The 56617-nt window shown below is 53.0% G+C and carries 57 protein-coding genes (2 of these 57 only partly in view); 29 read left to right on the top strand and 28 right to left on the bottom strand.

The window, feature by feature from the left end; genetic code table 11:
• The 4 genes from pnuC to ACFOMG_RS03860 form a co-directional block, all read left to right on the top strand.
• A protein-coding gene (pnuC, locus tag ACFOMG_RS03875) for a nicotinamide riboside transporter PnuC (RefSeq protein ID WP_376864904.1) crosses the window boundary here: on the top strand, positions 1-352 show its 3' portion. It extends 284 nt beyond the left edge of the window; the window shows 352 of its 636 coding nt (coding positions 285-636); the start codon falls outside the window, past its left edge; the stop codon is at positions 350-352.
• Positions 353-1195, top strand: a complete 843-nt coding sequence (locus tag ACFOMG_RS03870; protein WP_376864903.1) for a phosphotransferase — start codon at positions 353-355, stop codon at positions 1193-1195.
• A 95-nt stretch (positions 1196-1290) separates the two neighbouring features.
• The gene (locus tag ACFOMG_RS03865) at positions 1291-2364 is read left to right on the top strand and encodes a patatin-like phospholipase family protein (RefSeq protein WP_376864902.1); all 1074 of its coding nucleotides are present in this window, start codon (positions 1291-1293) and stop codon (positions 2362-2364) included.
• Between the two features lie 147 nt (positions 2365-2511).
• The gene (locus ACFOMG_RS03860; RefSeq protein WP_376864901.1) at positions 2512-2715 is read left to right on the top strand and encodes a hypothetical protein; all 204 of its coding nucleotides are present in this window, start codon (positions 2512-2514) and stop codon (positions 2713-2715) included.
• An 88-nt stretch (positions 2716-2803) separates the two neighbouring features.
• Here ACFOMG_RS03860 and ACFOMG_RS03855 read toward each other — a convergent pair whose 3' ends face one another.
• The 7 genes from ACFOMG_RS03855 to ACFOMG_RS03825 form a co-directional block, all read right to left on the bottom strand.
• Positions 2804-4375 carry a chalcone isomerase family protein gene (locus tag ACFOMG_RS03855; RefSeq protein ID WP_376864900.1) on the bottom strand — a complete coding sequence of 524 codons (1572 nt, stop codon included), beginning with the start codon at positions 4373-4375 and terminating at the stop codon, positions 2804-2806.
• 111 nt (positions 4376-4486) lie between these two features.
• Complete coding sequence (locus ACFOMG_RS03850; RefSeq protein WP_376864899.1) at positions 4487-4918, bottom strand: phosphate ABC transporter substrate-binding protein; 432 nt, start codon at positions 4916-4918, stop codon at positions 4487-4489.
• A 12-nt stretch (positions 4919-4930) separates the two neighbouring features.
• Entirely contained in the window at positions 4931-6082 is a 1152-nt protein-coding gene (locus tag ACFOMG_RS03845) for a porin (protein WP_376864898.1), read from the bottom strand.
• A 164-nt stretch (positions 6083-6246) separates the two neighbouring features.
• A complete protein-coding gene (locus tag ACFOMG_RS03840) occupies positions 6247-7110 on the bottom strand; it encodes a bile acid:sodium symporter family protein (protein ID WP_376865081.1) in 864 nt (287 codons plus the stop codon).
• A 122-nt stretch (positions 7111-7232) separates the two neighbouring features.
• Entirely contained in the window at positions 7233-8024 is a 792-nt protein-coding gene (locus ACFOMG_RS03835) for a spermidine synthase (RefSeq protein ID WP_376864897.1), read from the bottom strand.
• A 10-nt stretch (positions 8025-8034) separates the two neighbouring features.
• The gene (gene argA / locus ACFOMG_RS03830) at positions 8035-9375 is read right to left on the bottom strand and encodes an amino-acid N-acetyltransferase (RefSeq protein WP_376864896.1); all 1341 of its coding nucleotides are present in this window, start codon (positions 9373-9375) and stop codon (positions 8035-8037) included.
• Between the two features lie 36 nt (positions 9376-9411).
• Positions 9412-9654 carry a M20/M25/M40 family metallo-hydrolase gene (locus ACFOMG_RS03825; protein ID WP_376865079.1) on the bottom strand — a complete coding sequence of 81 codons (243 nt, stop codon included), beginning with the start codon at positions 9652-9654 and terminating at the stop codon, positions 9412-9414.
• Positions 9655-9710: 56 nt separating this feature from the next.
• Between ACFOMG_RS03825 and ACFOMG_RS03820 the strand changes: the two genes are divergently transcribed.
• From ACFOMG_RS03820 to ACFOMG_RS03800, 5 genes are all read left to right on the top strand, one after another.
• On the top strand, positions 9711-11150 hold the full coding sequence (locus tag ACFOMG_RS03820) for a CYTH domain-containing protein (RefSeq protein ID WP_376864895.1): 1440 nt from the start codon (positions 9711-9713) through the stop codon (positions 11148-11150).
• Positions 11151-11189: 39 nt separating this feature from the next.
• Entirely contained in the window at positions 11190-12956 is a 1767-nt protein-coding gene (locus ACFOMG_RS03815; RefSeq protein WP_376864894.1) for a GspE/PulE family protein, read from the top strand.
• Positions 12957-13067: 111 nt separating this feature from the next.
• A complete protein-coding gene (locus ACFOMG_RS03810) occupies positions 13068-13589 on the top strand; it encodes a 3'-5' exonuclease (RefSeq protein ID WP_376864893.1) in 522 nt (173 codons plus the stop codon).
• Complete coding sequence (locus tag ACFOMG_RS03805; protein ID WP_376864892.1) at positions 13586-14035, top strand: GFA family protein; 450 nt, start codon at positions 13586-13588, stop codon at positions 14033-14035. The genes ACFOMG_RS03810 and ACFOMG_RS03805 overlap by 4 nt, the downstream gene beginning before the upstream one ends.
• 217 nt (positions 14036-14252) lie before the next feature.
• Positions 14253-15059 (top strand): DUF3800 domain-containing protein, encoded by an 807-nt coding sequence (locus ACFOMG_RS03800; RefSeq protein ID WP_376864891.1) that lies wholly within the window; start codon positions 14253-14255, stop codon positions 15057-15059.
• A 182-nt stretch (positions 15060-15241) separates the two neighbouring features.
• Here the strand turns inward: ACFOMG_RS03800 and ACFOMG_RS03795 are convergent, their stop codons facing one another.
• The 11 genes from ACFOMG_RS03795 to ubiE all read right to left on the bottom strand — a co-directional run bounded on the left by ACFOMG_RS03795 (position 15242) and on the right by ubiE (position 23706).
• Positions 15242-16327 (bottom strand): DKNYY domain-containing protein, encoded by a 1086-nt coding sequence (locus ACFOMG_RS03795; protein ID WP_376864890.1) that lies wholly within the window; start codon positions 16325-16327, stop codon positions 15242-15244.
• A gap of 133 nt (positions 16328-16460) precedes the next feature.
• Positions 16461-17228 (bottom strand): twin-arginine translocase subunit TatC, encoded by a 768-nt coding sequence (gene tatC, locus ACFOMG_RS03790; RefSeq protein ID WP_376864889.1) that lies wholly within the window; start codon positions 17226-17228, stop codon positions 16461-16463.
• Positions 17225-17533 (bottom strand): Sec-independent protein translocase protein TatB, encoded by a 309-nt coding sequence (gene tatB, locus ACFOMG_RS03785; protein WP_376864888.1) that lies wholly within the window; start codon positions 17531-17533, stop codon positions 17225-17227. The genes tatC and tatB overlap by 4 nt, the downstream gene beginning before the upstream one ends.
• A complete protein-coding gene (gene tatA / locus ACFOMG_RS03780; protein ID WP_376864887.1) occupies positions 17533-17808 on the bottom strand; it encodes a twin-arginine translocase TatA/TatE family subunit in 276 nt (91 codons plus the stop codon). The genes tatB and tatA overlap by 1 nt, the downstream gene beginning before the upstream one ends.
• 48 nt (positions 17809-17856) lie before the next feature.
• The gene (locus ACFOMG_RS03775) at positions 17857-18198 is read right to left on the bottom strand and encodes a histidine triad nucleotide-binding protein (protein WP_376864886.1); all 342 of its coding nucleotides are present in this window, start codon (positions 18196-18198) and stop codon (positions 17857-17859) included.
• A gap of 16 nt (positions 18199-18214) precedes the next feature.
• On the bottom strand, positions 18215-18550 hold the full coding sequence (locus tag ACFOMG_RS03770; RefSeq protein WP_376864885.1) for a phosphoribosyl-ATP diphosphatase: 336 nt from the start codon (positions 18548-18550) through the stop codon (positions 18215-18217).
• A gap of 52 nt (positions 18551-18602) precedes the next feature.
• Positions 18603-18983, bottom strand: coding sequence for a phosphoribosyl-AMP cyclohydrolase (hisI, locus tag ACFOMG_RS03765; protein ID WP_376864884.1), 381 nt, complete (start codon positions 18981-18983; stop codon positions 18603-18605).
• A gap of 110 nt (positions 18984-19093) precedes the next feature.
• Positions 19094-20452 (bottom strand): sodium-dependent transporter, encoded by a 1359-nt coding sequence (locus ACFOMG_RS03760; RefSeq protein ID WP_376864883.1) that lies wholly within the window; start codon positions 20450-20452, stop codon positions 19094-19096.
• A gap of 158 nt (positions 20453-20610) precedes the next feature.
• On the bottom strand, positions 20611-22263 hold the full coding sequence (gene ubiB, locus ACFOMG_RS03755) for a ubiquinone biosynthesis regulatory protein kinase UbiB (RefSeq protein ID WP_376864882.1): 1653 nt from the start codon (positions 22261-22263) through the stop codon (positions 20611-20613).
• A 23-nt stretch (positions 22264-22286) separates the two neighbouring features.
• Entirely contained in the window at positions 22287-22958 is a 672-nt protein-coding gene (locus ACFOMG_RS03750) for a ubiquinone biosynthesis accessory factor UbiJ (RefSeq protein ID WP_376864881.1), read from the bottom strand.
• Position 22959: 1 nt separating this feature from the next.
• Positions 22960-23706: a bifunctional demethylmenaquinone methyltransferase/2-methoxy-6-polyprenyl-1,4-benzoquinol methylase UbiE gene (ubiE, locus tag ACFOMG_RS03745; protein WP_376864880.1), complete on the bottom strand. Its 747-nt coding sequence runs from the start codon at positions 23704-23706 to the stop codon at positions 22960-22962.
• Between the two features lie 236 nt (positions 23707-23942).
• On the opposite strand from ubiE, the gene ACFOMG_RS03740 reads away from it, so the two are divergent.
• Positions 23943-24200, top strand: a complete 258-nt coding sequence (locus ACFOMG_RS03740) for a DUF1145 domain-containing protein (RefSeq protein WP_376864879.1) — start codon at positions 23943-23945, stop codon at positions 24198-24200.
• A gap of 219 nt (positions 24201-24419) precedes the next feature.
• Here ACFOMG_RS03740 and ACFOMG_RS03735 read toward each other — a convergent pair whose 3' ends face one another.
• Complete coding sequence (locus tag ACFOMG_RS03735; RefSeq protein WP_376864878.1) at positions 24420-25721, bottom strand: TolC family outer membrane protein; 1302 nt, start codon at positions 25719-25721, stop codon at positions 24420-24422.
• A gap of 173 nt (positions 25722-25894) precedes the next feature.
• On the opposite strand from ACFOMG_RS03735, the gene ACFOMG_RS03730 reads away from it, so the two are divergent.
• The 11 genes from ACFOMG_RS03730 (at position 25895) to ACFOMG_RS03680 (ending at position 37736) form a co-directional block, all read left to right on the top strand.
• Positions 25895-26530 (top strand): NUDIX domain-containing protein, encoded by a 636-nt coding sequence (locus ACFOMG_RS03730; RefSeq protein WP_376864877.1) that lies wholly within the window; start codon positions 25895-25897, stop codon positions 26528-26530.
• Between the two features lie 122 nt (positions 26531-26652).
• Positions 26653-27114, top strand: coding sequence for a DUF1249 domain-containing protein (locus ACFOMG_RS03725; protein WP_376864876.1), 462 nt, complete (start codon positions 26653-26655; stop codon positions 27112-27114).
• Positions 27115-27249: 135 nt separating this feature from the next.
• Positions 27250-28056 (top strand): 3',5'-cyclic-AMP phosphodiesterase, encoded by an 807-nt coding sequence (gene cpdA, locus ACFOMG_RS03720; protein ID WP_376864875.1) that lies wholly within the window; start codon positions 27250-27252, stop codon positions 28054-28056.
• 9 nt (positions 28057-28065) lie between these two features.
• On the top strand, positions 28066-28674 hold the full coding sequence (locus ACFOMG_RS03715; protein WP_376864874.1) for a YqiA/YcfP family alpha/beta fold hydrolase: 609 nt from the start codon (positions 28066-28068) through the stop codon (positions 28672-28674).
• Between the two features lie 73 nt (positions 28675-28747).
• On the top strand, positions 28748-31267 hold the full coding sequence (locus ACFOMG_RS03710; protein ID WP_376864873.1) for an EAL domain-containing protein: 2520 nt from the start codon (positions 28748-28750) through the stop codon (positions 31265-31267).
• 60 nt (positions 31268-31327) lie between these two features.
• A complete protein-coding gene (parE, locus tag ACFOMG_RS03705) occupies positions 31328-33220 on the top strand; it encodes a DNA topoisomerase IV subunit B (RefSeq protein WP_376864872.1) in 1893 nt (630 codons plus the stop codon).
• A gap of 97 nt (positions 33221-33317) precedes the next feature.
• Complete coding sequence (locus ACFOMG_RS03700; RefSeq protein WP_376864871.1) at positions 33318-33734, top strand: hypothetical protein; 417 nt, start codon at positions 33318-33320, stop codon at positions 33732-33734.
• Positions 33735-33743: 9 nt separating this feature from the next.
• Positions 33744-34049 (top strand): hypothetical protein, encoded by a 306-nt coding sequence (locus ACFOMG_RS03695; RefSeq protein ID WP_376864870.1) that lies wholly within the window; start codon positions 33744-33746, stop codon positions 34047-34049.
• Positions 34050-34051: 2 nt separating this feature from the next.
• A complete protein-coding gene (locus tag ACFOMG_RS03690; protein WP_376864869.1) occupies positions 34052-34366 on the top strand; it encodes a hypothetical protein in 315 nt (104 codons plus the stop codon).
• 189 nt (positions 34367-34555) lie between these two features.
• On the top strand, positions 34556-36817 hold the full coding sequence (parC, locus tag ACFOMG_RS03685) for a DNA topoisomerase IV subunit A (protein ID WP_376864868.1): 2262 nt from the start codon (positions 34556-34558) through the stop codon (positions 36815-36817).
• Positions 36818-36905: 88 nt separating this feature from the next.
• Positions 36906-37736, top strand: coding sequence for an alpha/beta fold hydrolase (locus ACFOMG_RS03680; RefSeq protein ID WP_376864867.1), 831 nt, complete (start codon positions 36906-36908; stop codon positions 37734-37736).
• A 5-nt stretch (positions 37737-37741) separates the two neighbouring features.
• Here the strand turns inward: ACFOMG_RS03680 and ACFOMG_RS03675 are convergent, their stop codons facing one another.
• The 3 genes from ACFOMG_RS03675 to ACFOMG_RS03665 all read right to left on the bottom strand — a co-directional run bounded on the left by ACFOMG_RS03675 (position 37742) and on the right by ACFOMG_RS03665 (position 39869).
• Positions 37742-38422, bottom strand: a complete 681-nt coding sequence (locus ACFOMG_RS03675) for an NYN domain-containing protein (RefSeq protein ID WP_376864866.1) — start codon at positions 38420-38422, stop codon at positions 37742-37744.
• Between the two features lie 143 nt (positions 38423-38565).
• Positions 38566-39117: a 16S rRNA (guanine(966)-N(2))-methyltransferase RsmD gene (gene rsmD, locus ACFOMG_RS03670; RefSeq protein WP_376864865.1), complete on the bottom strand. Its 552-nt coding sequence runs from the start codon at positions 39115-39117 to the stop codon at positions 38566-38568.
• Entirely contained in the window at positions 39114-39869 is a 756-nt protein-coding gene (locus ACFOMG_RS03665) for a hypothetical protein (RefSeq protein ID WP_376864864.1), read from the bottom strand. Before ACFOMG_RS03665 ends, rsmD begins: the two co-directional genes overlap by 4 nt.
• Positions 39870-40017: 148 nt before the next feature.
• Between ACFOMG_RS03665 and ftsY the strand changes: the two genes are divergently transcribed.
• From ftsY to rpoH, 4 genes are all read left to right on the top strand, one after another.
• Complete coding sequence (gene ftsY / locus ACFOMG_RS03660) at positions 40018-41271, top strand: signal recognition particle-docking protein FtsY (RefSeq protein ID WP_376864863.1); 1254 nt, start codon at positions 40018-40020, stop codon at positions 41269-41271.
• Between the two features lie 71 nt (positions 41272-41342).
• On the top strand, positions 41343-42041 hold the full coding sequence (gene ftsE / locus ACFOMG_RS03655; RefSeq protein ID WP_376865078.1) for a cell division ATP-binding protein FtsE: 699 nt from the start codon (positions 41343-41345) through the stop codon (positions 42039-42041).
• Positions 42034-43008 (top strand): permease-like cell division protein FtsX, encoded by a 975-nt coding sequence (ftsX, locus tag ACFOMG_RS03650; RefSeq protein WP_376864862.1) that lies wholly within the window; start codon positions 42034-42036, stop codon positions 43006-43008. The genes ftsE and ftsX overlap by 8 nt, the downstream gene beginning before the upstream one ends.
• 172 nt (positions 43009-43180) lie before the next feature.
• Positions 43181-44053: an RNA polymerase sigma factor RpoH gene (gene rpoH, locus ACFOMG_RS03645; protein WP_376864861.1), complete on the top strand. Its 873-nt coding sequence runs from the start codon at positions 43181-43183 to the stop codon at positions 44051-44053.
• Positions 44054-44123: 70 nt separating this feature from the next.
• On the opposite strand, the gene rfaD is transcribed toward rpoH, so the two are convergent.
• Both rfaD and hldE read right to left on the bottom strand, forming a co-directional pair.
• Positions 44124-45080 (bottom strand): ADP-glyceromanno-heptose 6-epimerase, encoded by a 957-nt coding sequence (gene rfaD, locus ACFOMG_RS03640; protein WP_376864860.1) that lies wholly within the window; start codon positions 45078-45080, stop codon positions 44124-44126.
• A gap of 173 nt (positions 45081-45253) precedes the next feature.
• Positions 45254-46690: a bifunctional D-glycero-beta-D-manno-heptose-7-phosphate kinase/D-glycero-beta-D-manno-heptose 1-phosphate adenylyltransferase HldE gene (hldE, locus tag ACFOMG_RS03635; protein ID WP_376864859.1), complete on the bottom strand. Its 1437-nt coding sequence runs from the start codon at positions 46688-46690 to the stop codon at positions 45254-45256.
• A 145-nt stretch (positions 46691-46835) separates the two neighbouring features.
• On the opposite strand from hldE, the gene waaA reads away from it, so the two are divergent.
• Positions 46836-48098 (top strand): lipid IV(A) 3-deoxy-D-manno-octulosonic acid transferase, encoded by a 1263-nt coding sequence (gene waaA, locus ACFOMG_RS03630; protein WP_376864858.1) that lies wholly within the window; start codon positions 46836-46838, stop codon positions 48096-48098.
• A 45-nt stretch (positions 48099-48143) separates the two neighbouring features.
• Here the strand turns inward: waaA and ACFOMG_RS03625 are convergent, their stop codons facing one another.
• From ACFOMG_RS03625 to ACFOMG_RS03610, 4 genes are read right to left on the bottom strand one after another with little or no spacing between them, the layout of a single operon-like run.
• Positions 48144-48881, bottom strand: a complete 738-nt coding sequence (locus ACFOMG_RS03625; RefSeq protein WP_376864857.1) for a fibro-slime domain-containing protein — start codon at positions 48879-48881, stop codon at positions 48144-48146.
• Positions 48882-48892: 11 nt separating this feature from the next.
• Positions 48893-49672, bottom strand: a complete 780-nt coding sequence (locus ACFOMG_RS03620; RefSeq protein WP_376864856.1) for a fibro-slime domain-containing protein — start codon at positions 49670-49672, stop codon at positions 48893-48895.
• 20 nt (positions 49673-49692) lie between these two features.
• Positions 49693-50307 carry an outer membrane beta-barrel domain-containing protein gene (locus ACFOMG_RS03615; protein ID WP_376864855.1) on the bottom strand — a complete coding sequence of 205 codons (615 nt, stop codon included), beginning with the start codon at positions 50305-50307 and terminating at the stop codon, positions 49693-49695.
• A 26-nt stretch (positions 50308-50333) separates the two neighbouring features.
• Positions 50334-51107: an SH3 domain-containing protein gene (locus ACFOMG_RS03610; protein ID WP_376864854.1), complete on the bottom strand. Its 774-nt coding sequence runs from the start codon at positions 51105-51107 to the stop codon at positions 50334-50336.
• 462 nt (positions 51108-51569) lie between these two features.
• Between ACFOMG_RS03610 and ACFOMG_RS03605 the strand changes: the two genes are divergently transcribed.
• The 3 genes in view from ACFOMG_RS03605 to ACFOMG_RS03595 are tightly spaced (at most 4 nt apart) and all read left to right on the top strand, a layout consistent with a single transcriptional unit that may run on beyond the window.
• Entirely contained in the window at positions 51570-52154 is a 585-nt protein-coding gene (locus ACFOMG_RS03605) for an AraC family transcriptional regulator (protein WP_376864853.1), read from the top strand.
• A gap of 4 nt (positions 52155-52158) precedes the next feature.
• The gene (locus tag ACFOMG_RS03600; protein WP_376864852.1) at positions 52159-53850 is read left to right on the top strand and encodes a tetratricopeptide repeat protein; all 1692 of its coding nucleotides are present in this window, start codon (positions 52159-52161) and stop codon (positions 53848-53850) included.
• Positions 53847-56617, top strand: partial view of a tetratricopeptide repeat protein gene (locus ACFOMG_RS03595; protein ID WP_376864851.1) — the 5' portion only. The gene runs 49 nt beyond the window's last position; the window shows 2771 of its 2820 coding nt (coding positions 1-2771); the start codon lies at positions 53847-53849; its stop codon lies off the right edge, out of view. Before ACFOMG_RS03600 ends, ACFOMG_RS03595 begins: the two co-directional genes overlap by 4 nt.

Raw genomic sequence — 56617 nt, 5'->3', positions numbered from 1 at the left:
GCGCTGGGGCATAAAGCAACACAGTCTGGCGGCGGTTAGTATTCTGACGCTGACGTTGATCAGTGGTTATTTGCTGGCACAAAATACCAGCGCGGCATTGCCGTATCTGGATTCGTTTACCACCTGGGGAGCAGTGGTTACCACCTGGATGGTAACCCGCAAAGTACTGGAAAACTGGTTGTACTGGCAGGTGTTTAATTCCTGCGCAATCGTGTTGTATATCGACCGCGGTTTGTACCTGGTGGCGTTATTAATGGCCCTGTATCTGGTGCTGGCGGTGGTTGGCTGGTTTACCTGGCGGCGTGATTACAACGCGCAGCAAAATCAATCTGCACAATGGCAGGGCGCCTGAATGTTGCAACTGCTGGATGACTGGCCACAGTGGAATTTAACGTCACAAAAACCGCAGCCCGGGCAAATTGAATTATTGCCCGGTGGACTGACTAATCAGAGTTTTATGCTGCATCTCAGCAGCGGTGATTATGTGTTACGGCTGGAGGCTGGTAACAGTGGTGAGCTGGATATTAATCGCGAACGCGAATATCAGATTCATCAGCAGGCCGCGGCGGCCGGACTGGTTCCGGAAATTATTTTTCGCAGCCAGGGCAAACACAAATATTGGATCCGGCGTTATATCGCCGGTGAATTGCTGACTCCGGAAACGCTTAATCAGGATACGCTGATCCAGATGGTGCAGGCCTTGCGGCGTTTGCATCAGTTGCCCGTTAGTGGCGACCTGCCGTTAATTTCGTTAACGCAAAAAGGCGGACGTTATCTGCAAACTATCGCGGCACAACAATCAGCCCCTGCCGGGCTGTTAACCCTGGCTGAGCAGTTATTGCAGCAGTTTGAGCCACTGCCGGATTCGCAGCCTTGTGTCTGTCATCTGGATCCGACTCTGGGAAACTGGATACGCACCGCACACGGACTGCAGCTGCTCGACTGGGAATACGCCGGGCTGGCACATCCGTTGTGGGATCTGGCGGCGCTCTGTCAGGATGTACACCTGAGTGAATATCACCAGCAACAGTTACTCGACCATTATTTTGGTGTCGGGCAATGGCGTTCGTCACAGTGGCGTTATGCCCGTAATCAGATGGCGTTGCTGGCGGCCTTATGGTATGGCGCGCAGCAGATCTGGAGCCTGCCCGAACTGGAGACCTACCTGCTGAGTCTGCAGGCGGTGAATCTGTGAGTTGTTCGCGGCACATATCCCCCTTTTCTTCAGCGCGTATTTTTTTACACTGTGGCGTCGTTTAAATCTGCACAGGTGTTGCTAAGGAGTCGCTGGTGAACAAAGCTTTTCCGCTGAAAATTTTTGCCGGTGAAGAAGCACTGGCGCATATCCGCCAGCACGGGCTGCAGGCCAGTGATATCGAAATGTTATTGGCGGCGTCCGGTGGCCCTAAATGGTTATCTCTGGCGGCCATCGACCGGTATTTATTAACTCAGTGGTTTGCCGGACGACAACAGCCGTTGCATGTTTTGGGGACTTCAGCCGGTGCCTGGCGTATGGCCTGTTACGCCCAGAATGATCCGCTGGCAGCGCATGCGCGCTTTCAGCAAGCTTATATCGAACAGAATTATTCCGATAAACCCACCGCCCGGGAAGTGGCTGATGGTTGTGTGCATATTCTTAATGTGGTGTTGGGAAAAGACGGTGCGCAACAAATCATTAATAACCCGACTGTGCGTTACCACACTCTGGTGACACGTTGTCGCGGATTAGCTGCCAGCGATCAGAAACAACTGCAAACCCTGGGGCTGGCGGGTGCTATGGCGGCCAATTTAATTTCCCGTGCGGCCATGCGACCACTGATTCAGCGCACCTTTTTTCATCATCCGGATAGACCGCCGATTGATCATTTCCCCCATCTGCCAGCGGCCCATGTGGCTCTGAATGAACACAATATTCAGCCCGCTCTGCTGGCAACCGGAGCCATTCCACTGGTGATTGCCGGGGTTAAAAATATTCCCGGTGCGCCAGCCGGTACTTATCGTGATGGTGGTGTGACGGACTATCAGTTTGACCTGCCGGTATACCCGGAACAGGGCTTTGTTCTGTATCCGCACTATTTCGCGCAAGCACCCAAAGGTGGTTGGTTTGATAAAAAATTGCGCTGGCGTACCTCCTCCCGTGAGCACTACAAACGCACCATTATTGTGGCACCGAGCTGGGAGTTTGCCGCCAGCTTGCCCGGTGGCCGGATTCCTGATCTGGAAGATTTTTATCTCTATAAATACCCCGAGCGGCGTCAGCGCTGGGATACAGCCCTGGCCCAGTGTGAAGCGCTGGGGGATGCCTTCGCCGAGCTCGATCAGAACAACCGTTGGGCCGAACTGGCAGAGCCACTTCCCTGGTAAAACTGCGCAGCCAGCCGCTGCCCGGATCAGCAAGACTCACTGGCCGCTGAATGGCCGAGATGTAAAATCCGGTTAACTTTTTTTATTTACCTCTGTGAACGGTCTGATGGCCGGTTACACTGTACGCTTTACTGAGAGGAATCAATCATGAAAGCAGTATTTGTAATATTTTCGGCGTTGATGCTGGCGGCGTGTGCTAATAAAGAAAAGCTGATTAGCGCAGCTAAGGACAATGCCAAACCGGTTTATGAAGAGTGTGTAAAAGAGTACAAAAAGACGATGTCCGACAGTGATGCGCGTAAAGCCTGTGGCGAAAAACTGAAAGCCGGTTATAAGGCTGTGAGTGAATAAAACCCGGCACGGAAGATAATAAAAAGCCCTGTGGCCAGAACTGCCACAGGGCTTTTTTATCGTTTAAACCGTACTCACAATACCGGAATCACAATTTAAAATCGTGACTAATGGTCAGTTCGGTTGTCTGGCCGCCGGGTACGGTACCGAAGGGGGCACTGTGTTCGATGGCTTTTTTCAGGGCAATATTCAGTTCGTGGTGACGGCTGCTGGTTTGTTTTTCCAGCGTGCTGATTTTGCCGTTGCCATCCAGGGTCAGGACATAACTGACCTGGCCTTGTTTTTTCAGGACCTCGGCCGCTTTCGGGTATTCCACGGCAGCAGCGACTTTATCGCGTACCTGCTGCTGATACATTTCAACCGTCATCTGGCTGGCCTGTTGTTTACGTACCGCCGCGGCCTGTTTTGCCTGTTGCGCCAGGCTGGCTGGCATATCTGGCCGGGCGCTGGCCGGTTGTGGGCTGTCGCTGAGAGAAAAGCGGTATTTCAGCGTATATTGCCACGGCGCATTCTTCAGCCCTTTGGGCGGCTGCACCTTGCTGCTGACCGCACGTATGGCCCGTTTCAGCTCTTCGTTTAACAGTTCGGTTTCACCGTCGACGCCAGCGGCGCTCTGCATAGCGGTGATTTCACCACCGCTGCTCAGGGTGACCGTCTGGCTGACGGAGCCCTGTTGCTGGAACTGGCGTGCCCAGGGTGGGTAACGTACTTCCTGTTCCAGTGCCTGTTGTAACTGCCAGCCATACAGCTGCTGGTAATAGTTCTGTTGTTCGGCCAGTTGCTGCTGTTGTTTGGCCGCGCGTTGCTGGGCGGCACGTTGTTGTTGCTGCTTCTTCTGTTCTGCCAGTTGCTGGCGGCTGAGTTTCTGTTGCTGCGCCTTGCGTTGTTTTTCGGCAGCCAGACGTTGTTTGCGTTCAGCCTGTTGCTGACTGCGTTGCTCTTCTTGCTGTTGTTGCAGGCGCTGTTGTTCCTGCCGTTGTTGTTCCTGCGCTTCCTGCTCCAGTCGTTGTTGCTCGGCCAGGCGGGCTGCTTTGGCAGCCTGTAAACGTTCTCGTTTCTGTTGTTGCCAGCCGGAAATCAGCTGCTTGCGATCGGCCGGAACCTGATGCGTATTCAGTTGTTGGGCCAGGATCGGGTCGTTGCCCTGGCCGAGAATCTGGCTGCGGAATTCACGTGATGGCGGTAATTTGCCGATCCAGGTATTCAGCAGGTAACCAAACAGGTCGCGTGATGGCGCACGAATGGCCAGTTCATTATTGAGATACACCCGGGTGCCACCGGCAGATACCTGGATGCGGACCATGTCGTCCTGCTGTAACGGGGTTTCAGGTAAATCGATAAAGGCCATCAGCGCTTCGCGGCTGGCCGGGTTATTTGGCAGGGTGGCATTGTTGATGGAAATATTGGCCTGCCACATCTTGCGCCATTTGCGCGGTGTCCAGCGGGCACGGATCAGTAACCGCATTTCCTGGTTGGCCTGACTGGCGAGAATAGTGTCGGGTGAGTCCGAAGGCTGTGACAGATACAGGCCGGCGATATAGTAGTCGCGGGTCAGTTGAGAAAAGGTGGCGCTGCCGTTCAGCACTAACTCGTCAGCCTGCAGGCGGGCGGTAAACAGGCTGCTGACAAGCAGAACTGCCAGTAGTAATGCTCGGGTCATTATTGCTATCTCGGGTAAAAGTACCGGTTAGTGATTTGAGAGGTACGCAGTGTAAGCCAATAACGGCAGCCGGAGAAATACTGACAAATTTCCTCCGGCTGTCGACGGTTATCAGTCTTTGATGGTGTGTAGCACCGCCACACTGGTATCAACATCCAGGCTGTTGATATAACCGATGCCGTTTAAGTCTTCAGCGATGGCTTTTTTCATCGCCGCCGCATCAGCGACATCCCGTGGTGGTTGCTTTTTACCGGCAAAGATCTGACGTGACCAGTAAGAGTGCAGCTGGGATGGGGTTTTATTCAGGACGCTGCGGGTGAAGCGGTCACGAATATCATCACCTTTTGCCAGGTTATAGGGTACGGCAGAACTGCCGTCCGGAAACTTGTTGGCTTTGCCCAGATAAATCCGTGACACCAGGTCGGTATCGATACCTGTGTAGGTGTTCTGGTTTTTCAGGTTGACGATAATGGCAATATCCGCCTGCGCTACCATGCTCAGAGACATAGCTGCGGCCAGTCCGAGGGCTTTGATCAGTTTCATGTGTCAGGCTCCTCAGAATACCAGTTGTAATGCCGCGCGGTAGAGAGTACCAGAGCCGCCTGGCTCACCCTGGTTGGTCTCTTCAACGTGGTGGGTTGCTTCAAATTTCAGTGCGGTGGCTTCGTCCAGGTCGTAACGCATACCCAGGGTGACACTGTCGTCTTCGCCGCGCAGTTTCATGGTTTTCTGAATCTCACCCACTTCACCGCCGTCGAGGCGGTCACGGGAGGTGGAATAGGTGGTGTGCAGCGTCAGCGCACCAAAACGTTTGGCCGCAGAAGCTAACCAGGCAAAGTTATCCACATACAGACCGGATTCGAAGTCGATGATGGCGGTTTCTGCGATAAACGACCAGTCGCCGTTATCCCAGGTGGTTGCCAGGTTGTAATAGCGGGCACGTTTTTCATCGAAGTCGAAGGTATCACGGGTGCTTTGTGAGGCATTGATCAACCCTGCAATACCTTGAGCAGCGGTATAGGCGAAATCAATCCGGCGGCTGCCGCCCTGCTCCAGTTCCAGCGTCATTTCGGTTTGCTGCATACCGGCGCGGAAACCAAAGTTACCCATATACAGGTTCAGGGTGATACCCGCGAAGTTATTCAGTTCGCTTTCGTATTCTTCGTTGAACAAAGTAATAGGCTTGTCACGACGACCGTAGTTCAGCTGTACCTGACCATCGAAGCTGTCGAAGCTGAAGCGGTGAGTCAGGTCGGCACCGTTGTAGTCGGCAAACGGAATACCGTAAGCATCGCCGGTTGGGCGTACCCAGTTATAGGCGTAACCCACATCCAGGAACTCAGAATAATAGAAGAACGGAATACGCAGACGACCAAAACGGAAGTCGGTGCTGTCGTTCAGTGCGTGGCTGACAAACGCCAGAGAGGTGCGTACGTCAAAGTCTTCTTCACCTTTAGCCGTCAGCTGAATGGTGGCACTGGTACGGTCACTGATGGTTTTGCTGACCTGCAGGCCCATCATGGTATCGCGGTTAAAGAAGTTAGCATCACCGGATTCGTAGTTTTCGATGGTGATATCGTTTTCGTCGAGGTAATAAGCACCAACGTTAAGGAAACCGTAGACGTTCAGGCTGTCATCGGCGATCGCATGGCCAGCAGTTCCCATTAACAGGGCACTGACCAGCGGAGTCATTATTCGGGTTCTCATGAGTAGATTTCTCCCTGGGCTGAGGCGCGGATGCTAGCACACCTGGTACTATCGTTTAACAGGGTGTCAGGAGAATTACTGAGAGGGTGCTCACAGAAACGGACACTCCCTGACCAATTGGTCGGGAGTGGCGCAGGATGTTAATGATAATTTTGTAGATTCACTTATGCCAGCTGCGGTTTGCGGCCCGCGCGGAAGGTGAACAGTGTTGCGGTGATAAACATAATCAGGCTGTAGACGCTGGGCGCAATCGACATCTCCGCACTTTGCAGGATGCTGGTGGTGATCAGCAGTGTCAGGGTGCCGTTTTGTAGCCCGACTTCCAGACAAATAGTGCGTGCCTGAGCTTCGTTATGTAGCAGCCATTTGCCCAGGCCATAACCAAGCAGCATGGTCAGCAGGTTCAGCGTTAAGGCTGCCGGGCCGGAGGCGATGGTGAAATCAATCAGTTTTTCCCCCAGATTGACCGCAATACTGAGGATGACCGCGGCCAGTACGGCCATTGAGAACCAGCTGATGGCTGGCTCCACCCGCTTGGCAAAGGCCTGCCAGCGGGCGCGGATCAGCATACCGGCAATTACCGGGATCACGGTAATCACAATCAGCTGCAGCCAGGTTTTCAGCAGCGGCAGCTCGAATACCTTGTCGTTGTCAGAATAATAACTGATGGCCCAGGCGCCCAGAACCGGGATAGTAAAGGGTGTGATAAAACCAATCACGGCGGTCAGCGACACAGATAAACCGACATCGCCACGGGCCAGATAAGTATACAGGTTCGAGGTCGTGCCACCGGGGCACAGCGACAGCAGAAACAGGCCAATAGCCAGCTCACCGTGCAGGCCAAAAGCGGCAATAATGATGACCGCAACCAGTGGCAGAAACACCATCTGAGCCACCGCACCGACCAGAAAACCGCGCGGCTGACGGAAGACCCGGCGGAAGTCATTGATGGTCAGGCTCAGGCCAACACCGGCCATAATCATAATCAGGGCGATCGGCAGACCGATTTTCACCAGGGTTTCGAACATCACTGAGTACTCATTGTTATTGTTAAGGATGTCAAACTACCGGATGAGACATAGTGCGGCAAGTAACCCGGCGGTAACTACGACTAACACCGAATGGTGCGTCCGGCCGGATTCTGTGTTTATTACGAGCGGTGACGGTAAAACTGCTTGGCATAACTCCAGGGGTTAAACCCGAGCTGTGGTTGTAATTGTTTGCATTGCTGGCGGGCTGCTTGTTTTTCCCGGGCCGGCCGGCGTGACGCCCAGATCAGCCAGTTGCCATCGTGGGTGGTGGCCTGCAGTACAGTGCTGAAGTCGTGCTGCAGTTGTTGCAGAATATGGCCCTCTGCTTTGTGTTCTTTCCACAGATTTAATACCAGCCAGCCATCGTCGCTGACATAACGGCCACATTGCTGCAGAAACTCCTGTTGCTGCTGCTCTGCACTCAGGCCATCGGCCAGATATAAATCGGAAAATAATAACCCGGTACTTTGCTGGCGGGCGACGGCCTGATTAACAAAGTGTTGGGCGCTGTCCACCTCGACCTGCAGCCGGGTATCACGTGGCAGGGCAAAATACTGGCGCGCAATGCGGACCACCGCCGGGCGCAACTCCACCGCCTGTATCTGCCAGGCGGGTAATAACTGCCATAACTTGGCGGCTAACAAACCACCACCTAACCCCAGTACCGTGGCGTGCCCCGGCTGAAGTTCTGCGCCCGGCAGCTGACAGGTCACTGCCAGCATGGCCCGCAGATAATCGTGTTGCAGCTGCAATGGCTGTTGTTTCAGCTGGCAGCTTTGTTCATCGGCGGTGCCGAAACTGAGGTAACGTTTATTGCCGTCGTCGAATACCTGTAGCGGTCCGAACTCATCGAAGCTGCGATGAATCTCATGGCCGAACGGATGGCAATCGGGTAATAAATAGGTTGTCACGCCGGACAGCTCACAGAGTTTTAAAAAACACTTTGGAATTACGTTGCAGGTTGTAGGCCTGTTGTTTTTCCAGCGGTAAGGCCGACACTTCTCCGGCGACAAATCCCTGTTCGACAAACCAGTGAGCGGTACGGGTGGTTAACACAAACAATTGCTGATAATGCCGCTGCCGGGCCTGTTGTTCGATCTGTTCCAGCAGCCGCTGACCGCGGTTACTGCCACGATAATCGCTGTGTACTGCGACGCAGGCCAGTTCAGCCTGTTTGTCGGTATACGGATATAAGGCGGCGCAGGCGGTAATTAAGCCGTCGCGCTCAATGACATAAAAGCGCTGAATTTCGGTTTCCAGCAGCTCGCGCGAGCGACGTACCAGAATGCCCTGATCTTCCAGCGGTTTTAACAACTGCAGAATGCCACCGACGTCATCGATGGTTGCTGCACGTAACTGGTCGTAGGCTTCCTGGCTGATTAAGGTGCCTTTACCTTCGCGGGTAAACAGTTCCTGTAACAAGGCGCCGTCTTCGGCATAACTCAGCAGCTGTGCCCGGGGCACACCCTGACGCACGGCATTAAGGGCGGCTTCGGCATGGTATAACGCTTCGCCGTGAAAATCGTGCAGGCAGTCCTGCAGCTGGGTGCTGGTCAGTTGCTGAATGGTGTTGCCGGCGGCGTCGGTCAGGCCGGCATCTTTACCCAGGATCAGCAGCTTATCGGCGCGCAGGCTGATGGCCGCCTGTTGTGCCACGTCTTCGACCGTGAGGTTAAACATTTCACCACTGGGGGAATAACCGGCACAGGATAACAACACGATATTACGTTGCTGTAATAACTCGCGGATGGCCTGGTGTTCGATGCGCCGCACCTCACCGGTGTGCTGAAAATCAACGCCGTTAATCACCCCTTTGGGTTTGGCGGTGACAAAATTACCGCTGACCACCCGGATGCGGGCACCGTGCATCGACGAGCCCGGAGTGCCGACCGACAGGCGTGACTCGATATCCGATTTCACCATACCAACCGCCGCTTTGACGGCGTTCAGTGCTGCGCCGTCCGTGATCCGGAAACCCTGAAAAAAGTCGCTGCGGATCGACAGGGTTTTAAGTGTGGCGTCAATTTGTGGCCGGGCACCGTGAACCAGTACCAGCTGTACACCGAGGCTGTTGAGCAGAGCGATATCCTGGATCACATTGGTGAAGTTGGCGTCAGCAATCGCGTCGCCTTCAAACATGATAACGAAGGTTTTGCCGCGGTGAGCGTTAATATACGGCGACGAATGGCGGAACCACTTAACGTAGTCGCTGTTGTTTAACGGCTTGTTGTGGTCCGCGCTGGCGGGTTGATCGGCGCTCATGATTCCGGCTTCACTGTGATGGATCTGACCAGTTTATCACTGCAGACAAAACTCGTTAATCAGCTGGCGGATTAAATCGATCCCCGGACGAATCTGATCGACAGCCAGATATTCATCCACCTGGTGAGCCTGGTTGATATTGCCCGGCCATAATACCAGGGTTTCGATGCCGAGATTCTGTAAAAACGGCGCTGCGGTCGCGAATGCCAGCGCTTCTGCGCTGGCGCCGGTGAGGCGTTCGCAGGCCTGTACAATGGCGCTGCTGGCGGGCGCGGCGATAAAAATATTGCCACGCGTGTCTTGCGAAACCGTGTTGTGCCGCTAACAATACCGCCATGACTACAGAAATCGAACTTAAGTTGCGGCTCAGCCCGCACAATCTCAACGACCAGAATCATCCACTGGTGTCTTTCCTTAATCAACACGCAGAAGCGGTTGATCCGCAGTTGCTGGTCAATCGTTATTACGATACCCCGGATCAGGCGTTATCGCGTGCGCGTGCGGCATTGCGCATTCGCCGCCGGGGTGACGGCTTTGAGCAGACGTTAAAGACGGCTGGTACCTCAACCGCTGGCCTGCATCAGCGGCGGGAATGGAACTGGCCGCTTGAGGGTGATGAGCTGGACGCCGGTGTATTGCGCAACGATGACGTACAGGCCTGCTGGCCGGGCGGCGTTGAGGTTGAGCAGTTACAGGTGATCTTCGCCACTAACTTCAACCGCCGTGCCTGGCGCTGGACGCTGGAGCAGGATGGTCAGCGTACTGCGGCTGAGGTCGTGATCGATCTGGGTGAGGTACTGGCCGGTGACAAAAGTGAGCCGTTATGTGAGCTGGAGCTGGAATTGCTCGACGGTGATGCTGCGGGTCTGTGGCAGATGGCACAACAGCTGGCAGCACATACGCCGTTGTGGCTGAGCGATACCAGTAAAGCCGAGCGCGGTTATCAGCTGGCAGAAAAAGAGGTGCAGTGGGCGGCCAGCCAGTCACCTTTCAGCGACACCATGGCACTGGCGCAGGTGGTGCCGCTCTGGTTGCAGCAGCAACTGGTGTTATTTCAGCGGGCGCTGGAAAAAACCTTATGGCAGCACGATTCCGAGGCCGCGCTGGTCTGCTGGCAACACTGGCTGACGTTGCGTCATTTACCGCAATGGTGCGGCAAAATTATCAAACGTAAACAAACCAAAGCCATGCGTGAGGCACTCGATCAGATGCAGCCCGGGCTGGAGGCGTTGTCGGCGTTAACCACCGCCAGTCGTTTCTTTAACGATGGCACAATCCGGCCACGCTGGTTACAGCTGGCGCAACAGTTACGTGATGATGCCTGCCTGGGCCAGGCGTTATTACAGCTGGCGCAGTGGGGTTATCAACAGCTGCCGCAACTGAGCGCCCAGGCCGCGAACGGTGTTGGCGTGAGTGGTGAAACCCTGAGTCATTATCAGCACCGGTGCTGGAAAGAAGTGCAGCAGGCGCTGGCCAGTCCACACGAACACTGGCATGTGAATCAGTGGGCTGAGCTGCAGTCGCAGGTCTCGCGGTTGCAACATCTGCATCAGTTGCGGGCACAGCTTTACAGCGCTACCGCAGCGGCGTCATACCCGCGTGAGCGGCGCTTACTGTCTGATATGCTTAACGGCCAATCTCTGATACAAAGTCTGATAGCTCAGCCGCAGTTGCTCAGTGCTGAACAGATCGGGCAGTTGCAGCAGGAGTTGCCTTACGAACTCTGGGGCCGCTGGCTGGAACTGAACAGCAGCCTGCGCCACAGCGAAAAATAATCGTTTACCGTGTTTGTTGCGGATTAAGGAAGATAACTCATGATTCAGGCCCAGGCCGAACGCCATCTGGCATTAACCACCTTGCTGGAAGATTTACGCCGCGATGGTGTACTGGCCGATGCGGATTACCAACAGGGTCTGAGCATTCGCCGCAACAAAGGTGAAGAAAACCTGCATCCGCTGACGGTGCTGGCGCGTCAGAATTTCACCGATGCGCGCAGCGGTAAAACCCTCAGTGAAGAGACGCTGGTGGCCTGGCTGGCACAACGTAATAAGCTGGAACACGTCACCATTGATCCTCTGGAAATCGACGTCAGTGCGGTAACGGCACAGATGTCGTACGCCTTTTCTGAGCGGCACAATATTCTCGCGGTTAAGGTCAGCAAAGATGAAGTGACGGTTGCCAGTGCAGAACCTTTCGTCAGTGGCTGGATGCCCGATCTGGAACACACCACCCGACGGATGGTGAAACGGGTACTGGCGGCGCCAGCGGATATCGACCGTTTCCGGGTTGAGTTTTATCAGCTGGCGAACTCGGTTAACCGCGCCGGCCAGGCACATACCGGCATCAGTTCGGTGCAGAACCTGGAATCCATGCTGGAGCTGGGTAAAGCCAAAGCACCGGACGCCAATGACGAACATATCGTTAATATCGTCGACTGGTTGCTGCAGTACGCTTTTGACCAGCGCGCCAGTGATATTCATATCGAGCCGCGCCGTGAAGTTGGCCATGTGCGTTTCCGCATCGACGGCGTGTTGCACAATGTGTACGAGCTGCCGGCTCAGGTATCGCAGGCGGTCGTGGCGCGGATTAAATCCCTCGGACGGATGAACATTGCCGAAAAGCGCCGGCCGCAGGACAGCCGCTTAAAAACCAAAACACCCGGCGGAGAAGAAGTGGAGCTGCGGTTATCGACCTTGCCCACCGCGTTTGGCGAAAAGCTGGTAATGCGGGTATTTGATCCGTCGGTGCTGGTACGCAGTTTTGCCGACCTGGGGTTCAGCAAAGAAGATAAACGCCGCTGGGATCAGATGACCACCAATAACCACGGCATCGTGTTTGTTACCGGGCCAACCGGTTCCGGTAAAACCACCACCCTGTACACCACGTTAAAAACGCTGGCGACGCCGGAAGTGAATGTTTCCACCATCGAAGACCCGATCGAAATGGTGGAAGGGTCATTTAACCAGATGCAGGTTAACCCGGCGATTGACCTGGCTTTTGCCGATGGCGTGCGGGCATTATTACGGCAGGACCCGGACATCATCATGGTGGGTGAGGTGCGTGACCTGGAAACCGCCGAAATTGCGGTACAGGCGGCGTTAACCGGCCACCTGGTATTGTCGACTTTACATACCAATGATGCGCCGTCGGCCTTTACCCGGCTGCAGGAGCTGGGGTTACCGGCCTATCTGATTAAATCGTCGGTACTGGGGGTGATGGCGCAACGTCTGGTGCGGACCTTATGTCCACATTGCAAAGAACCTCAGGCCGCGGATGAAAAAGACTGGAAGCAACTGACCTCGCCCTGGCTGGTCAAAGCGCCGGAAAAAATTTACCAGGCCAAAGGTTGCCTCGAATGCCGCGGCACCGGGTATCTGGGGCGGATGGGAATTTACGAAGTGATGCCGATGAGCAACACGCTGGAAAACCTGATCACTGATACCACAGACCACAGCAAATTACGGCAGGCAGCGATGAAAGAAGGTATGCACAGCCTGCGCCTCAGTGGTGCTCATAAAGTTGCCGCCGGGCTGACCACCGTCAGTGAAGTGATGCGGGTGGCACCTTTGTCGAAGTTTTAGTGTGATTGGCGGTAATTTGTTGCTTCCTTCATAGTTTCGTAAGGCAACACAGATTAGACTTAAGCTCGTTGAACCCGGAACACACTCAGCAACGGATACTTGGTAATCAGGGTGGAAAACAGACAGCAGCACAGCGAAGATATTCAGCCGCCGGCCATCATTGATCTGGAAGCCTCAGGTTTCGGCCGTGGCAGCTACCCGATCGAAGTCGGCTTTGCGCTGGAAGATCGTCAGATTCACAGCTTTCTGATTAAGCCTGCCCCGGGCTGGACTCACTGGAGTGATGACGCCGAAAAAATCCACGGTATCAGCCGTCAGCAACTGGAAGATGATGGCCTCAGTCCGCGTGAAATTGCGCTGAAAATGAACGAGCTGCTGCGTGGTAAAACCCTCTACTCCGACGCCTGGAGTTTTGACTCGTCCTGGATCGGGCGACTCTTTGATGAAGCCGAACTGGTACAACGCTTCCGCATCGAAACGGTTAACAAGCTGTTGTCGCAGCAGCAGATGGAAGCCTGGCACGATACCAAAAAAGATCTCTGGCAGGAGATGGATATCGGGCGTCATCGTGCCGCCAATGATGTGCGGGTGTTGCAGGAAACCTTCCTGCGGGTTACCCGGGCGCAGTTATGACAGCCGCAAATTTCAGCGGCGGATGCCGCTGCGGCCAGTGCCGCTTTCAGGCTTCTCATCCGCCTTTGTTTGCCGGTTATTGTCACTGCCAGGCCTGCCGCCAACGCTCCAGCGCTAACGCCACCGCCTTTATGATGATGGATGAGAAGGATTTTACGCTGCAGGGTGAAACACACAGCTATCGCGAAAGTGGCGGCTCTGGCGCGCCGATCGAGCATCAACGTTGCAGCCGCTGTGGCTCGACGCTGTATACCAAGCTGTATGTGCTGAAAAACATCCTCGCCGTTCCGGCCGTGTTGCTGGATGATGCTGCGTTGTTCCAGCCGCAGCAACACGTGTGGGTCAGTGCCAAACCCGACTGGTACGACATCAATGATGATCTGCCGCAACAACCCGGGCCACCGCAATTATCGGCTGAGCTTAAAGCCCGCCTGGCGACAGGGTAACGCCAGAAGGCTCACGCTCTGTTAAATAAAATGATTCATTGCCAGGAAAGTTAGCTGTTGAATAGCTGGTAATTGACACATTTAAAAGTAATCGGCATTTTGAGCCATTTATATTGCTAGGATGGCGTCATTCAATGGCAAGCAGTAACTTCCACTTTCTTGAACAGCATGATGAGACAGCGCTGTGTGATGGCACCAACTATCTTTGGTATCGGCCATGTCTAAACAACGCGAACTGAACCTTCAGATTCCGGGTGTTGAGTTACCTGAAAATTTCAGCGATTTTATCGTGTATGTCGATGAGAGTGGTGACCACAGCCTGCAAAGTATCGATCAGAACTACCCTGTGTTCGTGCTGGCATTCTGCGTATTCTATAAAAACCATTACAGCAACAAGGTGGTTCCTGCATTGCAGGAGCTCAAATTCGACTTCTTTGGTCACGATCTGGTTATTCTGCATGAGCATGAAATTCGTAAGCAGAAAGGTGATTTTGCGGCACTGGCAAGTAAGGAGTTGAAAGAAGGTTTCTTAGGCCGACTAACCAATATTATCGATGACAGCAACTTCATCCTGATCAGTTGTGTGATTGATAAAAGTCGCATTCGCGAGTCCGATGCCGAGAGTAATTCTTATCATATCGCCCTGCGCTATTGTCTGGAGTCTCTGTATCAGCTGGTATCAGAGAAAGGTCAGCAGGATCTCGAAACTCATGTTGTGGTCGAAAGGCGCGGGAAAAAAGAAGATAACGACCTTGAACTGGAGTTTCGACGCATTTGCGACGGTGAAAACCGCTTCCGCCAGGATTTACCTTTTAAACTGCGTATGGCCAGTAAGGCCTCTAACTCGGCTGGGCTGCAGCTGGCGGATCTGGTTGCCAGACCAATAGGACGTCATGTGCTGAATCCGGCTCAGGAGAACCGTGCGTTCGATATTCTGAAGGTGAAGTTTTTCTGCGAAGGTGGCCGTAGTTGCGTCGGGAATGACTACGAAGACTGGGGCCTGAAGCGTTTTCCAGAGCCCTGAAAAGCGAAAGGCCCCGGTGAATCCACCAGAGCCTTGACGCCGACCGGGAACCCCCAATCCATTTGTTTTGTATTATCGTATTCGTTTCTGAATATCTCAAGGCCTTTTTTGTATTGTGAAAGCTCGCCTATTCTTCTTACAGAGCGCCTGAGAATCTGCGCTCCGCAGATTCTCAGGCAGATTTACCGCTCTGCTTGCTCCAGCCGTTCTCCATGAAGAAAATAGCCATGCTTGTCGCGCGCATCCGATTGTGTGGCTTCATCCCAGTTGGTGTATTCAAAACTGGCGGCATCGGCCCCGGCCAGAATTTCTGTTGGCTGATAATTGCTGCGGAAATAAATGTGATTCTGATCGCGCAGATAACCACGGCCTAATACCTGTAAGGTCGCCGGGTCAGCACCTTCAATCACGCCGCTGTGCTGATACAACATATCGTATACGGCGTTGTTATCTTTGCCGTAATGATCAACGTCTTCGATCAGCTCAAAGCTGGCGCTGTCGGCTTCGGGCAGCACCAGGGTTTCGTGGTAAAAAATATGCCGGGCATCTTTTGCGGTGTAATCATTCAGCACGGTGAAGCTGTCGGCATCGGCATCGGGCAGGTGATGCTGCTGGAAGTACACCCGGGCGCCGTCCGGGTTATGCGACACTCCGTAACTGCTCGGGTGGCCCCAGGCGTCGGGAAACAGACTGAAGTGTTGCGGTAAAGCACCTTCAAGCGGGATACCCGTCAGGTACACCCGCTGATTGTCAGCCCAGTATTCATCACCCAATGCTTCCAGATAGTGGAAACTGGCCGGATCCGCTCCGGCTAACTCCTGGCCGGCAAAATACACCCGCTCGCTGTCGCGTGCGTAGCGGTCACGGAAGTAGCCACTTTGGAGAGTTTCAAAGCTGTCTGCCTGAGCTCCCGGAATGGCTTGTGCGTTGTAATACACCGTGTTTTCAGCAACCGAATAACCGCTGTTGGCGATGCCTTTCAGGCTGTTGCTGAGCAGTTGTGGATAACCGAATACAATCATGGCGGTGATCACAATAGCGCTGGCGCTGAGGGTCAGAGTGCGGCCGGAGATGCCAAACAGATCAGAGCCAAATAACCAGAATAAGGCACACAGGGGGATCGGGTAACTGAGAAACAGCAGTGCCTGAAATACCACCGAACGTTTGTTTTCTGAGCCAGGGGCATCAAACATCATGGGTGACATCATCATCACCATAGGCCAGAACAGTAATAAGAACGTAGTGGCCAGTTGTGCGAGCAATTTCATAAAGTTTCCGTTATTGATCGTTCCGTCGATTAGCCAGCATACCACGATGGTGGCGTATTTCCGGAAGCATCTAACAGAATGGCGGGGCCAGCCTCTGACTGGCCCTGTCAGGCGGGGTTAACCGAAGGCGGAATTAACCGGCGATGGAGTTTTCTTCGTCGTCGTTATTTTCGTCGCTGTCTTCATCGCGGCGTTTAATCATGCGCGAAAACAATACACCGATTTCAAACAGGGAATACATAGGTAATGCCAGTACCGTCTGAGAAATCACATCCGGTGGTGTGACCAGCATGCCGACGACAAAACAGCCGAGGAAAATATACGGACGTTTGGCCGTCAGCGACTGCACTGAGGTGATGCCGGTTAACACCATCAGGAAAGTGGCGATGGGAATTTCAAAGGCGATGCCGAAGGCAAAAAAGATCTTCAGGATGAAGTTAAGGATATTGGAAATATCCGGCAGAAAGGAAATGCCTTCCGGACCGGCAGCGGTGAAAAAGGCAAATACCAGCGGCAATACAACAAAATACGCAAAGGCGATACCGGCATAAAATAACAAAACACTGGAGATCAGCAGCGGGATGCCGAATTTCTTTTCGTGTTGATACAGGCCGGGCGCAATAAACGACCAGATCTGAAACAGAATAAAAGGAACCGCCAGCAGAACGGCCAGCACCAGCGTCATTTTAAACGGTACCAGAAATGGCGACGCGACACCGGTAGCAATCATATTGCCGCTGTCGGGCAATAAGGTTGATAGCGGCTCCACCATAATCAGATACAGATCGTTGGCAAAATAAAACATGCCAAGGAACAGCGCTAATACCACCAGTACGCTTTTCAGCAGCCGGTTACGCAGTTCCACCAGGTGAGAAACTAAAGGTTGTGCCTGATCAGTCATGAGGGTTTGGATTCATCAGAAGGCGCTGCCGTGTCCTGTTTGCTGTCAGGTTCGGCGGCGCTGTTGGCTACTTGTTTCTGTTCGTCGTCATCGAGGAAGGTGGCGTACGGGTCTTTCAGTTTTTCCCGCAGCTCTTCGGTTCGCGCATGGCGCTCCAGGTCGTCCTGAATATTGCTCATGGTGCGGCGTACTTTGCCAATCATCAGGCCCAGGCTGCGGGCGGCGTGGGGTAAACGCTCCGGGCCCAGCACCAGCAGGCCAAGCACGGCGACCACCATTAACTCGAGAAAACCAATGTCGAACATCAGGCTTTATCTTGCTTGTCTTTCTGGTCGGCAGACGCTTTAGCGTCTTTTTCTGCGAAATCGGCGTCTTTTTCCAGCTCGTCGCCTTTTTCGTGGGTCAGGTTTTTGGCTTCTTCGTCTTTTTTGTCGGCCGGGTCTTCATTCATGGCTTTTTTGAAGCCTTTTACCGCGCCGCCTAAGTCGCCACCCAGTGAACGCAGTTTTTTGGTGCCGAAAATCATGATGACAATGGCCAGTACAATTAACAGTTGCCAGATGCTGATACCACTAAGCATGGGTTTACCTCTTTATTGTTGTACTCGTTACGAGTGTTAAAAGTCCGCTTAAAACCCCGGCAGCTGAGCGCCGCCGAGAATATGAAAATGCATATGAAATACTTCCTGGCCACCTTCGGCACCGGTATTGGTGATGGTGCGGAAGCCAGTCAGTTGCTGCTGCCTGGCGATGGTCGGGATGGTTAACATCAGGTGCGACATCAGCTCTGCGTCGCTAGCGCTGAGGTCGTTCAGGTTAACGATATGACGCTTGGGAATCACCAGCAGATGGGTGTCGGCTTTCGGGGCGATATCATGGAATGCCAGCAACTGGTCGTCTTCATACACCACGTTGGCGGGAATATCGCCGGCAACCAGTTTACAGAATAAGCAATCGGCATGGTCAGTCATAACGCTACCTGTGTGTTCAGTCTTTCGGGGTCCGTGAGGCTTTTTCTTCCAGGCCGGACATATCAAAGCGGCGTGCCAGCTCGTTGATCACAGCTTCCGGACGTTCGCCCAGCTTGGCCAGCGCGACCAGGCTATGAAACCATAAATCAGCGGTCTCGTAGATAACGTCCTGATTATCACCACTGGTTTCTGCATCTTTAGCCGCCAGAATGGTTTCGGTGGCTTCTTCGCCGACCTTTTCCAGAATCTTGTTCAGGCCTTTATGGTACAGGCTGGCTACGTAAGAGGAATCTTTGGCGGCGCCTTTGCGCTCTTCCAGGATGTCACCCAAAGCCGAGAGAATATCGCTCATAGCTGTTTCAGTTTCGTTAATTCTGTGAATGTAAACGCTGCTCGGAGCGCACTCAATAAATGTCTGTCGGATCTTTCAGCACCGGGTCAACCGCAACCCAGTTGCCGTCCTGGTACACCTGATAAAAGCAGCTTTCGCGGCCGGTATGACAGGCGATGCCGCCGATCTGTTCGACCTGCATAACAATCACATCGGCGTCGCAGTCGAGGCGCAGTTCGTGCAACTGTTGTACATGGCCGGATTCTTCACCTTTGCGCCATAATTTCTGACGCGAGCGGGAATAATAAATGGCGCGTTTTTCTCTGGCCGTCAGCTCCAGCGCTTCGCGGTTCATCCAGGCCATCATCAGGATACGACCGCTTTTATGATCCTGGGCGATCGCCGGCACCAGGCCATCGGTATCCCATTTTACGGCATCTAACCAGTTGCTCATGTTGATCTCTGTTACAACAATGGACTGCCGGCGGCTGCGCCGGCAGATAAAAATTCAGGCGAAGCAGGATAACCCATGGCACGCCGTAGCGGAAGTTGGCACGCGCTGACTCAGTTGATGAATACCAACAGTATCATCAGCGGGCAAATGAACTTGACGTACGCCGGCCAGATTTTCCAGAACAGTGTTTGCTCCAGCTGCGGGTTACCCTGTTGCAGCTCTTTCAGCAGCCGGTCGCGTTTCAGTACCCACATCAGCAACAGGCTGTATAACATCGCCAGCAGCGGCTGGGCATATACCGTGGTGGCGGTAATCACCAGCCCGAACAACGCTTTAAAGTTAAGAATAATCAGTGCCGAAATCAGTGTGATCACGGCGCCGGTGAGCCAGCTCATTTTACGCCGCGGCTGATTAAACTGTTCACAGGCCATGTTCACCGGTGACTCCAGCATGGAAATGGTGGAGGTGATGGCGGCGATGGTTAACAGCGCAAAAAAGCCGATGGCGATAAAGGGGCCGGCAGCGCCCATGGTGTCGAACATGGCCGGCAGAACAGTAAACACCAGGGTGTCAGAGGACAGCAGGCTGCCATCTTCGGCATAAATAGTGACTCCGTTTTGCTGGGCGACAAACATCGCCGGGATAATCAGCAAGCCGGCGAGAAAGGCGACAAAGGTATCCAGTCCGGCGACCACGGCGGCGGTGGCCGGCAGGTTCTCCTGCTTTGAGAGATAGCTGCCGTACACCATCATGCCGGTGACCCCCAGCGACAACGAAAAGAAGGCCTGCCCCATGGCACTGACCAGCATTTGCGGCGACAGCTGGCTGAAATCCGGCAACAGATACATGCGCAGACCGTCCATGGCACCGGGCTGACCGAGGATATAAATCGCCAGTAATACCAGCAACGCCAGCAGAGTTGGCATCAACCGTTTTGACCAACGCTCGATACCGGCGCTGACACCATCACGCACAACAAAAATGGTAAGCAACATAATCACCAGCATCATCAGCAGGTTGCGGCTGACGGAAAACTCGGTAAACCAGCTGGCCAATCCCTCCAGGCCGAGTAACTGGAATACCGGTGCCAGCATATAAGCCACCAACCAGCCGGCCACAATGGCGTAAAAGCTGAGAATCAGCGATAAGGCACACACGCCTAATACACCGCCGAGGCTGGCAAAACGTTTGCCGAGCGTACCGGAGGCCAGATTGCGTAACGCACTGATCGGATTTTGTTGGGATAACCGGCCAATGGTCAGTTCGGCGACTAACATCGGGTAGGCCAGTACAAACACCATCAGCAGGTAAATCAGCAGAAAAGCACCGCCACCGTTTTCAGCCGCCTGGGTTGGGAAACCCCAGATATTGCCTAAACCAATGGCAGACCCGGCGGCAGCAAGAATAAAACCGGTACGGGAAGTAAAACCACCGCGGCTGTCAGCCACGGCTGTTGCAGAGTTGGCCATAACTGGCTCCTGATACAATCGTTGGTGCCGTGGTGGTGATACACCGTCACGGCGGGCTGTGGTTGCTGCGGCCTTGTGGGCGTGGCAACGGACAGCCGTTAATAGATAACCCCGGCCGGGTAATGCCGGGTACTATGCCTGCTATGCCCGACCTGTCGTCAGGCCTTCAGCAACAACCAGATGATGCCACTGGCGGCGATTGCCAGGCCGGCCACTTCCGGGATGCCGAGTGTGAAGGCCTGCCACCAACTGAACAAACCGCTGACCAGAGTCAGGGTGCCCAGCGTCTGATGGCGCTTCTGATTACGTTGCTGGTGCAGGGTTTCACGCAGTTGCAGCAACTCGTTGTGCAATGCCTGCTGGTTTTCGTCCATGTGGTTCAGGCGCGATAACGCACCATGTACCAAACCGGGGATCTGCGGGGCTTTTTCGATCCAGCCCGGCAGTTGCCGCTTTAATTCTTTGTAAGCCGCCTTCGGACCAAAGCGGTCGCGCATCCAGCCTTCCAGATAGGGTTTGGCGGTACTCCATAAATCGAGTTGTGGATACAGCTGGCGCCCCAGGCCTTCGATGTTGAGCAGGGTTTTCTGCAGCAGTACCAGTTGTGGCTGGACTTCCATATTAAAACGCCGGGCGGTGCTGAACAGCTGGATCAACACCTGGCCAAAGGAAATCTCGGCCAGCGGTTTATCAAAGATAGGTTCACACACGCTGCGGATAGCGGCAGCAAATTCATGCACCTTGGTGCTTGGGGGCACCCAGCCGGAGTCGATATGCAGTTGTGCAACCTGATGGTAATCCTGATTAAAAAAGGCCAGCAGGTTCATCGCCAGGTAGTGCTGATCTTCTTCCGTCAGACTGCCGACAATACCGCAGTCGATGGCGATGTATTGTGGTTGTTGCGGGTTATGCCGGGCGACAAAGATATTGCCCGGATGCATATCGGCATGGAAAAAGCTGTCGCGGAATACCTGGGTAAAAAAGATTTCCACACCCCGTTCGGCAAGCAGCTTCATGTTGGTATTCTGCGCCTGCAGCTGACCCACATCAGCTACCGGTATGCCATAAATCCGCTCGCTTACCATGACTTTATTGCGGCAATATTCCCAATACACTTCCGGCATATACAGCAGTTCAGAGTCGGCAAAGTTGCGCTTCAGCTGGGTGGCGTTGGAGGCTTCAATCTGCAGGTTCAGCTCGCCATAAATGGTATGGCGGTAGTCTTCCACCACTTCCAGCGGCTTCAGGCGGCGCCCTTCGGCGGAATATTTCACCAGCAGCCGGGCCATAAATTCGAGTAACTGCAGATCGCGTTCGATGGTGTGTTCGATCCCCGGACGTACCACTTTGACCACCACTTCCTGGTCACCATGTTCACTGTCCTGTGGCAGGCGGGCGGCATGCACCTGAGCGATGGAAGCCGACGCCAGTGGCTTGGCGGAGAATTCGGAGAATAACTGTTCGATTTTCTGGCCCAGCTGATCTTCGATCAGAGCGATCGCTGTGTCGCTGTCGAACGGTGGTACATCGTCCTGCAGGCGGCGCAATTCGGCGACGATATCGTCCGGTACCAGATCCGGCCGGGTCGACAGAATCTGGCCGAATTTCACAAAGATGGGGCCCAGTGCTTCCAGCGCCAGACGTAAACGTGCACCGCGGCTGAGTTTGCCGGGTACCGGATTCAGGCGCCAGGGAGCGAGCCACAGAGCAATACGCAACGACAGCGGTAACTGTTCGACCGGCACCAGGCTATCCAGGCGGTAGCGGGTGAAGATAAAAAGAATTTTCCACAGGCGCCAGAGGTTGGCCATAAAGGAATTCCTGAATAACGGGTTTAGTGTTGAGGGTCGTCGCTGGCCTGTTGCCGGGCCTGCAGCTGATCCAGGCGGGCCTGTAGTCGGTCGCTGGCAAAGCGCAGCTCATCAACCTCATCGGCAAACTGATCAAGTAATGGTTGTGGCGTTACCAGCTGCGCTTCGTCTTCAAGGTAGTCTTTGGCGGCAACGCGGTAAGTGGAGGCGCTGGACTTACCCCAGCGAAATAAACCACGAACGCTTTTCCCCAGCTGATGTGCTAGCAGGCTGCCGGTGAGTGGCTGAATCAGGGCTTCCCAATCGATATCAAGCTGCTGCACCAGTCGGGTCAGGCGAATCGACAGCTCACTATCGCCGTCCATATCGATGGCGCTGTTGATCAGTTGATTGGCTTTATCGCCGGCTCTGGCCAGCGCTTTAAAATCGGCCAGCGAACCACGCATGATGACGTCGGGCCGGGCTTCGTTACGGAAGCTGAAGGCCACGCCCTGATTGAGCAGCCGAATATACAGTGGCTGAATATCGTTCACTTCGATGCAGACCAGCCGCCCGGCTTCCGCTGCGATGTGTTGTAGCGCCACCGGATCCTGCTTCAGTAACTGATTAACACTGGCTTCCAGCGGAATCAGCAGACTGTGCGACAGGGTGGCATGGTTGGCCAGTTGGCTGGCCAGCGCTTGCAGCAACGCCATCTCAGGGTTTGATGCCGCGGTGTAAGGCCACCACGCCACTGGTCATGTTATGGAAGCTGCAACGCACCAGGCCTGCGTTTTCCATCATGCTTTTCAGGGTTTCCTGATCCGGGTGCATACGGATGGATTCGGCCAGGTATTTGTAGCTGTCGGCGTCGTTGGTCACCAGCTTGCCCATAAATGGCAACGCGGTAAATGAATACAAATCGTAAGCCTTGCTCATCAGCGGGTTGGTGGGTTTGGAGAATTCCAGCACCAGTAAGCGGCCGCCGGGTTTAAGCACCCGCGCCATAGAGCGTAACGCTTTGTCTTTATCGGTGACGTTGCGCAGACCAAAAGCGATGGTGATGACATCAAAGCTGTTGTCTTCGAAGGGCAGGCATTCGGCATTCGCCTGGACGTATTCGATATTGCCAACATACCCCTGATCGGTCAGCCGGTCGCGGCCGACGTTAAGCATCGATGAGTTGATATCCGCCAATACCACACCGCCGGACGGGCCGACAATTTTGGCGAATTTTTTGGTCAGGTCACCGGTGCCGCCTGCCAGGTCGAGCACTTTGTCGCCCGGGCGTACACCACTCATATCGATGGTGAAACGTTTCCACAGGCGATGAATACCAAACGACATCAGGTCGTTCATGACATCGTATTTGGCGGCTACCGAATGGAAAACATCGGCCACCATTTCCTGTTTCTTGTCGCTGTCTACGGTCTGATAACCAAAGTGGGTTTTGTTGTCTGACATGTCGACCTTCTCTGACTGATCGGCCGCCTGCGCTGTTCACAGAACGGACAAAATGAAAATTGCCGCCATTTTAGCGGTTGCCCGGACGAATGTCTTGCGCTGCATCAGCTACCGTCGGCAGCCCGCAGATGGCGGTTGTCGCGATTCCACCTGTGCAGCTTGTGGTGCCTGCGGCAAGCTGCGACCATGGCGCCTGCGGGCGTGATCTTACACGCTGTTAATCAAGGTATTTCATTATGTTTATCGCACTCAATAAAGCCGCCACCGTGGTGTTCTGGCTGCTGGTTGTTATGGCTCAGGTTCAGGGCTGGCAAGGCTGGTTAGGATTGTTGCCTCAGGTTGGTCTGGCGGTGGCCGTTATTCATGTGCTGGAAGTGGCGTATTTCTGGCTGTCGCTGAAACAACGCAGCAGCAACCCGGTTGCTGATGCGCTGCAGATTTTTGTGTTTGGTATCTTTCATATGAAGCGTTTTATCGAACAACAAAACGCCTGATCGCCGGCGCCCGTCTGCATTCAAGAACAGAGTGATCACAGTAACAGGCACGTATGAGACTATCAGCCAAAACGGCAGTGCTCGGTGGGTATTTAATCTGCAGCTTCGAGTAGGCTGGCAAGGCCGCTAAAACGATAAACCCCAGCTTAGGGGCTAGGGTTTGTAAACAGCCTGACCGCAGCCAGGCTGCGGTTTTTTCTGTAGCGAAAAGGGCGCTGATCAGCCCTGAACCAGCCAGCCGTTTAACTGCTGGATGTCTTTTTCGTTCAGTGTTCCGGCGAAGAACTTCAGGTTCAGCAGGTCCTGAATATAGTCGTAACGGGCATTAGCGTAGTCGCGCTGTGCCTGGTACAGAGTACGCTGAGCATTCAGTACTTCAACGATGTTCCGGGTACCGACTTTATAACCGGTCTGGGTTGCTTCCAGTGCACTTTCGGCAGAAACAATCGCCTGCTTGCGCGCTTTTACGTTCAGCACATCGGTTTTCACTTTGCGGAACAGGCTGCGGATGTTCTGCTTCATGTTACGGCGTTCGCCTTCCAGCTGGTATTCGGCGGAGGCGTATTGTTTAGCCGCCTGTTTGCTCTGGCTGTATAACGAGCCGCCGGCCAGTAATGGCATAGAAACCTGGAAACCAATGGCAGTACTGGTGGTGTCGACGGTACCGCCTGCGGTTGGAATAAACTGGTCGCCATCGGAATAACTGCCAATCAGTTTAACCGTTGGCAGATGGTTCGAACGGGTAGCATTACGTTGCAGACGTACCGCATCTTTGTTGGTTTCTGCCAGCCGCAGACCAACGTATTTGGCCAGACCGGATTCTACCCAGGGCTCGACCTGGGTTGGTTGAGGCATCTCCAGCGATACGTCATCGCGTAATGGCGATACCGTATCAAAACGCTGTCCGGTTAACTGTTCCAGTGCTTCGTAACTGATGTCGAGGCTAGCTTCCTGGCCCAGCAGGTTGACGGCGGTCAGGTCGTATCCGGCTTGTGCTTCATGGACATCGGTGATGGCGATCAGGCCGACATCAAAGCGTTGTTTGGTTTGCTCCAGTGAGCGTTTCACTGCTTTTTCTTCGGCCTGAGCGGCTGACAGATTATCTTTGGCACGCAGTACATTGAAGTAAGACTGGGCGGTGCGCAGCAGCAGTTGCTGCTCGGCTAATTGCAGTTGCAGAGCCGCGGCTTCATCACCGGAAGACGCTGCCTGATAGGTATACCAGGCGTTCAGGTTAAACAGAGTCTGACTGGCCTGAATCTGCAGTTGTGCCTGATCGTAGTCGAAATCCTGCCCGGCAGATTCGCCGTCTACTTCGGTCTGGCTGTAGCTGATGTTCGCTTGTGGCAATAAGGCACCGCGGGCGGTGCCGACGTTGTAGCTGTTCGCTTCGCGGGTGGCGCGGGCGGCAGCGATTTGGGCATCGTTGCTGGCCGCTTGTTGATAAATGGTGCTAAGGTCGGCGGCGTTTGACAGGCTGGATGCCAGAATCGCAGCACTGAGAGTCAGTAATTTTTTCATATTGTTTCGGGCCTTTGCTTTGGCAGCCATGTGAATAAAGTTGTCATTCTAACAGAATAAATACTGCTCAAAATGCCTTCATTGTTCCGGCAATGAAAACAGACTGTACAGTAGTTCCGTTGAATATTAGCTAAGTCTGATATTCTTCTCTAGTTATATAGGTAGGTCAAGTAATGAACACCCAACCGAAGAATCAACTGGCTGCGCCTGAGTATAGCGGTGCCGATGTTGAGATCGTAGACAATAAGCGCGTTTTTGATGGTTTTTTCGCGGTGGACAAGTTAACCCTGCGTCACAAACGTTTTGACGGTAGCTGGAGTGGCCCGTTTACCCGCGAATTATTTGAACGGGGTGAAGCCGTGTGTGTGTTGTTATACGATCCGCAGCGCGACTGTGTGGTGTTGGCTGAGCAGTTTCGCCCCGGTGCGCTGGCGGATGAACGTTCGCCCTGGTTACTGGAGCTGGTGGCCGGCATGGTGGAAGCCGGGGAAAGTTATCAACAGGTGGCAGAACGTGAAACTGAAGAAGAAGCCGGCTGTCAGTTCTATCAGCTGATTCCGATTTGCAATTATTGGGTGTCGCCGGGTGGTACCAGTGAGCGGGTGCAGCTGTATTGCGGCCTGATCGACAGCCAGGGGGTTGCAGGTATTCATGGCCTGGAAGATGAAAATGAAGACATTCGTCTGCACACGCTGAGCTTCCCCCAGGCTTATCAGGCGGTTGAGTCAGGTTGCATTAATAATGCGGCCACTATTATGGCGCTGCAGTGGTTGAAGATTCACCATAGCGAACTGAGCGGGGCTGAATAAATCGGTATTCTGAATATAGATAGCCCGCTGGTTAGCTGGATTTATTCTTTGTCTGGCACCGCTGGCGGTGATTCGTTAGGCTTCTCTGCCAGATGACCATCAGCACGACAGGGGAGGAGCCTTTGCTGAAGAAAAAACGTTATGTGCCCGACTTGCAGCAGTTATCTTCGCTGGCGGAGAAAAATTACCTGCGCTTTCTGAAGCTGTTTCCGGATATGGAAGCAGGGGCCGAACGTGTGTTTGTGATCAGCTCCGGTTCGTCGCATCAGGCCCGGGTAGTCATCCGGGTTGAAGAGGTGCACCCCTATACCACCATGTTGCAACTGGTACAGCAGGGGCTGAGCCCGGAATGGATTCAGCCACCGCGGATGCAGGTGCGGTTGTATCATGATGCCAATATGGCGGAAGTATTGAGTTACCAGAATCAGCGGCGCTTTGAGGGACGTTACCAGTATCCCAATCCGACCATGCGTCTGCCGGACGAAAAACTGCAGCTAAACCGTTTTCTGGCTGATTGGCTGGATCATTGCCTACAATATGGACATGTCGACACAGCGTTTGAATTTTTACCGGATCTGTCATAAAAGATATTGATAGAACTGTAAAAAGCAGTAAAAGCGGCTGTGTCAGGTAAGTTTTTGTGAAACTTTTCTCTGTCGTGGCGCGCGTCGCTCGTATAAAGTGGAAATACTAACGATAAAAAGGGAGTGGGTACGACTGTGTTCTCGCTGAAAAACCGGAGGCCATTGCGTCTGGTGCAGATCACGGATACTCATCTGAATGAGCCCGAGGATGGCCATTTATTGGGTATGCAGACACTGCACAGCCTGCGTTGTGTGCTGGAACTGGTGCGTGAAGAGCGTCACCAGATTGATGCTTTTCTGGTGACGGGGGATTTATCCCAGGACGGGTCACTGGAGGCATATCATCATCTGCAACGCGAACTGACCCATTTTTCCTGCCCTTCTTTCTGGCTTGCCGGAAACCACGACGATCCTGATAACATGGCCCAGGCCGCCGACGGGAATGAATATCTGCAGCCGCTGATCCGCACCGACGACTGGCAAATCATCATGCTCGATTCCCAGGTGGTGGGTAAAGTGTATGGCCGCTTAGCGGAATCTCAGCTGGACTTCCTCGATCAGACACTGGCACAGCGGCCGGATCTGCATTCGCTGGTTTGTTTCCATCATCACCCGGTAGCCATGGACTGCAAGTGGATCGATACCATCGGTATTAAAAATGCGGATGACCTGTGGCGGGTGATCGATAAACACAGCAACGTGCGTGCGGTTTGCTGGGGACATGTCCATCAGGACAGCGACCAGATGCGTGGCCAGGTGCGGTTATTATCAACCCCTTCCACCTGTATTCAGTTTGAACCCCAAAGCGAAGATTTTGCCATTGATTCACTGGCCCCCGGTTATCGCTGGCTCGACCTGAATGCCGATGGCAGCATTGATACCGGTGTCAGCCGGGTTGAGGGGATCGAGTTCGAAGTGGATTATTCGGTGAAAGGGTACTGACCGTCAGTGATGAAACTGCCTTCTCATATCGGCTGTGTTTATCTGCACGGTTTTTTAAGTTCGCCCGCCTCCACCAAAGCCCAGCAACTGATGCACTATTTTGAGCAGTCCGGGATGGCTGACCAGCTGCGACTACCCGCTCTGGCGTTTGAGCCACAGCAGGCAATCTGCCAGGCTGAACAGGCCGTGACCGCACTGCAGCAGCAGCCGGGTATTCGTGACGTGTTTATTATCGGCAGCTCCCTGGGGGGATATTACGCCACCTGGCTCAGTCAGAAACTCGGCTGCAAAGCCGTGCTGGTGAATCCGGCGGTCAGACCTTATGAGTTATTTGACCGTTACCTGGGGCCGAATCAACACTTCTACGATGGCCAGACTTATATTCTGGAAATGAAACACATCGACCAGCTACAGGCGCTGGAGGTTGAGACGCTATCGCAGCCAGATAAGCTGATGTTGTTGTTACAAACCGGCGATGAAACGCTGGATTACCGCCTTGCGGCGGAGAAATACCTGCCTTGCCGCAGCTGGCTGGAAGCCGGTGGCAACCACAGTTTTGTGGATTTTATCGATCGTTTACCGGCTATTTTCTGCTTCGCAGCAGGCTGCGACCGTTAAGCGGTCAGACCATTGCCTGACACACCTCAGGCTGTGCTAATCTGAACAGACATAAACAACCGTGGTTGCCGGCATGGGTGCACAGAATGGATTCAGACATGGCATAGCCTGCCTGCTGTTAACGCTGTTGCTGGCACTGATCGTTCATTTTGCCCGTACCATCGCTGACCCGCTCAGCCATACGTTAACCAGTGGCGATCATGGGATCACCATTTCCAGTGGCTATTGGCTTGACCCGTCTGCAGCGGTGAGAGTCAGCGAAGCTGCACAGCAACCACAACTGATGGCAGAGTCGGATTTTGCCGAGATTCCCTGGAGCTTCGAGCAACAGGCCTACTGGTTACGGCTGACACTGACGAATTCCGCGGCGGATCCCCGCGTTCTGGTGGTGCACTTTGCCAATCCGATGCTGGAGCAACTCGATCTTTATCGTCAGGCAGACGGACGGGCGGCGGAACATATCCGTCTGGGTTGGCAGGCACAGGATCTGACGGCTGAGCAGCGTGCCATACCTTCTTATGAATGGTTGCTTGATGGCCGCAGCAGCCAGCAGTTATACATTCGTATTGCGACCGAGGGCATTGCCAAAACCCCGGTGCAGTTGTTTACCCCGCAGGATTTTAACGCTCTGGTGCGGTCGAAATTTCTGATCTGGGGAGGTTTTGTTGGCATTCTGATTGTCATCGCGCTGTATAATCTGGTGTTGTACAGCGGTCTGAAAGACGGCATCTATCTGGTTTACATCAGTTATATCGTTTCGATCCTGATGTTGTTGGGTGTGGCGATCGGTTTTGGTCATTATATCTGGCCGGAAGGTGTGATCCGGCTGTTGCGCAGTCAGATTGTTACGGCGAACCTGCTGGTGGTTATTTTCACCATGAGCTTTGCGCTGTTGTTTTTCAGCCTGTGGCACAGCCGTGAACGTATTGTGCGTTGGTTTAAGCGTTATCTGCTGTTTATGGTAGCGCTGGCCATCGTGGCGCTGGGGTTGCCGGAATATCGTGCTGCACCGCTGTTTTTTGCCGCCATGGTGGTGTTGTATCCGCTGATTGTCTTGTTGCTGTATCGCCAGTTCCGGCTTAATTATCGCTGGGCGGGTTATTACCTGGTTTCCTGGGTGCCACTGATTGTAGGGGGAGCGTTACAGCCGATGGTGCTGACCGGCGTGCTGGAGGGCTCTTTCCTGCTTAATCATGCCCTGATGATGGGGGTCTTAAGCGAAATTGTACTGATGGCGATGGCACTGGCTAACCGCATGCAATTTAAAAAAGAACAGGCCTTGTTTAACGCGACTCACGACCCGGGCACCGCCTTACCCAACAGCAACTTGCTGGATGCCAGTCTGCAGCACCTGGTAAAGGAAGAGCAGCCGTTCTCCGTGTGCCTAGTCGAAGTGGTGGGCTTCTCCGGTTTACAGCCGTATATCAGCAACAGTAACAGTGATGAGCTGATGCTGATGATTGCCCGAACCATAAATCGTGAACTGCTGTATCAGCCGGATTTTCTGATACTGGAGAGTTGTGCCGCCAAGCCCCAGCGGGTGGTGCATATCAAGGACGGTTTATTGGCCGTCATTCTGCTGGATTATTCGCCAGCGCTGGCTGCCAGCCTGTTTCACACGATTCAGCAGCAATTATCCTCGGGCGCCCAATTGGGTGAGCTGTATGTATCGTTATCGTTGCGTTTTGGTCTGTCGCTGTATAGCCGGCATAACAATGAAGAATTACCGGATGTGCTGAAACAAGCCCAGCAGGCACTTGATCAGGCCAAGCACCAGCATCAGCCTGTGGCGCTGTACCAGGCCGATCAGGCATATGGTCTGACGCAACGCTTATCGCTGGCTGCCGGGCTGCAGGCCGCACTGAAAAACGATGCTTTGCAGTTGTATCATCAGCCACAGATCAATCTGCACAGTGGCCGGGTGGACGGTTCAGAGGTGTTGTTACGCTGGCATCATGCTGAGCTGGGTTTTATTCCACCGTCAGAATTTATTCCGCTGGCTGAAGATACCGGCATTGTGAATGAACTGACCTTATGGGTCATTGATCGCGCTTGTCAGCATTTGCAGCAGCTGCGCCAGGAAGGCTTTGTGAATTACAACGTGTCGCTGAATATCAGCGGTAAAGACATTGCTGAGCCGGATTTTCTGGACAATGTCCGCGCCATTCTGGGCCGCTATCCGATACCGCTGCAGAACCTGACGTTTGAATTAACCGAGTCGGTGACGGTCAGCGACTTTCATTTGTTGCAGCATACGCTGGACGCGTTGGCGGCGATGGGGATTAATATCGCGATTGATGATTATGGTACCGGTTATTCCTCGCTGTTTTATATCGCCGAGTTACCTTTCACCGAGCTGAAAATTGATAAAAGTTTCGTGTCGGATCTGGACGATTCCGGTCGTCACCTGACAATCGTTAAAACCACCATCGAAATGGCCAAACGCCTGGGGCTTAGAGTGGTGGCCGAAGGTATTGAAACGGCCGCCGTCGAAGCCCTGCTGAAAGAACATGACTGCCAGCTGGCACAGGGATTCTATTACCGTAAACCCAGTCCGTTTGATCAATATCTGAGCTGGCTGAAGCAGAGCTAGGAATTACCCCTGTGGTCGTTATACTTGGGCCGATCAGATTGTCTTTAGCAAGAGATATACATGGCGAATAAACAATACACCGCATCGTCGATTGAAGTACTGAGTGGCCTGGATCCGGTTCGTAAACGCCCTGGCATGTATACCGATACCACCCGCCCCAATCACCTGGCACAGGAGGTGATTGATAACTCGGTGGACGAAGCGCTGGCAGGTCATGCCAGCAGCATTGAAGTAACGTTACACGCCGATGGTTCGATGACAGTGCTGGATGATGGCCGCGGCATGCCCACTGATATTCACCCGGAGCACGGTGTTTCCGGGGTTGAGCTGATTCTGACGCAGCTGCATGCCGGTGGTAAGTTCTCCAACGATAATTATCAGTTCTCCGGTGGTTTGCACGGTGTGGGTGTGTCCGTGGTAAACGCCTTATCAAAAGTGCTGGAGGTGACCATCTGGCGCGATGGTCAGGTACAGCGTATTGGCTTTAAAGACGGTTATAAAGCACTGGACTTACAGGTGGTTGATAGCTGTGGCAAAAAACGCAGCGGTACCAGTGTTCGTTTTCTGCCGGATGCACAATATTTTGATTCGTCGAAATTTTCGCTGCCGCGGCTGAAACACGTATTGCGCGCTAAAGCGGTTTTATGCCCGGGGTTACGGATTAAATTTAATGCCCCGAATGCTGAAGACAGCGCCGAATGGTATTACGAAGATGGCTTAACCGATTATTTAAAAGTCAGCTCCACCGGTTACGAAACTCTGCCGCAGGAACCTTTTACCGGCTCGATGACCGGCGACACAGAAGGCGTCGACTGGGCGGTGCAGTGGCTACCGGAAGGCGGTGAGTTATGTCAGGAAAGTTATGTAAACCTGATTCCTACCGCTCAGGGAGGAACACACGTTAACGGTTTCCGTTCGGGGTTACTGGATGCGTTACGTGAGTTTTGTGAATTCCGTAATTTATTACCACGCGGGGTAAAATTAACGCCGGATGATTTATGGGAGCGTTGCTCCTATGTGTTATCGGCCAAGCTCGCGGATCCTCAGTTTGCCGGTCAGACCAAGGAACGCCTGTCGTCGCGGGAAGCGTCATCGTTTATTTCCGGTGTGGTAAAAGATTCGTTTGCTCTGTGGTTAAACGAACACACCCGGGATGCCGAATTATTAGCCGAAATGGCGATTTCCAGTGCTCAGAGCCGGCTGCGTAAAGCCAAAAAAGTAGCGCGTAAAAAAATCACCCAGGGCCCGGCTTTGCCGGGTAAACTGGCCGATTGTACCGGTCAGGACGGTGAACGTACGGAGCTGTTTCTGGTGGAAGGGGACTCGGCCGGCGGCTCAGCCAAGCAGGCGCGGGATCGTGAATTTCAGGCCATTATGCCGCTGCGTGGTAAAATCCTGAATACCTGGGAAGTGGACTCCGGTGAAATTCTGGCCTCAGAAGAAGTGCATAATATTGCTATTGCACTGGGTATTGATCCGGCCAGCGATAATCTCGACGGTTTACGTTATGGCAAAATCTGCATCCTGGCCGATGCTGATTCCGATGGTTTACACATTGCCACCTTGTTGTGTGCGTTGTTTGTGCGGCATTTCCGTAAGCTGGTAGCAGACGGCCATGTGTACGTGGCGATGCCGCCGTTGTACCGCATCGATGTCGGCAAAGATGTTTATTATGCTCTGGATGAAGGTGAAAAAGCCGGTGTGTTAGAACGCATTAAAGCAGAAAAGAAACGCGGCAAGGTTAACGTGCAGCGCTTCAAAGGCCTGGGTGAAATGAACCCGATGCAGTTGCGTGAAACCACCATGGATCCGAACACCCGCCGGCTGGTGCAGTTATCGCTGGAACCGGGTGACGGTACCAACGAATTAATGGATATGTTGCTGGCGAAAAAACGCGCTTCTGACCGTAAAGGCTGGTTAGAACAGCGCGGCAACGAAGTGGAAATTGCCTGACGCCGGTCAATCATCAGGGCCATTCGGTCCTGATGATTAAGTATTTATTAAGCTTTCTGCTGTATCATCCCCCCCTCTTTTTTCAAAGGAATTGCAAATGCGAAGATTGTTAATCTTTGCTGCCATTGCTATGGCCGGCTGTGCCCGGCTGGATAGTGTTCAGATTGGCAGTATCGACCAGAGTCAGGGAGCGTTGACGCCGGTATCGGTTCGTCTCAGTGAAACCGGTTTTGATGCCGCAGCATCGGCGGAACTCGGTCGTCAGTTATCCCGTGGCCAGACCTCACAGCAGTGGAAAGAAATCCGCGATATTCTGGCGCTGGTCAATATGGGACCACGTACCGGTAACCCGGTTTATGACGAAAACTATGCCGAACAATTATTGAGCTTCCTGCGCAATGAATGTCCGTCAGGAGAACTCACCGGCATCCGTGCTATTCGTGAAGCCAAAACTGCCGGCCCGGTATCGGGCGAAATTGTAGCTGTCGACGCGTTTTGTATCGCTGAAAAATAAGGACTGATCATGTTTCAACGTATATTTGTTTTTTTATTATTGTCTGTGGCGTTAACCGGTTGTGTCAGCCTCAATTCGGTATCCCTGACTCAGGTTCCGGCTGAACGCAATAACGAAGTGCGTGCTTCCGCCGATCATTGGGCGATTCTTGGTATCGCTTTTGATAACGATTTTGTTGATGAAGCGGTAAATGATCTGCGCAACCAGTGCCAGGGTGGCAAGCTGGACGGGGTGTTAACCAAGTTCCAGAACACCGTCTATTTGCTGGTGGTCAAACGCGAAGTGATCGCCACGGCGTATTGCCAGAAGGGGTGAAAATGAAACGTTTAATCACTATCGCCTTAAGCTCTCTGCTGGCGGGCGGTTGTACACATTCTATTCATCAGCAGTATATCAGTGATGTTGATGCCGGTTTAAGCCAGGCAACGAATACCCGTACTGTGGTGATGACCAGCGAACAATCCGTGGTGTTGGGATTTGTGTTTGATACCGATTACGTCGATCAGGCTTATGCCGACCTGAAGCAACAATGCCCGGGTCGTATTGGTGCAATCGCGACCCAATACTCCACCAGTCATGGCTTTATGCACTGGACCAATAAAATCCGCATGGAAGCCATCTGCACCCAATAAGCCGCCAGCCGTTTGTGTGTTTGCCCCGGTAACCGAGGTTATCGGGGATTCCTCACCGTTCTGCCTTCTGCCGCCTGAATCATCGTTTTAGCATTGTCCTTCTCGGGTTAGTGGGTCACAATCTGTGGCAACTTTTCCGATGCCCTGATACTGCGGGCAGAACCGAAGCTGGACAGAACTGCGAGTCTTATGACGGATCAAATCAGTTATACCGACGACGGCGTAGAGCGTCAGTCGCTGAAACAATATACCGAAAATGCGTACCTGAATTATTCCATGTACGTGATTCTCGATCGTGCCCTGCCACATGTAGGTGATGGCCTTAAGCCGGTGCAGCGTCGTATTGTGTACGCCATGAGCGAACTGGGCCTGAAGCACACCGCTAAATATAAAAAGTCGGCGCGTACGGTTGGTGATGTGTTGGGTAAGTACCACCCGCATGGCGACAGCGCTTGTTATGAAGCTATGGTGCTGATGGCGCAACCGTTCTCGTATCGTTATCCACTGGTCGACGGCCAGGGCAACTGGGGCGCGCCGGATGATCCGAAATCGTTTGCCGCCATGCGTTATACCGAAGCCAAACTGGCCGGCTATGCCGAAGTGTTACTCAGCGAACTGGGCCAGGGCACGGTGGAATGGCAGCCAAACTTTGACGGCACCATGGATGAGCCCAGCACCTTACCGGCCCGGCTGCCGAATATTCTGTTAAACGGTACCACCGGTATTGCTGTGGGTATGGCGACCGATATCCCGCCGCATAATGTGCGCGAAGTGGCCAGTGCCTGTATTCATTTACTGGATGACCCGAAAGCCGATATCGACGCGTTATGTGAACACGTGCAGGCACCGGATTTTCCCACCGACGCAGAAATTATTACCCCGAAGGAGGATTTGCGTAAGTTATACCGCAGCGGCAAAGGCAGTGTGAAAATGCGCGCCGGTTATAATGTGGAAGATGGCGACATTGTTATTACGGCCTTGCCTCATCAGGTATCCGGGGCAAAAATTCTGGAACAGATTGCTGCCCAGATGACGGCAAAAAAACTGCCGTTAGTAACGGATTTACGCGACGAGTCGGATCACGAAAACCCAACCCGGTTAGTGATTGTACCTAAGTCAAACCGGGTTGATTGTGATGCCGTGATGGCGCATTTATTTGCCACCACCGATCTGGAAAAAAACTATCGCGTTAATATGAACGTGATTGGTCTGGATGGCCGGCCACAGGTGAAAAACCTGCAGCTGATGTTAACCGAGTGGCTGGAATACCGTACAGCGACCGTACGCCGTCGTTTGCAGCATCGCCTGGATAAAGTACTGGCTCGTCTGCATATCTTAGAAGGTATGCTGGTGGCGTTCCTGAATATCGATGAAGTCATCGAGATCATTCGTACTGAGGATGAACCTAAGCCGGTGTTAATGCAGCGCTTTGGGGTATCGGACATTCAGGCAGAAGCCATTCTGGAATTAAAATTACGTCACCTCGCCAAACTGGAAGAAATGAAAATCCGTGGCGAACAGGATGAATTGGAAAAAGAACGCGAAACTCTGGAAAAAACCTTAGGCTCCGAACGGCGGTTAAAAACCCTGATTAAAAAAGAATTAACTGCAGACGCTGAAAAATACGGCGATGACCGTCGTTCGCCAGTGGTCGTGCGTGGCGAAGCCAGGGCTTTCTCTGAAACTGAACTGGTTTCAGCGGAATCCATTACCGTGGTGTTATCAGAAAAAGGCTGGGTACGGGCTGCCAAAGGTCACGATATCGATGCCGAAAACCTGAATTATAAATCGGGTGATAAATATCTGTTATCTGCGCCAGGTAAAAGCAATCAGAACGCGGTGTTTATCGACAGTACAGGCCGTTCTTATGCACTGGCTGCGCACACCTTACCGTCTGCCCGTGGCCAGGGTGAACCGTTAAGTGGTCGCCTGAATATCCCCGCAGGTGCACAGTTCCTCGGTCTGGTGATGGGGCCTGATTCCGATCAGTATCTGATGGCAACCGACGCCGGTTATGGCTTTATTGCCAACCTGGGAGACATGCAGAGCAAAAACAAAGCCGGTAAAAACCTGCTGACCGTGCCGGATAACGCCCGGGTGCTGGTGCCTGCCAGGATTATCAACCCGGAGAAAAGCTGGATTGCAGCGGTCAGCAACGAAGGTCGTATGCTGGTGTTCCCGGCGGCGGATGTGCCGCTGATGGCGCGTGGCAAAGGCAACAAAATGATCAACATTAACGCCGCCAAAGCGGCTGCCCGGGAGGAGTTGATGGTCGCCTGTGTCGCCTTCAATGAAGACGACACTCTGCTGGTGTACGCCGGTAAACGCCATATGAAACTGAAGTTTGCCGATCTTGAGCATTACCAGGGTGAACGTGGCCGTCGGGGTAATAAATTGCCACGGGGCTTCCAGAATGTCGATGCCATGGAAGTGGTGCGCAAAGACGACTGAAAACATCAGTCTGTGATCAAGTCCAAGGCGGAACGGCGGTGATTCTTTTAGAATGACCGCCGTTTTTTATTGCTGGTGCATCACCGTTATGGCTGTCGAAACCCTGAACGATATCGAACTGAATGTGATTGACGCTCAACCACAGCAGGCGACCAACCCCGCCACTCTGATCTGGGCACACGGGTTGATGTTCTGTACCGCAGCCGATGTCGAATCGGGCCTGTTTGCCTGGAAAAAAACTCAGCAACAACACCGGGTCGTGCGATACGACGCCCGTGGCCATGGTGAGTCTCAGGTCACGCCTGATCCGGCGGATTATCAATGGCAGAACCTGGGCCGGGATATGTTAGCCGTGGCACAGCATTCCGGCGCCGATAAATTTGTGCTGGGTGGAGCCTCAATGGGCTGTGGCACCAGCCTGATGGCGGCGCTGCAATTACTGAATTCGGAACAAAAAGAGAAACTTGCCGGGCTGGTGCTGGTGATTCCGCCGACCGGCTGGAAAAGCCGTAAGCTGCAAACGCTGAAATATCGTTTACTGGCCTGGTTCAGTAAGTTACGTCTGGTACCGGCACTGTTGCCACAGCTGACACAAAATAAAGTGATTGCCGGTTTTCTGCATAAATCCATGGCTTATACCGAAGCGGTGTTATTGCGCTATATGGCCAGCCATAAAAAAGAAGCCTATTTCCCGATCCTGATGGGCTCAGCTCAGTCGGATATGCCAGCGCAAGACGAACTGAAAAATATTGATGTACCGGTACTGATCCTGGCCTGGAAAGACGATGTCAGTCACCCGGTTTCGACCGCCACCCGGTTGCGTGAGTTATTACCAAACAGTGAAATTCATCTGGCGAATGAAACCCGTCATGTGGACTTATGGGATCAGCAGATTGCGGAGTTTCTTAAGCAGTTATAAGCGGGTTACCAGTATTGTGGTTTTCTGATCGGTTTTTTTCGGGTAGGTATAAGATCGGGCAAGTGATTTCTGCTTAACTCAGCGTCTGTTATATATTTCCTCGTCCAGTTTGCCGAGGAACTCAGTTGTTTGTTACCAGGACGCCGGGAGCTTGCGATGCTTTTTCGGGTAGGGATCACTACGCCAATATTGATAGTGTCTCCGTAGTCTTGTCGAATCAGTTGCAAAGCCGGAGCCAGGTCAGTGTCATTTGAAACGATCACTATATGCCTGATATCCAACCGGCAAACATCCCGGTAGGCATGGAGTGCTATATTGACATCGGTTTGTTTTTCTTCGAGTTTCCAGACCGCTACCTGAACTGACTTATCTGGTGGGGACTGGAAGCGTGGCAAGTTTGCTTTTTCCAGGCTGTAGTAGCCTTTAATTATGTCGACTTCGTTTGGGTACAGCGCTTGCAATGCCCGATGGTAGCTTTGCTGAGCTTGCATTGCTGCCTGGCCATTGCTGGCGATGGCGGCTTTAATGTCAGCCGTGAAATATTTGATCTGTACGAGTTCAGAGTGTGGTGACTGAGTTGCAAGAATATTACTGAATAGCTTTCTCAAGTCTAACCATTTATCTTCGGAATGCTTCAGGCAGCCGTAATATAGATTGTATCCGTCTATATAGATTATTGTTTTCACAGCATTTTCCTTATGCCAGATATGAAAAAACCGCCATAAGGCGGTTTTTTCGCCCTAAGCAGCAGTTAATCAAATAACCCTGCGAAGGGGGAGTCGTGAATCCAGTATGGCAGACCTGCGGAGCAGGTCAAGAGTTCATTGGCTCACACCACTTCAAACAAGCGGAAGCAAAACTCTTTGGTGGTTTTGCTTTTTTTCTCATTCCAGTTAGCCGGCAGCTGCGGCTGTAACGTCGCTTCATGTTCAATATAAACCAGCGCACCGGGTAACAGGCGTAACTGTTCGATAGCGGGTTGCAGCAGGTTTTTGCCAAACGGTGGGTCGAGGAATACCAGGTCGTAGGGTTCCGGATTTTGTTCCAGCCAGGTCAGTGCATCGCCGGCCCAGACCTGGGCGTTGCTGGCCTGCAGCGTTTGCAGGTTTTCTTTCAGCTGTAACGCGGCCTTGGCGTGTTTCTCCAGAAAAATCACTTGTTTGGCACCGCGTGATAACGCTTCAAAACCGAGTGCACCACTGCCGGCGAAGGCATCCACGACACGTGCGCCTTCGACATCAAACTGCAGCCAGTTAAAAACGGTTTCCCGTACCCGGTCGAGGGTCGGGCGTAAGCCATCGATGGCCGGAAAACGCAACCGGCGCGAACGCCACTGGCCGCCGATAATGCGCAGTTGTTGAGTCGGGGTGGATTTACTCATGGGTCGTTCGCCGTGTCTGGAACCGATAACTTGCCGGCCGGCGCACGTTTACAGTTGAGGTAAGCGGCGGCGGCATCTTTCTGGCTATCGGCCAGCGCCTGATACAGGTGCTGGTAATAACCAGAGGGGGGGCGATGGTAGGCAATGTCGCTCTGAATGTCGAGCTGACCGGCATGGGACAACCAGCGTAGCCGTAATTCGCGGCTGCGCTGCTGGCGGAAGTGTTGCCATTGGGAACGGTTGGGCAATGCTTTATCCAGTTGAGCAACCGGGCTGGCCCAGTGCGACCGAAACCATAATGAACCGGCGGCATGATGCTGTTCACAAATGCCCAGCGTTTCCGTGCTGGCGCTGGCGGGTTGTAACTGCCAGTGACGGATCAGCCAGGCGCTGATGGCCTGCATCTGACGTTCCTGCCAGGGCCCTTGCAGCAGAATGGCCGATACGGATTGGGGTGTTTCCGGTCGTGGTTGTTGTTGCAGTGCCTGACTCCAGTGCTCAGCGGGCAGGCGGATGTCCTGGTGTTGTCCGGTCAATAACCGTATCTGGCCATGGGGCAGTGCGGTCTGTTGCCAATAGCTGGTGATGCCTTCTTCCGTCTGCCAGTGATGCCAGGGCGATACACTTAATGGCGGAAGCTGCAGTGGCTCCAAGGGCAGTTGTTCCGGGTCGGTTCTGCCGAGGTGAATCCAGCTGATTAACACCAGGCAGGATAAAATAATGATATTCAGAGTACGGCGGCTGAATCTCACGCCCGCGTCCTTATTCACAATGGGGTTTAGTGGTAGGATAGCGGACTTTAATTGCCTGCGGGTGATACTGATCACGCACCCCTGTTTTCCGGCCGGGCGAGCAGACGCCGATTCTGTGGTCAGCAACCGATATTGTGGTGAACAACCAATGTTTGATTTTTTTAAGCGCAAAAAGAAAGCGCCAGAAGAGCAGCAACCTGCCGCTGAGCAGGATGCAGAAACACAACAACAAGTCGAAGCAGCAGAAACAGCCGAAGCTGCTGATCACGCCGGTGACGTTGCAACGGCGCTACAGGCCGTTGAAGAAGTGGTTGCCGAAGAGCAGGCACTGCAACAACCTGAGCCAGATCCTGAACAATCATCAGAAGCTCCGGTGAGCCCGGTCGCTGAACCTGAAACGGCTCAGACTGCTGATAACGAAGAGCTGAGCTACTTCGAAGAAGCTGGCGAACAGCAAGCACCAAAAGAAGAAAAGAAAAAAGGTTTCTTCGGCCGCATCCGCGATGGCCTGAGCAAAACACGCAGCGGCTTAGCCGATGGCCTGGCAGACTTGCTGGTGGGTAAAAAGGAAATTGATGATGACCTGCTGGAAGATCTGGAGACCCAGCTGATCATGGCGGATGTGGGCATGGAAGCGACTCAGGAAATCATGGAACGCCTGACCGGCCGCATCAGCCGTAAAGAGCTGAACGATTCCGATGCCTTATTTGAGGCGCTGATCGAAGAATTACAAACCATGCTGGCGGTGGCGCAACAGCCGCTGGTGATCGATAGCGAAAAATCGCCGTATGTCATTCTGATGGTGGGTATCAATGGCGTAGGGAAAACCACCACCATTGGCAAACTGGCAAAACAATTTCAGAACCGCGGCAAAAGTGTGATGCTGGCTGCTGGTGATACCTTCCGTGCGGCCGCCGTTGAGCAGCTGCAGGTATGGGGGGAGCGTAATAATGTGCCGGTCGTGGCGCAGCATACCGGGGCGGATTCCGCCTCAGTGATCTATGACGCGGTGGAAGCAGCCAAATCGCGTAACGTCGATATCCTGATTGCTGATACCGCCGGCCGTTTGCATAACAAAGACAACCTGATGCAGGAGCTGGAAAAAGTCGTGCGGGTGATGAAAAAACTCGACGATGCGGCACCGCATGAGGTGATGCTGGTACTGGATGCCGGTACCGGTCAGAACGCCATTAATCAGTGCAAGCAGTTCCTGCAATCGGTAGGCATAACCGGGCTGACGTTAACCAAACTCGATGGCACGGCCAAAGGCGGTATTATTTTTGCGCTGGCCAAGCAGTTTGAAATTCCGGTGCGCTTTATTGGTGTTGGCGAAGGTATCGATGATTTACGCCCGTTTAATGCCGAAGAATTTACCCGGGCATTGTTTAAACAAGAAGACTGATCGCCGCAGGAAAATCCGGTTTGATGCAGTTGCAGCAATAATAAGAGGTAAGGATGGCAAACCCCGATGTAATGGTGCGTTTTGACCGGGTCAGCAAGCGTTACAGCAGCCCCGGCACACAAGGGGGCGGCAAAGAAGCGCTCAGCAGTGTGAACTTCGAACTGCAGCGTGGTGAATTTGCCTTCCTCACCGGCCACAGCGGCGCTGGTAAAAGTACCCTGCTGAAGCTGATGATGCTGATGGAGCGTCCCAGCCGTGGCCAGGTGATTATCGATGGCCAGAATCTGGCGCGCCTGCGCCCATCTCAGGTGCCGTTCCATCGCCGTAAGGTCGGCGTGGTGTTTCAGAACCATCAGCTGTTATTTGATCGCAGCGTGTTTGATAACGTTGCGTTACCGCTGCAGATTGCTGGCTTTACTCCCGCTGAAGCCGGGCGCCGGGTGCGTGCCGCGCTTGATTCTGTTGGCTTATTGGGTATGGAAAAGCGCAACCCGATTGAGCTGTCGGGTGGTGAACAACAGCGGGTCGGGATTGCCCGGGCGGTGGTTAATAAACCCCCGTTATTATTGGCGGATGAGCCGACCGGTAACCTCGATCCGGAATTATCCGAAGAAATTATGAAACTTTTCACCCGTTTTCAGCAGGTGGGTGTCACGGTACTGATCGCCACTCACGATATTGCTCTGATCGAACGTATGGGTCATCGCCGTCTGATTCTTGATCAGGGCAGCATGGTGCAGGGTCAGTTACAGGAGGGCGTATATGGCTGATGTGAAACCCGGCGCCGCCAAGGGTGCTTCCAGTCATAAAATTGGTATCCAGGCACAGTTTGGCGCCTGGTTTGCGCACCATCAGCTGGTGGCTGTTGAGACTCTGGTAAAACTGCTGGCGAATCCGGCAGCGGCACTATTAACCTGGCTGGTGGTGGCCATTGCACTGACCTTACCCGGCGCGTTATGGATGACGCTGGATAATATGGAACAACTCAGTGGTCGGTTTCAGGCATCCGGGCGCATTACTTTGTATCTTAGCCCGGCAGCGGATATCGAACAGGGACAGGCGCTGAGTGATCGTATCGCAGCACTGGATGATGTGCGCCAGACCGAATTTATCGATGCGGATCAGGCTCTCGACGACTTCCGCCACAACAGTGGCCTGCAACAGGCTCTCGACTTTTTACCTGATAACCCGTTGCCTGCGGTGATTCTGGTGGAACCACCATTGGGAATTGAAGCACGGCAGGTGGAACAACTGGTGGAGCAACTGGGCTCCTATCAGATTGTGGATTCGGTACAGCTCGACATGGCCTGGGTTGAGCGGCTGCTGGCGATGCTGGCACTGGGAGAGCGGCTGATCTGGGTGTTAGGTGTGTTACTGGCGCTGGCAATTCTGCTGGTGGTGGGCAATACCGTGCGTCTGGCGATTGCTGCCCGGGTCGACGAAATCCGGGTTACCAAGCTGGTGGGTGGCACCAACGCTTATGTACGCCGGCCTTTTTTATACACAGGTTTATGGTATGGCCTGGTCGGTGGTTTACTGGCCTGGATACTGCTGGCCACCTGCTGGTTGTTATTGTCGGGGCCGGTGGATGAGCTGGCACAGCTGTATGGCTCAGGCTTTGAGCTGAAACCACTATCCGCGGCGGCGGCCATGGTGTTGTTGTTATCGGCGATGATACTGGGCTGGCTCGGAGCCTGGTGGTCGGTTGCGCGTCACCTCGACCAGATAGAACCCTGAATGACGGGAATATTGCCATCATTGGCTGTTTAAAAAGTCATAATTGGCTATTATTTAAATAGATTGTTCCAGTAAGGAACTGCAAAGAGGGATTGGTTGTCAGAGTTTTCAGGTGCTAAACTCTTTTGCCGTTGATACCTCATCATTGGGGTGAACTTTTCAGGAGTGTTCGATGAACCAAGGTTTATTAGCCGTTAATGCGTTGTCTCCCGGTGCCAATCTGGAGGCTTACATCAGCACGGTTAATGCTATCCCTGTGCTGACTGCCGAGGAAGAAAAAACCCTGGCAGAGCGTCTGCATTATGAAGGTGATCTGGAAGCTGCACGTCATCTGGTGATGTCCCATATGCGCTTTGTGGTGCATATCGCGCGCAGCTACTCCGGCTACGGTCTGAACCAGGGTGACCTGATTCAGGAAGGCAACGTGGGCCTGATGAAGGCGGTAAAACGTTTTAACCCGGAAGTGGGTGTTCGTCTGGTGTCTTTTGCTGTGCACTGGATCAAAGCTGAAATCCACGAGTTTATTCTGCGTAACTGGCGGATCGTCAAGGTCGCCACCACCAAAGCCCAGCGTAAGCTGTTCTTTAACCTGCGCTCTAAAAAGCAACGTCTGGGCTGGTTAAGCCAGGCTGAAGCCAAATCCATCGCCGACGATCTGGGCGTGGAAACCAAAACCGTTTTTGAAATGGAAGGCCGTCTGAACGCCCACGATGCCGCATTCGACGGTGGCGTTGACGACGACAACGAAGATTCTGCGCCACAGGCGCCAGTGTATTACCTCGAAGACCACAGCGCTGATCCGGCAACTCTGGTTGAAGACGATAACTACGAGCAGGATGCCAATGGCCGTCTGGCGCAGGCGATGTCGGAGCTGGATGACCGCAGCCGCAATATTCTGCAACAACGCTGGTTGTCGGAAGAGAAAGCCACTCTGCACGATCTCGCCGCCATTTATGAAGTATCGGCTGAGCGTATCCGTCAGCTCGAGAAAAATGCCATGAAAAAGCTGAAAGCAGCGATGGGCAGTGATCTGGTTCTGGCCTGATTTTTCAGTGATTCAATAAAAATGCCGCGCCCTGATAACAGGACGCGGCATTTTTGTTTGCGCTTAACGGTCAGGCGTTCAGCCAGTCCATATAGGCAAATACACCTTGTTCAACATCAGCAAATGGTTCGCTGTAACCTGCGTCCCGTAATTTGTTGATATCCGCTTCCGTAAAGCTCTGGTAGGCACCTTTCAGGTGGTCCGGGAAAGGCACATAACTTTTGCTGCCACTCAGGCCGCGTTCGCCGTGCCATTTAATAACGGCATCGGCCACGTCATTAAAGCTCTGGCAGTTGCCGGTACCCAGGTTAAAGATGCCGCTTTTATCGGCATTGGCCAGGAACCACAGGTTCACCTTAACCACGTCACCAACAAACACAAAGTCACGTCGTTGTTCGCCATCGGCATAACCACCACTACCGCCAAACAGTTTGCAGATACCGTTATCTTTTAACTGATTGTTAAAGTGGAACGCTACAGACGACATCGAGCCTTTGTGTTGTTCACGTGGGCCGTAAACATTGAAATAACGGAAGCCCACTACCTGGCTCTCGAAGGTATGTTCGATGGAGCGTACGTACTGGTCGAATTGCCATTTTGAGAAGCCATAAACGTTTAATGGCTTTTCGTGGCTGCGCTCTTCTTTGAAGACATCACTGCCGCCGTACACTGATGCGCTGGAGGCGTATAAAAACTGGATCTTTTTTTCCAGGCAGGCGTGCAGCAGAATTTTGGAATATTCGTAGTTATTTTCCATCATAAACTTGCCGTCCCACTCGGTGGTGGAGGAACAGGCGCCTTCATGGAAAATGGCTTCGACGTCGTCAAGAATGCCGTCGTCGAGTTGTACCCGCTGAATAAAATCGTCTTTATCCAGGTAATCGGCGATATCACAGTCGCTGATGTTGTAGAACTTTTTGCCGTCGGTTAAATCATCGACCACGATGATGTCTTTGCGGCCCTGTTCGTTCAGGGTTTTAACGATGTTGCTGCCGATAAAACCGGCGCCACCGGTAACAATAATCATATTTTTATTCCTGTAAAATCAGCATCAGAACATGATCAATAGTTCTCCCGGGGACGCGGTGAATACATCCCTGTACGCTCGGGCGCTGCTCCCTGCAGCGCACGCCCCGAGCCAAACTATTCATCACATTCTGATTGTATAAATTCTTAAATCAGAGTGTGACAATGGACAGCCTAGTCCGCAGCTTCTTCCGCCTGAATGCGTTTAACAATAGCGGTGGTGGAGCAGTTATCTTTAAAGCTGAGAATAATGACGTCTCCACCATTTTTCTGCACACAGCTGCCGCCAGCAATTTCTTCAATTTTGTAGTCGCCGCCTTTCACCAGAATATCCGGCAATACGCTGCAGATCAGTCGCTCAGGGGTATCTTCGCCAAATGGCACCACCCAGTCGACACTTTCCAGACCGGCCAGGACTGCCATGCGGTGATCGAGCGGGTTGATCGGCCGCGTCGGGCCTTTTAAACGGCTGACGGATTCATCGGAATTCACCGCCACTAACAAACGATCACCCAGCGCTTTGGCTTCTTTCAGATATTGCACATGGCCGGGATGAATAATGTCAAAACAGCCATTGGTCATCACCAGGGTTTCACCACGCTGCCGGGCTTCTTCCACTAACAGCAACAGACTTTGCTCGTCAAAGATACCGGCACCCTGATGGCTCTCGGAACGGATTTCCTGGCGTAATTCTTCGGTGGAAACGGTGGCGGTACCCAGTTTGCCAACCACAACGCCAGCAGCGGTATTCGCCAGAGCCGTCGCTTGTTGCAGGTTTTGTTTTGCCGCCAGCGCCGCTGCCAACACCGAAATCACAGTATCACCAGCACCGGTGACGTCGTAGACTTCACGCGCTTTGGTCGGCAGATGAAATGGCGGCTGCTCGCGTTCAACCAGCGTCATGCCTTTTTCGCTGCGGGTAACCAGTACCGCCTGCAGGTCGTAATCCTGGATCAGGCTGCGGGCTTTGGCCACTAAGGTGTCATCATCCTGTGCCGGACCAACAACCGCTTCGAATTCGCTCAGGTTCGGGGTGATTAAGGTCGCACCACGATAACGCTCAAAGTCCGTGCCTTTCGGATCAATCAGCACCGGCACCTGATGGCGGCGTGCGCTTTCAATCAGGCGCTGTGGATTATTCAGTGCGCCCTTGCCGTAATCCGACAAAATCACCACTCCGCTGTCGGCAACTTTCTGATCAAACGACTGATACAGACTGCTCAGATCGGTGGCATCAAACGCCTCTTCGAAATCGAGGCGAATCAGCTGCTGATGACGGCTCATCACCCGCAGTTTGGTGATGGTCGGGTGTGATGGGTGGTGAAGAAAATCACAGTCGATGCTGGCTTCCGCCAGCATGGTTTGCAACGCCTGGCCATTATCGTCGTTACCAATGATGCCCATCAGCTCAACGCCGGCACCCAGGGTTGAAATGTTCAGGCCAACATTGCCGGCACCGCCGGCACGGTTTTCAATATCCTGAATTTTAACCACCGGCACCGGTGCTTCCGGCGAAATACGGGAGGTCGGCCCCTGCCAGTAACGGTCGAGCATTACGTCACCAAACACCAGCACACGGGCCTGGTGGAAATCGGGAATGGTTACATCCATCGCAGCAATCACACACACATTTTAAAGGCTGGCAGTGTAACACAATGGTCGCAGCTGTATTCACCACGCCACGGCCTGGCATGCACCTTCGGCACGGGGCTGTGGTAGACTTGACGGCTGTTTTCACCCTGATAGAAGGCTTGGTGTGGCTCGTTTCTTTTACACTGTGTTGTATGCACTTCTGCTGCCGTTGTTTATCGCCCGCTTATGGTGGCGTGGCCGCGTTAATCCGGGTTACCGCCAGCGCATCAGTGAGCGTTTTGGCTGGTTGCCACATCGGCCGGCGGCTCACGGAGTCTGGGTGCATGCGGTTTCCGTGGGGGAGGCCCTGGCAGCCGCGCCTTATATTAAAGCCATGCAACAGCGCTATCCGGATATTCCGGTGATCGTCACCACCACCACGCCCACCGGCTCAGAGCAGGTAAAACGGCTGTTTGGCAGCAGCGTATTCCATATGTTTTTACCCTATGATCTGCCGATTTTCTGGACGCTGTTTTTGCGCCGTATCCGTCCGGGGTTGCTGGTCGTGATGGAAACTGAGCTCTGGCCGAATCTGATGGCAGCCTGCGAACGCCGCCAGTTACCGGTGATGTTGGCGAATGCCCGGCTGTCGCCAAAGTCAGCCCGCGGTTACGCAAAATTTGCTGCTTTAACCCGTCCTATGTTGCAGCGTCTCAGTCTGGTGGCCGCTCAGAATGCCAGTGATGGGCAACGTTTTATCGATCTCGGCCTGGCGGAAAATAAGCTGGAGATTACCGGCAGTGTAAAATTTGATGTCGACTTACCCGCAGATGTACAGCGCCGTGGTGCGGCGCTGCGGGCTGAGTGGGGGGCAGAGCGTAAAGTGCTGGCTCTGGCTTCCAGTCATGCGGGTGAAGATGAGCAGTTGCTGGCGCTTTACCCTCAATTGCAGGCCGCTTGTCCGGATCTGCTGCTGCTGTTGATTCCGCGTCATCCGGAACGCTTCGATGCCGTCAGCCGGGCAGCAAAACAGGCCGGACTGATCACCCGGCGCCGTTCTGCCGGATCTGCCGGTGAGCAATGTCAGGTGTATGTAGCCGATACCATGGGCGAAATGTTGCTGTTGTTGGCCGCTGCTGATCTGGTGCTGATGGGCGGTAGCTTAATTGAACACGGTGGCCACAACCCGATTGAGCCGGCGGCGTTAGGCAAAGCTACGCTGACAGGCCCTCATTATATGAATTTTGCCGCGATTGTGGATCAGCTGGTGGCACAACAGGCGCTGGCCGTGGTGACACCAGAAACCCTGGCGGGTGATCTGCTGCGTTATTTAACGGCACCGGAATTATGTCGGGCGATGGGGCAGGCCGGAGCCGAGGTGGTGGCTGATAATCGTGGGGCAGTACAGCGGCTGGTCGGGTTATCGGCCAACCTGATGCAACGCTGAAATGACAGTCAGCGTTGCATTGCCCGAGTTAACGATGGGGTAAGGTTACAGGCACTGTAACTCGAAGGTGGTTTCAAACCGGAATGACGAATGCACACTGTGGCGTTCGGCAAAAAACAGATCGAATGAATAGGTGTTGTTGGGCTCGATGCCTAATTCATCGGCGATATCGTCGAGGTACACGGTTTTTTCCGTGCGGCCATGCACACCACCAATGTCAACAGCCAGCTTGCCGTTAATAAAAATCCACAGGTCATCATCGCCGTCGAACTTAAACCGTCCACCTTCGACATAAAAAAACTTCAGGTGGGTTTCCAGGGTGAAATGATAATTGTGAGAAAACCCCTGGTTGCCAAACCCTTCGCCATCGATCGGGAAAAAGGACGAATTGGTATAGCGGTAAAACCCGGGGGTTACTTCCGTCATTTCCAGTGTTTTCGGAATCGAGGTGTTGACGTTAGGTACGTTCCGATACCACTGATCAAACGCTTCTTTGCCATGAGTCGTAAAGGTTTCTCCGGCATACACCGGGCGGCCGTCAGCGCCCAGGTCTTTTTTTACAATGCCTTCGTCCCTGCCAAACACACCGGCTTCAAAGTCGGGGTGGCTGGCTTTAAAGTCGCGGATTAATACCGGAATTTTGCGCACACCGTTATGTGGATCGACACAGGTACAAATGTCGTCATAATCACCGGGTTTGCCGTCGCCAGCCAGTGTGCCCGGTGTAGCCGCCGCCAGGGCGGTTGTCAGAACGACAGATGGAATCAGAGTAGCTTTCATCATAAGACGCTCCGTTACAGGCATTCCAGTTCAAAACTGCTTTCAAATACAAAACGCGACGCTGAGGTATGTCGCTCAGCAAAGAACAGAGCAAATGAATAACTGTTGCCAGGTTCAATGCCCAGCTCGTCAGCCATTTCATCCAGATTAACAATGCGTTCCAGCGAAGGGTGCAGGCCGCCTAATTCGATGGCCAGTTTGCCGTTAATAAAAATCCACAGATCGTCGTCACCCAGGAAGCGGAATGTGCCACCTTCGACGTAATAAAACTTCAGGTGCGTTTCCAGAGTAAAGTGGAAATTGCGGTAAAGCCCTTCGGTGTCATAACCGGAATTACCATAGCCCTGGTTGTCGATCGGGAAAAAGCTCAGATTTTCATAGGTGTATTTGTACAGGCTATCGGGGCTGCTCGGACGCATAACCAGAGTGGTCGGAATGGTGCGATTGACTCCGGGAACATCGCGATACCACTGATCAAAGTATTGCTTGCCATGGGTGGTATCTGTCCGGCCATCGACATTGCGGTACACCGGCCGGCCATCTTCACTGAGATAATTTTCAATGATGCCCTCATCGCGCACCCGGCCATTGTATAAATGTGACGGAATTTCGAAGTCCGGATGAGACTCCTGAAAATCACGCACGGTAACCGGAATCTGACGTAACCCGGTTTCTTCCTGCACACAGGTACATACCTGTGTGTAGCTGCCAGGCTGATCGCCTTCGGCCTGAGCCTGCACTGCGATCAGAGAGATACCCGCCAGAGCAACCCGATTGATAAAAGAGAATGCCATAATGCCTCCGCTTGCCGGCCTCAGAAAAAGGCCGTCACGCCGGTCGTGAATTCCAGATTGTGATTACGTTTTTTCTTCGGAGTGATTTCAGACTCGAAGGTATGATCACGAAAATCAACGTTAATCGTCAGCCAGTCCTGCAAAATGATGCGGTAACCGCTGCCATAGGTCAGGGTAAAATGTTTGTCACCGGCAAACTCTGTGTTACCGGCGCCTGCCACCAGATAAAATGCACTATTGAAGGCCAGGGATTGTGTGACAAAGGTCTCACCGGGGAAAATATTGTAGCCAACCAGCAGGTTGTAGTAGGTATATTTTCGGTCATCGTCGCTGAGAAAGCGCACTCCGTCCCCTGCCTGTTGCTCGGCGTAAGACAGGCCTGCCTCAGCCTGGCCAAGGTTGGTCTGCAGGAAAAAGTCTTCAGTCGCGTGAAAAGAAGCCTTCAGGCCATACACGGCGCTGCTGGTAAAATCTTCAATCGATAAAATACCGGCATAACCACCAATCTCAAAAAACTCAGTATCGATCTGAGCTTCGTAAGCCTCACGTTGTTTATTGTCCGGCTCGACCACCACGATAGGTTTAATGTCGACGGAGCCATCATCCGCGCTCAGCGCTGGTGCAGAAAAGCCCATTGCTGCGCCTGTGCAGATTGCTGTGTTCAGAAAAAGCTGCTGAAACCGATTCGCCATGCAGAATTACTCGTTGAGCCGTTATCGCCGGAAATATGCATCTTGCGGTATTCACCACGCATCACAAAATTCAGACCGATGTAAAAATTGATCCCTGCGCCGGTAAAGCGATAATCACTGTCGTAGTGATTATTGCGACCTACATTCAGCGTTTCCTTTTGCTGAAAGACCTGTTTGCCATAACCATGGCTGATAAACGGGGTAAATGATAAAGACTGGATCGGCTCGATCAGCAGGTTGCCACCGTAGCTGTAACCTTCGATGTCATCCGCAAAAATCTGTCCGCCTTCAATTTCCAGGCTGGCAAAACTTAATAACCGGAAACCGACCATTACTTGTGCGGTTTCGTCATCATCCTGTTTTCCCAGGCTGAAACCGACCCGGAATTTCTGTGCCAGGTAATCGCCGTGGCGAACATCTGGCAACGCAGCCGGTAAGCCGGTTGGAGCGATGGTTCTGGCCAGTTTTTCCTGCGTTACCCAGCCCTGACGCAGGCGCCGGTCGGAGACCAGATACCAGTTGCCGCGACGTTTATAGACGTTCACTTCATCACCCTGCTCGATGGTGTGAATGATCGGATAACCACGTCCCGGGCCGCTGTGTAATTCGATAAAACTGTCAATCACGCTGAGACGTACCAGCTCATGCTGAGGTTTATCGGAGCTGGCATAGGACGACAAAAAACGCTCCAGCCAGGAATCGTCTGTTGCCGGTTGTGCCTGCAGCAGCGTTGCAAACAGCATAAGCCCGAGCCCGGCTAGCGGTTTCAGAGCGCGAAAAATAACAAGCCGGATCGACTGAAAATGTAAGGCGTGATTAAGCAAAAACGGCAACCTTCCCACACGGATGACATTAAAAACACCTGAATAAGCCGTCAGGTATCCGGAAAAATAACGCGGCAAAAGTACCAGAAGGGCTGCGGGGATTCTGTGAACTGATTAGATAATTATGTCGTCAGCCCACATCGCTGAGTGATATCCGGCAAACCCCGGGTAAAAGACTGGCTTTATTTGTCCGTTTTTGGCGCGACCGGTTGCCTGCCGGTAAATGTCGTCAAAATGAATTCCACCTTTGGCCCATAAATTTTGTGGACTTGGTCTAAAACTGGCTTTTTGCCGCTTTAAGTCCGGGGTGAACTCATAGTAGTCTCGCGCAACTTTCGCAAGTGGGTTGTCCGGTTATTACGCACAGTTAGAGGTGGTTTGATGAGAGTGAACAAGGTGTTGTCGGTTTGTTTGCTGGCATTTGGCTGTACTCTGACTGCGGCAGATAAGGCAGCAGCAGACGGAACAATTGAATTTGCCGGCGAAGAGCGTAAACAGACGGCTCAGCAGGCGCTGGATACGGTTAAAGATTTATCGCGTGAAATTCAGGGGCTGAAGTCAGAAATTGTTGGTCTGAACAAAGACCTGCGGCTGATGGAAGAAGAACTGTTATTTCCGTCCAGCTCTCAGGTGTCGGTTTTTGTGTCGCTGGATATCGGTCAGTTTTTTAAGCTCGAAAGCGTCAAACTCAAACTCGATGGCAAACAGGTTGTCAGCCATATTTACAGCGATAAGCAGCGTCAGGCGCTCAAACGTGGTGGCGTTCAGCGACTCTATCTGACCAACCTGAATCTGGGTGAGCATACCCTGTCGGCCTTTTTTACCGGCATCGGTCCTAATGGCCGGCCCTACAAACGTGCCGCCGAACAGAGCTTCACCAAACATAAAGGCAGTCATTATATTGAGCTGGCTGTTGTCGACGACTTCAGCAAACAGGAACCCACATTCGTTATAAAGCAGTGGTAATCGTATGTGGCGTTTAATCATTGTTTGTTGTCTGTTGTTACCTTCACTGGCGTTGTCGGCAGAGCGGTTACGCGATCTGAAATTCGGTACGATTCTGTTCGATTATTACCAGCAGAATTATTTTAACTCGCTGATTGGCTACGAAGTGGCTAAAGCCCGCGGCGAGCTTCAGAACCAGAAAAATGAAGCGCGTCTGCTGCAGGGTGGTATGACGTTATCGTATGGTTTGCCGCAACAGGCGGAAGCCATTTTCCTTGAACTGCTCGAGCAGCAGGTGTCCAAACCGGATCAGAATAAAGCCTGGTTTTATCTTGCCAAACTGTATTACCAGAAAGGTGAAACGGATAAAGCCGCTGCCACTCTGTCTCAGGTTAACGGCGAAATTCCCGATGAAATCGTGCGTGAATACAACTACCTGGCAACCCTGATCAATATTAAAAACGATCACCTGGAGGTCGCAGGTAACAGCATTGATATGATCGCCAAAGGCAGTGTTTACGAGCCTTACCTGCGTTTTAACCTGGCGGCATCGCAGCTGGCAGCCGGCAACCTGAGCGATAGCGAAAGTAATTTTAAGCGGGTGATTCGTTACGCTGACAGCCATACCGATGAAGAGTTTGTGGTATTGGCCGACCGCGCCAAACAGGCTCTGGCCCACGTTGATATTAATCAGGGTGATTTATTAGCCGCCTGGCAGGATTTACAGAATGTACGCACCACCGGTCTGTACAGTAACCGCGCGTTGCTCAGTTATGGCTGGACCGCCATTAAACTTGAACGTTATCCCCAGGCAATACCGGCGTTAAAAGCACTCGACCGGCGCTCGATCAGTATTGCTGAGGTGCAGGAGGCGAAGGTTTTACTGGCACACCTGTATGAGCAGCAGGGCGCCCACCGTACCGCACTGAAACAATACCTGCTGGCAGAAAAAGCCTTTGCTCAGGGGGTTGATGCAATTGCCGGAGCGCGCCGGGTGATTGCCGGACAACGGATCCCGCAGGAATTTGTCCGCAACCTGGAAGCCATGATGGACGAAACCGATTGGTATGGCAGTGAGCCCAGCCTGGATTATAACAAGCTGACCCCCTTCCTGATCGAGCTGATGTCGAGCAACCCGTTTCATATTGTGATTAAAGAACTGCGCGATTTATATGCGTTGCAGGATAACCTCAGTTACTGGCGCCGCCAGGCAAATGAACATCAGCTGATTATTCGTCATCGCCAGCAGGGCTGGAGCAGTGAATCACTGGCAAAATTTGTCAGTCGCCATCAGCAGCGCAAAGACCAGATGGAAATCATGGTCAGCGAACTGGAGCTGCACAGCGTTGCACTGAATGTTGAAGAACAGCAACGCTTTGAACCTATGCTGGAAGCAGTGCGTGATGATTTTGATCAGATGGAAAAAATGCTGAAAAAAATCAAACGCATCGAAAAACCCTATCGTGAATCCGAAGAAAAGCTGGCCTGGATGGCTGAATTGCACAACCGCATTGATATTAAGCTGGCCAGGGTGAATGGCCTGATTAAAAAACTCGAAAATGTCATGCGCAAAGTTGTTAATGCCGAGCTGGATAAGCACGAAGAGCGGATGAAATATTACTGGGCACAGGCGCGCCTGGGTAAAGCGCGTCTGTACGACCGGACGTTAATGAATCTGGAGCAGGTACCTACTGCACCAACAGAGGTGAAGCCATGAAATCAACAATGCGCCTTCTGTTACCCGTTGCCATCAGCTCTGCCATGATCGCCTGTTCGTCGCAGGGAACCATTGGCAGTCTGGATCAGGTTGAGACAGAAGAGTTACAAGAAGTCGAAATTGATAAGCTGAATCACCAGCAGATTCGGGATCAGTATCAGGAAATTCTCGGGCTGGTCGACGACGATTATATTAAAGAACAGATTGAACGGCGCATTTCCGGCGTGCACATGCAGGAAGGGGATTCCCGCTCAGCCAGCCCGAACTCGCCGCCGGAGCAGGGATATTATCGCAACGCCATCGCCAGCTACCGCGATATTCTGGAAAAGTATCCAAACAGTCCGGATAACGCCGAGGTGTTGTACCAGCTGGCTAAGGCCTACGATCTGGAAGGGCAGCCGGATAATGCGCTGGCGATGATGAACCGGCTGGAAAAATACCACCCGGATTACGAGCACATGCCGGAAGTGTATTTCCGCATGGGAGATCTGCACTTTAATGCAGAGCGTTACCCTCAGGCAGAGCGTGCGTATCGCAAAACCGCGCAATACAACAGCAGCAGTCTGAATAATAATGCTCACTATATGCTGGGCTGGGCCTTGTATAAGCAAGGTGCTTTCGATAAAGCACTGGATGAATATTCCTTTGTTCTGAATGCCCTGTATCGTGCCGATGGCAGTACCGCAGAGCTGAACAATGTTGAGCAATCGCTGGTGAATGACACCCTGCACAGCATGAGCCTGGCACTGGTTAATCTTGGTGGCGCGGAAGCCATTCGTGATGTCGATAGTCTGCGTGATAAACCGTTTGTCTGGCGTTTGTATCAGCAGCTGGCTGGTTTTTACCTGAACAAAAACCTCTATTCCGACAGTGCCGCTACGTATCGTGAATACATTGAACGTTTCCCGATGCGGGAGCGTGCCAGCCGTTTCCATACCGAATTGATTTCTGTGTATGTTAAAGGCGCATTCCCGAAACTGGTGTTGCAGGAAAAAGAAAACTACGCCGACCTGTATGGTCCGGATAGCGATTATTACCGTCAGTTTCCACAGTTGCAGGCGCAGATTGGTGATGACCTGAAAGGTTATTACGTTGAGCTGGCCACTCACTATCACAGTAAAGGACAGCAGGCGCTGGCCAAGCTGAAGAAAAAGCCAAAAGAGACTCATCTGGCCGAGGTAGGGTCTGAATCACTCACCAGTGCCGCCGATTTTTATCAGCGTTATCTGGCGTTATTCAGCGGGCCTGAAAGTGCCCGTATCCGCTATAAAAAAGCCGAAGCTCTGTTTGAAAATGGCCAGTATGGTCTGGCCGCTGGTGAATACCAGCAGGTGGCTTATGGCGATGCCGACTACGAGTTAGCGAATAAAGCCGGTTATGCCGCCATTGTGTCTTATCAGAAACATATCGCTCAGCTGGAACAACAACAGGCTGATCAACAGCAGATCGACAGCTGGCGCGCCGATTCTCTGGCCAGCATGCTGCAGTTTACCGAAGTATTCCACAAAGACAGCCGTTCTCCGGCGGTACTGACAAATGCTTCTCAGGCAATGTTCACCCTGAAACAATATGAGCGTGCGATTAAAGTCGCCAGCGACCTGCTGCAAAATGTTAAAGGCCTGAATAATGACCTGAAAAAAACCGCCTTTGGCATTCTGGCGCAGTCACGTTTCAGCCTGAAGCAATACCAGCTGGCGAAAAACAATTATCTGGCGCAACGTAAGCTGGCCCGTGCCGGCAGTAAAGAATACCGTGAAATCAGTAATAACATCGCAGCGTCGGTATATCAGCACGCTCAACAGCTGAAGGAGCAGGATCAGTCCCAGGCGATCAACGAATTGTTATCGCTGAAAAAGCTGGCACCAGCGACCGATTTACGGGTTGTCGCACAGTACGATGCGGCGTCCATGCTGTTGGCAGAAAAACGCTGGGATGATGCGATCACAGAATTACGCCAGCTGAAGCAGGCCTATCCGAAACATAAACTGGCGGCGGAATTCCCGCGTAAGCTGGCCTTTGCTTATGAAAGTCAGAAAGACTGGCCACAGGCGCTGGCTGCTTACGAATATCTGCAGGCAAAAGATCCGCAGCCGGGTGTTCGGCAGGAAGCCTTGTTTGTCGCTGCGGGTTTAGCGGAAAAAACCGGTAACGACAATAAAGCCATCGATTACTATCGCGACTATGCCCATAAATATGAGCAGCCGTTCGATAATCGTATGGAAGCGCGTTATAAACTGGCATCGCTGTATGAAAAAGCCAAAGACCGCAACCGTCAGTTATTCTGGCTGCGGCGGGTCATTGCCGGTGATAAATCAGCCGGTGATCAGCGTACTGAGCGCAGTCAGTGGTTGGGTGCCTGGGCGAATGCTAAATACGGTGATTATTTTGCCTGGGAATTTAACCGTCGCTCCATCCGTTTGCCGATTGAAAAAAGCATCAATCGTAAAAATGGTTTCCTGCAGGATGCTGCCACACGTTACAGCATGGCAGCCGACTACGGCATTCTTGAGTTTGTCAGCCTGTCGAATCAGAAGCTGGCGCGGCTGTACGAAAATTTCTCTGACGATTTAATTAAAGCGCCGGTTCCAAAAGAGTTACCGGCTGCCGACAAAGCGCTGTTTGCACAAATCCTTCAGCAACAGGCTGAACCCTTTACTGCGCTGGCCGCCGATTATTATATGGCCAACGTTGAGCTGGCCTGGCAGGGCCATTACAACAACTGGATCCAGCAGAGTTTCGATGCCATGCGTCGATTATCTCCGCTGCG

This window comes from Bacterioplanoides pacificum, assembly GCF_042648445.1.
Lineage (GTDB): Bacteria > Pseudomonadota > Gammaproteobacteria > Pseudomonadales > Oceanobacteraceae > Bacterioplanoides > Bacterioplanoides pacificum.
The sequence above is the reverse complement of the archived record's forward strand: the minus strand, read 5'-3'. Positions and strand labels throughout refer to the sequence as shown.

What these genes read in the sequence shown, in the direction of transcription:
- ACFOMG_RS03600 (WP_376864852.1), top strand. Translation starts at nt 52,159, where the DNA reads ATGTGGCGTTTAATCATTGTTTGTTGTCTGTTGTTACCTTCACTGGCG.
- tatB (WP_376864888.1), bottom strand. Translation starts at nt 17,533, where the DNA reads ATGTTCGACATTGGTTTTCTCGAGTTAATGGTGGTCGCCGTGCTTGGC.
- rfaD (WP_376864860.1), bottom strand. Translation starts at nt 45,080, where the DNA reads ATGATTATTGTTACCGGTGGCGCCGGTTTTATCGGCAGCAACATCGTT.
- argA (WP_376864896.1), bottom strand. Translation starts at nt 9,375, where the DNA reads ATGAGCGCCGATCAACCCGCCAGCGCGGACCACAACAAGCCGTTAAAC.
- ACFOMG_RS03620 (WP_376864856.1), bottom strand. Translation starts at nt 49,672, where the DNA reads ATGGCATTCTCTTTTATCAATCGGGTTGCTCTGGCGGGTATCTCTCTG.
- hldE (WP_376864859.1), bottom strand. Translation starts at nt 46,690, where the DNA reads ATGGATGTAACCATTCCCGATTTCCACCAGGCCCGTGTGCTGGTGTTT.
- ftsE (WP_376865078.1), top strand. Translation starts at nt 41,343, where the DNA reads ATGGTGCGTTTTGACCGGGTCAGCAAGCGTTACAGCAGCCCCGGCACA.
- ftsY (WP_376864863.1), top strand. Translation starts at nt 40,018, where the DNA reads ATGTTTGATTTTTTTAAGCGCAAAAAGAAAGCGCCAGAAGAGCAGCAA.
- ubiE (WP_376864880.1), bottom strand. Translation starts at nt 23,706, where the DNA reads ATGTCAGACAACAAAACCCACTTTGGTTATCAGACCGTAGACAGCGAC.
- ACFOMG_RS03605 (WP_376864853.1), top strand. Translation starts at nt 51,570, where the DNA reads ATGAGAGTGAACAAGGTGTTGTCGGTTTGTTTGCTGGCATTTGGCTGT.
- ACFOMG_RS03695 (WP_376864870.1), top strand. Translation starts at nt 33,744, where the DNA reads ATGTTTCAACGTATATTTGTTTTTTTATTATTGTCTGTGGCGTTAACC.
- ACFOMG_RS03845 (WP_376864898.1), bottom strand. Translation starts at nt 6,082, where the DNA reads ATGAGAACCCGAATAATGACTCCGCTGGTCAGTGCCCTGTTAATGGGA.
- ACFOMG_RS03740 (WP_376864879.1), top strand. Translation starts at nt 23,943, where the DNA reads ATGTTTATCGCACTCAATAAAGCCGCCACCGTGGTGTTCTGGCTGCTG.
- ACFOMG_RS03700 (WP_376864871.1), top strand. Translation starts at nt 33,318, where the DNA reads ATGCGAAGATTGTTAATCTTTGCTGCCATTGCTATGGCCGGCTGTGCC.
- ACFOMG_RS03850 (WP_376864899.1), bottom strand. Translation starts at nt 4,918, where the DNA reads ATGAAACTGATCAAAGCCCTCGGACTGGCCGCAGCTATGTCTCTGAGC.
- ACFOMG_RS03715 (WP_376864874.1), top strand. Translation starts at nt 28,066, where the DNA reads ATGAAACTGCCTTCTCATATCGGCTGTGTTTATCTGCACGGTTTTTTA.
- ACFOMG_RS03770 (WP_376864885.1), bottom strand. Translation starts at nt 18,550, where the DNA reads ATGAGCGATATTCTCTCGGCTTTGGGTGACATCCTGGAAGAGCGCAAA.
- ACFOMG_RS03750 (WP_376864881.1), bottom strand. Translation starts at nt 22,958, where the DNA reads ATGGCGTTGCTGCAAGCGCTGGCCAGCCAACTGGCCAACCATGCCACC.
- ACFOMG_RS03610 (WP_376864854.1), bottom strand. Translation starts at nt 51,107, where the DNA reads ATGCTGTTTGCAACGCTGCTGCAGGCACAACCGGCAACAGACGATTCC.
- ACFOMG_RS03690 (WP_376864869.1), top strand. Translation starts at nt 34,052, where the DNA reads ATGAAACGTTTAATCACTATCGCCTTAAGCTCTCTGCTGGCGGGCGGT.
- ACFOMG_RS03680 (WP_376864867.1), top strand. Translation starts at nt 36,906, where the DNA reads ATGGCTGTCGAAACCCTGAACGATATCGAACTGAATGTGATTGACGCT.
- ACFOMG_RS03820 (WP_376864895.1), top strand. Translation starts at nt 9,711, where the DNA reads ATGACTACAGAAATCGAACTTAAGTTGCGGCTCAGCCCGCACAATCTC.
- ACFOMG_RS03760 (WP_376864883.1), bottom strand. Translation starts at nt 20,452, where the DNA reads ATGGCCAACTCTGCAACAGCCGTGGCTGACAGCCGCGGTGGTTTTACT.
- ACFOMG_RS03615 (WP_376864855.1), bottom strand. Translation starts at nt 50,307, where the DNA reads ATGGGCTTTTCTGCACCAGCGCTGAGCGCGGATGATGGCTCCGTCGAC.
- ACFOMG_RS03735 (WP_376864878.1), bottom strand. Translation starts at nt 25,721, where the DNA reads ATGAAAAAATTACTGACTCTCAGTGCTGCGATTCTGGCATCCAGCCTG.
- ACFOMG_RS03775 (WP_376864886.1), bottom strand. Translation starts at nt 18,198, where the DNA reads ATGACTGACCATGCCGATTGCTTATTCTGTAAACTGGTTGCCGGCGAT.
- ACFOMG_RS03860 (WP_376864901.1), top strand. Translation starts at nt 2,512, where the DNA reads ATGAAAGCAGTATTTGTAATATTTTCGGCGTTGATGCTGGCGGCGTGT.
- ACFOMG_RS03855 (WP_376864900.1), bottom strand. Translation starts at nt 4,375, where the DNA reads ATGACCCGAGCATTACTACTGGCAGTTCTGCTTGTCAGCAGCCTGTTT.
- ACFOMG_RS03815 (WP_376864894.1), top strand. Translation starts at nt 11,190, where the DNA reads ATGATTCAGGCCCAGGCCGAACGCCATCTGGCATTAACCACCTTGCTG.
- parC (WP_376864868.1), top strand. Translation starts at nt 34,556, where the DNA reads ATGACGGATCAAATCAGTTATACCGACGACGGCGTAGAGCGTCAGTCG.
- ACFOMG_RS03805 (WP_376864892.1), top strand. Translation starts at nt 13,586, where the DNA reads ATGACAGCCGCAAATTTCAGCGGCGGATGCCGCTGCGGCCAGTGCCGC.
- ftsX (WP_376864862.1), top strand. Translation starts at nt 42,034, where the DNA reads ATGGCTGATGTGAAACCCGGCGCCGCCAAGGGTGCTTCCAGTCATAAA.
- ACFOMG_RS03795 (WP_376864890.1), bottom strand. Translation starts at nt 16,327, where the DNA reads ATGAAATTGCTCGCACAACTGGCCACTACGTTCTTATTACTGTTCTGG.
- hisI (WP_376864884.1), bottom strand. Translation starts at nt 18,983, where the DNA reads ATGAGCAACTGGTTAGATGCCGTAAAATGGGATACCGATGGCCTGGTG.
- ACFOMG_RS03840 (WP_376865081.1), bottom strand. Translation starts at nt 7,110, where the DNA reads ATGTTCGAAACCCTGGTGAAAATCGGTCTGCCGATCGCCCTGATTATG.
- rsmD (WP_376864865.1), bottom strand. Translation starts at nt 39,117, where the DNA reads ATGAGTAAATCCACCCCGACTCAACAACTGCGCATTATCGGCGGCCAG.
- tatC (WP_376864889.1), bottom strand. Translation starts at nt 17,228, where the DNA reads ATGACTGATCAGGCACAACCTTTAGTTTCTCACCTGGTGGAACTGCGT.
- ubiB (WP_376864882.1), bottom strand. Translation starts at nt 22,263, where the DNA reads ATGGCCAACCTCTGGCGCCTGTGGAAAATTCTTTTTATCTTCACCCGC.
- ACFOMG_RS03870 (WP_376864903.1), top strand. Translation starts at nt 353, where the DNA reads ATGTTGCAACTGCTGGATGACTGGCCACAGTGGAATTTAACGTCACAA.
- ACFOMG_RS03710 (WP_376864873.1), top strand. Translation starts at nt 28,748, where the DNA reads ATGGGTGCACAGAATGGATTCAGACATGGCATAGCCTGCCTGCTGTTA.
- ACFOMG_RS03730 (WP_376864877.1), top strand. Translation starts at nt 25,895, where the DNA reads ATGAACACCCAACCGAAGAATCAACTGGCTGCGCCTGAGTATAGCGGT.
- ACFOMG_RS03800 (WP_376864891.1), top strand. Translation starts at nt 14,253, where the DNA reads ATGTCTAAACAACGCGAACTGAACCTTCAGATTCCGGGTGTTGAGTTA.
- tatA (WP_376864887.1), bottom strand. Translation starts at nt 17,808, where the DNA reads ATGCTTAGTGGTATCAGCATCTGGCAACTGTTAATTGTACTGGCCATT.
- rpoH (WP_376864861.1), top strand. Translation starts at nt 43,181, where the DNA reads ATGAACCAAGGTTTATTAGCCGTTAATGCGTTGTCTCCCGGTGCCAAT.
- ACFOMG_RS03625 (WP_376864857.1), bottom strand. Translation starts at nt 48,881, where the DNA reads ATGATGAAAGCTACTCTGATTCCATCTGTCGTTCTGACAACCGCCCTG.
- parE (WP_376864872.1), top strand. Translation starts at nt 31,328, where the DNA reads ATGGCGAATAAACAATACACCGCATCGTCGATTGAAGTACTGAGTGGC.